Annotated in this window: 45 protein-coding genes (2 of these 45 cut by a window edge); 25 read left to right on the top strand and 20 right to left on the bottom strand. The window is 62.0% G+C overall.

Translation table 11 applies throughout. The features are described 5' to 3' along the window. Together SFY93_RS19645 and SFY93_RS19640 are read right to left on the bottom strand one after the other, a co-directional pair. Positions 1–1618: the 5' portion of a TonB-dependent receptor gene (locus SFY93_RS19645; RefSeq protein WP_320444271.1), read on the bottom strand. The gene continues 662 nt to the left of window position 1, outside the view; 1618 of the gene's 2280 nt are visible here — the first part of the coding sequence; it begins with the start codon at positions 1616–1618; the stop codon falls past the left edge of the window. Positions 1619–1848: 230 nt separating this feature from the next. Next, a complete protein-coding gene (locus SFY93_RS19640; RefSeq protein WP_320444270.1) occupies positions 1849–3264 on the bottom strand; it encodes a M48 family metalloprotease in 1416 nt (471 codons plus the stop codon). Between the two features lie 111 nt (positions 3265–3375). On the opposite strand from SFY93_RS19640, the gene SFY93_RS19635 reads away from it, so the two are divergent. From SFY93_RS19635 to SFY93_RS19625, 3 genes are all read left to right on the top strand, one after another. Further along, positions 3376–4578: a pyridoxal phosphate-dependent aminotransferase gene (locus tag SFY93_RS19635; protein ID WP_320444269.1), complete on the top strand. Its 1203-nt coding sequence runs from the start codon at positions 3376–3378 to the stop codon at positions 4576–4578. Between the two features lie 11 nt (positions 4579–4589). After that, complete coding sequence (locus tag SFY93_RS19630) at positions 4590–5204, top strand: biotin transporter BioY (RefSeq protein WP_414716933.1); 615 nt, start codon at positions 4590–4592, stop codon at positions 5202–5204. 118 nt (positions 5205–5322) lie between these two features. Then, positions 5323–6663 (top strand): dicarboxylate/amino acid:cation symporter, encoded by a 1341-nt coding sequence (locus SFY93_RS19625; protein ID WP_120289380.1) that lies wholly within the window; start codon positions 5323–5325, stop codon positions 6661–6663. 75 nt (positions 6664–6738) lie between these two features. Here the strand turns inward: SFY93_RS19625 and SFY93_RS19620 are convergent, their stop codons facing one another. After that, complete coding sequence (locus SFY93_RS19620; RefSeq protein ID WP_320444268.1) at positions 6739–9921, bottom strand: Rne/Rng family ribonuclease; 3183 nt, start codon at positions 9919–9921, stop codon at positions 6739–6741. Between the two features lie 699 nt (positions 9922–10620). Between SFY93_RS19620 and SFY93_RS19615 the strand changes: the two genes are divergently transcribed. The 5 genes from SFY93_RS19615 to SFY93_RS19595 all read left to right on the top strand — a co-directional run bounded on the left by SFY93_RS19615 (position 10621) and on the right by SFY93_RS19595 (position 17336). Continuing rightward, positions 10621–11919 carry an N-acetylmuramoyl-L-alanine amidase gene (locus tag SFY93_RS19615; RefSeq protein ID WP_320444267.1) on the top strand — a complete coding sequence of 433 codons (1299 nt, stop codon included), beginning with the start codon at positions 10621–10623 and terminating at the stop codon, positions 11917–11919. 245 nt (positions 11920–12164) lie between these two features. Next, the gene (locus tag SFY93_RS19610) at positions 12165–14657 is read left to right on the top strand and encodes a penicillin-binding protein 1A (RefSeq protein WP_320444266.1); all 2493 of its coding nucleotides are present in this window, start codon (positions 12165–12167) and stop codon (positions 14655–14657) included. A 108-nt stretch (positions 14658–14765) separates the two neighbouring features. Beyond that, a protein-coding gene (prfB, locus tag SFY93_RS19605; RefSeq protein WP_139285829.1) for a peptide chain release factor 2 occupies positions 14766–15897 on the top strand; the annotation gives its coding sequence in 2 pieces (ribosomal slippage) (positions 14766–14834 and positions 14836–15897; 1131 coding nt in all). Positions 15898–15900: 3 nt separating this feature from the next. Next, positions 15901–16779 (top strand): NAD(P)-dependent oxidoreductase, encoded by an 879-nt coding sequence (locus tag SFY93_RS19600; protein WP_320444265.1) that lies wholly within the window; start codon positions 15901–15903, stop codon positions 16777–16779. Between the two features lie 173 nt (positions 16780–16952). Then, positions 16953–17336, top strand: a complete 384-nt coding sequence (locus tag SFY93_RS19595; protein WP_320444264.1) for a hypothetical protein — start codon at positions 16953–16955, stop codon at positions 17334–17336. Between the two features lie 84 nt (positions 17337–17420). Here SFY93_RS19595 and SFY93_RS19590 read toward each other — a convergent pair whose 3' ends face one another. Then, entirely contained in the window at positions 17421–18050 is a 630-nt protein-coding gene (locus SFY93_RS19590) for a helix-turn-helix domain-containing protein (RefSeq protein ID WP_089264128.1), read from the bottom strand. A gap of 228 nt (positions 18051–18278) precedes the next feature. On the opposite strand from SFY93_RS19590, the gene SFY93_RS19585 reads away from it, so the two are divergent. Both SFY93_RS19585 and SFY93_RS19580 read left to right on the top strand, forming a co-directional pair. Further along, positions 18279–19148: a fumarylacetoacetate hydrolase family protein gene (locus tag SFY93_RS19585; RefSeq protein WP_320444263.1), complete on the top strand. Its 870-nt coding sequence runs from the start codon at positions 18279–18281 to the stop codon at positions 19146–19148. A gap of 196 nt (positions 19149–19344) precedes the next feature. Then, entirely contained in the window at positions 19345–20325 is a 981-nt protein-coding gene (locus tag SFY93_RS19580; protein ID WP_089264130.1) for a tripartite tricarboxylate transporter substrate binding protein, read from the top strand. Here SFY93_RS19580 and SFY93_RS19575 read toward each other — a convergent pair. The 5 genes from SFY93_RS19575 to SFY93_RS19555 form a co-directional block, all read right to left on the bottom strand. After that, the gene (locus SFY93_RS19575; protein ID WP_320444262.1) at positions 20322–22472 is read right to left on the bottom strand and encodes a carbamoyltransferase C-terminal domain-containing protein; all 2151 of its coding nucleotides are present in this window, start codon (positions 22470–22472) and stop codon (positions 20322–20324) included. The genes SFY93_RS19580 and SFY93_RS19575 overlap by 4 nt on opposite strands. A 72-nt stretch (positions 22473–22544) precedes the next feature. Further along, positions 22545–23903, bottom strand: a complete 1359-nt coding sequence (locus SFY93_RS19570; protein WP_320444261.1) for a M23 family metallopeptidase — start codon at positions 23901–23903, stop codon at positions 22545–22547. A gap of 91 nt (positions 23904–23994) precedes the next feature. Further along, entirely contained in the window at positions 23995–24789 is a 795-nt protein-coding gene (locus SFY93_RS19565; protein WP_320444260.1) for a peroxiredoxin, read from the bottom strand. Between the two features lie 20 nt (positions 24790–24809). Next, positions 24810–24950, bottom strand: a complete 141-nt coding sequence (locus SFY93_RS19560) for a hypothetical protein (RefSeq protein ID WP_158005733.1) — start codon at positions 24948–24950, stop codon at positions 24810–24812. A 195-nt stretch (positions 24951–25145) separates the two neighbouring features. Then, positions 25146–25706 carry a hypothetical protein gene (locus SFY93_RS19555; RefSeq protein WP_320444259.1) on the bottom strand — a complete coding sequence of 187 codons (561 nt, stop codon included), beginning with the start codon at positions 25704–25706 and terminating at the stop codon, positions 25146–25148. Here SFY93_RS19555 and SFY93_RS19550 point away from each other — a divergent pair. After that, positions 25662–28895, top strand: coding sequence for a YhdP family protein (locus SFY93_RS19550; RefSeq protein ID WP_320444258.1), 3234 nt, complete (start codon positions 25662–25664; stop codon positions 28893–28895). The genes SFY93_RS19555 and SFY93_RS19550 overlap by 45 nt on opposite strands. 45 nt (positions 28896–28940) lie before the next feature. Here the strand turns inward: SFY93_RS19550 and SFY93_RS19545 are convergent, their stop codons facing one another. Continuing rightward, the gene (locus SFY93_RS19545) at positions 28941–29684 is read right to left on the bottom strand and encodes an IclR family transcriptional regulator (RefSeq protein ID WP_175368901.1); all 744 of its coding nucleotides are present in this window, start codon (positions 29682–29684) and stop codon (positions 28941–28943) included. A 238-nt stretch (positions 29685–29922) separates the two neighbouring features. On the opposite strand from SFY93_RS19545, the gene SFY93_RS19540 reads away from it, so the two are divergent. Together SFY93_RS19540 and SFY93_RS19535 are read left to right on the top strand one after the other, a co-directional pair. Then, positions 29923–31146: an ABC transporter substrate-binding protein gene (locus tag SFY93_RS19540; protein WP_320444257.1), complete on the top strand. Its 1224-nt coding sequence runs from the start codon at positions 29923–29925 to the stop codon at positions 31144–31146. A 103-nt stretch (positions 31147–31249) separates the two neighbouring features. Then, on the top strand, positions 31250–32020 hold the full coding sequence (locus tag SFY93_RS19535; RefSeq protein ID WP_120289404.1) for an SDR family NAD(P)-dependent oxidoreductase: 771 nt from the start codon (positions 31250–31252) through the stop codon (positions 32018–32020). A gap of 75 nt (positions 32021–32095) precedes the next feature. Here SFY93_RS19535 and SFY93_RS19530 read toward each other — a convergent pair whose 3' ends face one another. From SFY93_RS19530 to tyrS, 4 genes are all read right to left on the bottom strand, one after another. Continuing rightward, a complete protein-coding gene (locus SFY93_RS19530) occupies positions 32096–33790 on the bottom strand; it encodes a methyl-accepting chemotaxis protein (protein WP_231080590.1) in 1695 nt (564 codons plus the stop codon). Between the two features lie 176 nt (positions 33791–33966). After that, positions 33967–35661 (bottom strand): methyl-accepting chemotaxis protein, encoded by a 1695-nt coding sequence (locus SFY93_RS19525; RefSeq protein ID WP_320444256.1) that lies wholly within the window; start codon positions 35659–35661, stop codon positions 33967–33969. Positions 35662–35784: 123 nt separating this feature from the next. Beyond that, positions 35785–37002 carry an MFS transporter gene (locus SFY93_RS19520; protein WP_320444255.1) on the bottom strand — a complete coding sequence of 406 codons (1218 nt, stop codon included), beginning with the start codon at positions 37000–37002 and terminating at the stop codon, positions 35785–35787. Positions 37003–37087: 85 nt separating this feature from the next. Continuing rightward, complete coding sequence (gene tyrS / locus SFY93_RS19515) at positions 37088–38338, bottom strand: tyrosine--tRNA ligase (RefSeq protein ID WP_320444254.1); 1251 nt, start codon at positions 38336–38338, stop codon at positions 37088–37090. A gap of 158 nt (positions 38339–38496) precedes the next feature. On the opposite strand from tyrS, the gene SFY93_RS19510 reads away from it, so the two are divergent. From SFY93_RS19510 to SFY93_RS19500, 3 genes are all read left to right on the top strand, one after another. Beyond that, complete coding sequence (locus tag SFY93_RS19510; RefSeq protein ID WP_320447805.1) at positions 38497–39606, top strand: anhydro-N-acetylmuramic acid kinase; 1110 nt, start codon at positions 38497–38499, stop codon at positions 39604–39606. Between the two features lie 71 nt (positions 39607–39677). Next, entirely contained in the window at positions 39678–39848 is a 171-nt protein-coding gene (locus SFY93_RS19505) for a hypothetical protein (protein ID WP_320444253.1), read from the top strand. 75 nt (positions 39849–39923) lie between these two features. Further along, a complete protein-coding gene (locus SFY93_RS19500; protein ID WP_320444252.1) occupies positions 39924–41450 on the top strand; it encodes a porin in 1527 nt (508 codons plus the stop codon). 108 nt (positions 41451–41558) lie between these two features. On the opposite strand, the gene SFY93_RS19495 is transcribed toward SFY93_RS19500, so the two are convergent. After that, complete coding sequence (locus SFY93_RS19495) at positions 41559–42206, bottom strand: alpha/beta hydrolase (protein WP_068736626.1); 648 nt, start codon at positions 42204–42206, stop codon at positions 41559–41561. 319 nt (positions 42207–42525) lie between these two features. On the opposite strand from SFY93_RS19495, the gene SFY93_RS19490 reads away from it, so the two are divergent. From SFY93_RS19490 to SFY93_RS19455, 8 genes are all read left to right on the top strand, one after another. Next, positions 42526–43692, top strand: coding sequence for a cysteine desulfurase family protein (locus SFY93_RS19490; protein WP_320444251.1), 1167 nt, complete (start codon positions 42526–42528; stop codon positions 43690–43692). Between the two features lie 108 nt (positions 43693–43800). Next, positions 43801–45282, top strand: a complete 1482-nt coding sequence (gene sufB, locus SFY93_RS19485; protein WP_068736624.1) for a Fe-S cluster assembly protein SufB — start codon at positions 43801–43803, stop codon at positions 45280–45282. 155 nt (positions 45283–45437) lie between these two features. Then, positions 45438–46196: a Fe-S cluster assembly ATPase SufC gene (gene sufC / locus SFY93_RS19480; RefSeq protein WP_320444250.1), complete on the top strand. Its 759-nt coding sequence runs from the start codon at positions 45438–45440 to the stop codon at positions 46194–46196. 11 nt (positions 46197–46207) lie between these two features. Beyond that, positions 46208–47527, top strand: coding sequence for a Fe-S cluster assembly protein SufD (gene sufD, locus SFY93_RS19475; protein WP_320444249.1), 1320 nt, complete (start codon positions 46208–46210; stop codon positions 47525–47527). Continuing rightward, positions 47524–48771, top strand: coding sequence for a cysteine desulfurase (locus SFY93_RS19470; protein WP_093758422.1), 1248 nt, complete (start codon positions 47524–47526; stop codon positions 48769–48771). Before sufD ends, SFY93_RS19470 begins: the two co-directional genes overlap by 4 nt. Continuing rightward, positions 48768–49169, top strand: coding sequence for an SUF system Fe-S cluster assembly protein (locus SFY93_RS19465; protein ID WP_170849663.1), 402 nt, complete (start codon positions 48768–48770; stop codon positions 49167–49169). The genes SFY93_RS19470 and SFY93_RS19465 overlap by 4 nt, the downstream gene beginning before the upstream one ends. Before the next feature lie 77 nt (positions 49170–49246). Beyond that, on the top strand, positions 49247–49657 hold the full coding sequence (locus SFY93_RS19460) for a HesB/IscA family protein (protein WP_120289422.1): 411 nt from the start codon (positions 49247–49249) through the stop codon (positions 49655–49657). Positions 49658–49835: 178 nt separating this feature from the next. Continuing rightward, positions 49836–50303 carry a TfoX/Sxy family protein gene (locus tag SFY93_RS19455; RefSeq protein ID WP_320444248.1) on the top strand — a complete coding sequence of 156 codons (468 nt, stop codon included), beginning with the start codon at positions 49836–49838 and terminating at the stop codon, positions 50301–50303. A 56-nt stretch (positions 50304–50359) separates the two neighbouring features. On the opposite strand, the gene SFY93_RS19450 is transcribed toward SFY93_RS19455, so the two are convergent. From SFY93_RS19450 to SFY93_RS19430, 5 genes are all read right to left on the bottom strand, one after another. Next, the gene (locus SFY93_RS19450; RefSeq protein ID WP_315842317.1) at positions 50360–51427 is read right to left on the bottom strand and encodes a GGDEF domain-containing protein; all 1068 of its coding nucleotides are present in this window, start codon (positions 51425–51427) and stop codon (positions 50360–50362) included. A gap of 123 nt (positions 51428–51550) precedes the next feature. After that, complete coding sequence (locus SFY93_RS19445) at positions 51551–53062, bottom strand: DEAD/DEAH box helicase (RefSeq protein WP_089264148.1); 1512 nt, start codon at positions 53060–53062, stop codon at positions 51551–51553. Positions 53063–53438: 376 nt separating this feature from the next. Further along, positions 53439–54815, bottom strand: a complete 1377-nt coding sequence (locus SFY93_RS19440) for an MFS transporter (protein ID WP_320444247.1) — start codon at positions 54813–54815, stop codon at positions 53439–53441. A 119-nt stretch (positions 54816–54934) separates the two neighbouring features. Further along, on the bottom strand, positions 54935–55549 hold the full coding sequence (locus SFY93_RS19435) for a TetR/AcrR family transcriptional regulator (RefSeq protein ID WP_089264150.1): 615 nt from the start codon (positions 55547–55549) through the stop codon (positions 54935–54937). 369 nt (positions 55550–55918) lie between these two features. Further along, entirely contained in the window at positions 55919–56227 is a 309-nt protein-coding gene (locus tag SFY93_RS19430) for a hypothetical protein (RefSeq protein WP_320444246.1), read from the bottom strand. A 230-nt stretch (positions 56228–56457) separates the two neighbouring features. Here SFY93_RS19430 and SFY93_RS19425 point away from each other — a divergent pair, with 230 nt between their 5' ends. After that, positions 56458–57671, top strand: partial view of a caspase family protein gene (locus tag SFY93_RS19425; RefSeq protein ID WP_320444245.1) — the 5' portion only. 286 nt of this gene lie beyond the right edge of the window; only the first 1214 of its 1500 coding nucleotides appear in the window; it begins with the start codon at positions 56458–56460; its stop codon lies beyond the right edge, outside the window.

Genomic DNA, 57671 nt, shown 5'->3' with positions numbered 1-57671 from the left:
CGATATAGTTTGCGTACACCGACACATTCTCCAGCGGCTTGATGACCAGCGTATAGGCCGGCGACCACGCGCCGGAACTGTAGCTCGATGTGCTTGCGCCGGTGATCGCGTTGAAGGCTTCGGACGCGGCTTCCTGCCGGCGGATGCCCATGGTGAACTGGATGCGCTTGTTCAGCACTGACATGGTGTCGGCGATGCCGTAGCTGTTCAGCGAGCTGGTATTGGCCTTGACGACCTCCTGCAGCGGGATCGCTTGGAAGGGTGACGGCTGCGGGTTGTAGATGTTTGACGTGACCGGCGTGCCATTGGTGCGCGAGCCGTCGATCTGGTTGCTCCACAGCGTGGTGTTGAAATTGATCTCGTGATGCACCGGCCCGGTATCCACGTTGGCGCGGAAGCCGGCCTGTTCGGTATGGTTATGGCGGTCCTGCCGGTTGATGAACGGCGACGCCGTGGTGTCGCCCCGGGCATTAATAATGGTCGGATTGGAGATGACCGGCGTGATGGCATTGTCGAAGAAGCCGCCGCCGCCATAGATCGTCAGCCAGTCGGTGAGATCCACTTCAGCCTGGAACAGCGCCGCAGTGTTCGCGCCCTTGATGCCGGTCCAGGCCGGATTCCAGAAATTGGTTGGCGAGGGCGCGGCCGGCACGCCGGGGAGCGATGTCGCGAGCGTGTTGCGCGCGCCGAGGCCGCTGCCGCTGAACTCGTTGTAGAGAATGTCGGCGGAGACGCGCACGCGCTCGCCGCGATAATCCAGCGCCAGCGCGTAGGACTCATCGCGCAGGCTCTGATTGTCCCCCTCGGTCTTGCCGTCGCGATAGCTGCCGTTGTAGCGAATGCCGTATTCCTTGTGCTCGCCATAGCGCTGGCCGACATCGAGATGCACGCCGCCCTGGCCGCGCGAGGCGAAGGAGGTGGTGAGTTCGGCGATCGGCTCGTTGCGCGCGCGCTTCATCACGAGGTTGATGGCGCCGCTGACGGAGTCGTCCGGCGACTGGCCGTTGAGCAGGCCGTTGAGGCCCTTGATGACCTCGACGCGTTCGACGGCATCGAGGACGTTGAAGTTGTTGTTGCCGATCAGGCCGAAATAGCCGTTGAAGCCGACGCTGGAATTGCCGAGCAGAAAGCCGCGGATCACCGGCTGCTCGCGGCCGATATTGCGCGGCAGCGCAGAGCCTACGGAGGGATCGTTCAGCAGAACGTCAGCCAGCGTGCGCGCCTGCGTGTTCTCGACGAATTCCCGTGTGTAGTTGGTCTGGTTAAACGGCGTATCCAGCACGCCGCGATTGCCGAGCAGGCCGAGCTGACCGCCGCTCGCCACCTGACCGCCGGCATAAGAGGGCGTGAGTGCACCGACAGTGCCGCGTCGAGGCACGATATAAGGCACGGGCGCAGCCGGCTGCAGCGCTGTTGCGGCACGGCGGGGCGCAGCACGATTGGCAGCTGCACGGCGCGATGGCGTGACGCGGCGCGTGCTTTGACGCGACGGAGAATCAACCGTGACGGCCGGGAGCACGGTGGACTGGGCAAGAGCCGGGCTCGCCAGATCAATCGACAATGCGAGATAACTCACCGCGCCGAGGCAGACGGTCCGAGCCAGATTATTCACGTTCACGTTCAGGCACCCCAAGTCATCGCCAGCTTCTGCGGCGTTTCCAGAGTGCGGTCTAACGTATTGGAACTCCCGTCATAGAAGGTGGAACGTAGAAGCGGTCTAAACCTTCGATTGGGTTTCCGTTTGTTGCTGCCATGACACGCCGAAACCCGCGTCGGTTGCAGGAAGTCGCGTGGTTTGATGTGTTCTTTGAACCTCTAAAAAGTCGCAGCGCCAATCGTCGCACCGACTCAGTTCTTCCCCGGCATCTTCGCAGCAATGATGTCGTCGGCCTTCACCCACCCGGGCGTGCCCACCGCGAAGCGGGCCTTGGCACGTGACGCCAGATCGCGGGCGGTCTTGTTGTCGCCGCGCAGGAAGGCGGCCTGGGCCGAGGCCAGGTCGGCCTCTGCGAGTTCGCCCTTGCGGCCATAGGCCATTGCGAGCTGCATATAGCCGGCGGGTGCTTCGCTCTCGCGCGCCACAGCAGTGCGCAGGATGCGGATCGCCTCGTCGGTATAGGCCTTGTTGTCCGAGGCGACGAGCGCCTGGCCGAGCATCATCTCGATCAGTGGCGCGTTGTTGGAGAGCTGCACCGCACGGCGCAGCGGCGCGATCGCCTCATTGGGCTTGCCGCCTTCCAGCAGCGCCTGGCCGCGCAGCTCGTAGAAATACGGATTGTTCGGTTGCGCCTTGATCAGCGTATCGATCTGCTCGACGGCCACGCGCAGATCGCCATGGCGATAGGTGGCGATGGCGCGGGCATATTGCGCGGGCAGGCTGGTGTCGGACGGCGGATAGCGTCGCAATACCGTGTCGCGCTGCTCCATGAAGCCGGCGGTCTTGGCGCGCATCAGCTCGTGGCGCAGCATCAGCGCCGGATCGTCCTTCTTGTCCCAATAGGGACTCGACTTCGCAAGCTCCTCGAGGGCGGCAACGCGCTCTCGGGGCATCGGATGCGACATCATATACGGGTCGCTTCCGCGCGCTGCGAACAGGCTGTCGGTGCCGAAGCGCTGGAACGTCTCGTACATGCCTTTGGACGACTGGCCGGTCTGGTTCAGGAATTTGACACCGGCGCGGTCGGCATTCTCTTCCTGCTGCCGCTGATAGGACAGCATCGTATTCATCATCATCGCTTGCGGCGCGGCGACCGCTGCGGCGCCGATATTGCCGGCAGCACCATTGGAGTTGCCGCCGCGCGCTCCGGCCGCCATTGCGCCGACGCCGAGCAGCATCGCCACGATCATCTGGGTCTGCGCCTGTGCCATGCGCTCGCGCAGCTTCGACAGATGGCCGCCGGCGAGATGGCCGGTCTCGTGGGCGAGCACGCCGATCAGCTGGTTCGGCGTCTGTGACTGCATCAGCGCTCCGTGATTGACGAAGATGCGGCGACCGTCAGCGACAAAGGCATTGAAGCTGGCGTTGTTGATGATGACGACCTGGATGTTTTGCTTTTCGAGGCCTGCGGCGCGCAGGATCGGGCGCGTATAGTCACGTAGCAACTGTTCGATCTCGGCGTCGCGCAGCAGGCGCGGGGCATCGCCTTGCTGCGCATGGGCCGCCATTGGCGTCAGCGTCAATGCCGCCGCGGTCAGCAGCGTGGTCAGCTTCGAGAACAATCGAGATGCAGCCCTTTTAGGCTGCAGCTGCAGGTCTTTCATCATTGGCCGAGGTTCGGATTCGATATAAGCCCTAACAAGTCAAATATTGCGGCGGGAGCGCGGCGTTGCTCCCATGCCGTAACGTGCATAACGCCGCGCAGATAGCAGATTTCCATGCCAGATACGATCCTCAAAACCCGGGCACACAGCCTTCTTGCGGCCTCCGGCCGCAGCAACGTTCCCCCGTTCATGGTGATGGATGTGATGGCCGCCGCGGCGCGGATCGAGGGCGCTGGCGGGCACGTGATTCACATGGAAGTCGGGCAGCCGGCTGCGCCCGCGCCCAAGGTGGCCATTGAGGCCGCGCAAGCCGCACTGGCGCACGGGCGGATTGAATATACCGCTGCGCTTGGCACCCCCTCGCTGCGCGCGCGGATCTCCAAGCATTATCGCGACGTCTATGGCTGTACGGTCGATCCGGAGCAGATCGTGGTGACCACCGGCTCCTCCGGCGCGTTCATCCTGTCCTTCCTGGCCCTGTTCGAGCCCGGCGACCGCGTCGCCGTCACCGTGCCCGGCTATCCGCCGTATCGGCATATTCTGACTGCGCTGGGCTGCGAGCCGGTGCTGATCGAAACCCATGCCGACAAGCGGCACGCTCTGACTGCCGAGGATCTGCTCGCCGCGCATCGCGAGAAGCCGCTGAAGGGTGTGCTGGTCGCTAGTCCGGCCAATCCCACGGGCACCATGATGTCACGCGAAGCGCTCACCAGCCTGATCCACGCGGCCGATGATGCGGGCATTCGCTTCATTTCCGACGAGATTTATCACGGTCTCGATTATGCCTTCCCGGCAGTGACCGCGGCGGAGCTGTCGCCGAACGCGCTCGTCATCAACTCGTTCTCAAAATATTTCTGCATGACCGGCTGGCGCGTCGGTTGGATGGTCGTCCCAAAACCGCTGGTGCGGTCTATGGAACGGCTGCAGCAGAACCTGTCGATCTCGGTGCCGACGCTGTCGCAGATTGCGGCAGAAGCTGCGTTCGACGGTCATGCACAGATGGAAGACATCAAGCATGGCTATCAGGAGAACCGCCGCATCCTGACCGCAGGATTGCCGCAAGCGGGTCTCACGGACTTCCTGCCGGCCGACGGCGCCTTCTATCTCTATGCAGACGTATCGAAATTCACGTCGGACAGCTTCGATTTCGCCAAGCAGATGCTGGAACAGGCACATGTGGCCGCAACGCCCGGCAGCGACTTCGATCCGATCCACGGCAAGTCCTATATTCGTTTCTCCTATGCGAGCTCGACCGAAGACATGCATGAGGCGGTCGCACGGATCAGCAAATGGCTCGGGCAGGGCGGCCCGAAGTGAGGGAGCAGATTTTGCCGGCTGATTCATCCTTCTCGAATGCACGCCACGTCTCGATCGCCGACGTGTGGTGGCCGGCCCGCCGCAAAGGCTTCGCCGTCGTACGGCGTGCCATAGTGCTGGCGGCGTTTGGAGTCGCGTTGTTGGCGGTTTCGGCGAAGATCAATCTGCCACTGCCATATGTGCCGATGACCCTGCAGACGCTGGTCGTTTTGATGATCGGCGCCGTCTATGGCTGGCGCCTCGGCACGTTGACGATCATCGCCTATCTCGCCGTCGGCGCATTGGGATTGCCGGTGTTCGCCGGGCCCGTTGGCGGTCTCAAACCGCTCACGGGGGCCACGGCCGGCTTCCTGTCGGGCTTTGTCGTTGCTGCGTTCATCACGGGCTGGTTCAGCGAACGCGGATGGGATCGCTCGATGGTCCGCCTGTTCGTTGTCATGGCCATCGGCCACATCGTGATCATGGCCATGGGCTTTGCGTGGCTGGCTTACGGTATGAAGCTCGGCGCCGAGAAGGCCTGGTTGGTCGGCGTGATGCCGTTCCTGGCGGGGGCATTAGTGAAGAACACATTGGGCGCGATCCTGGTACCCGTCCTGCGCGGAATGGTTGATCGCCGGTATCGCTGAACGCTCGGCGCGATATTTGTTCGTTAATCGCCCAAGTAATTCCGCGTGGCGGCTTGCAAGAGGCCGCCCATGTGACTAATGACCGCGGCAGTAAAAATGCTCAGGGAGTTGAAGCGGAATGTCTGCGGTAACGGCAACGGCGGGTCCGGGAGCGGCCGCTCCGGTCAAAAAGCCCTGGTACAAGGTTCTCTATATTCAGGTGCTGATCGCCATCGTGATCGGTGTGCTGGTCGGGTGGCTGGAGCCTCAGTTCGCCACCAATGAATGGATCAAGGCGCTCGGCGACGGCTTCATCAAGCTGATCAAGATGGTGATCGCGCCGATCATCTTCTGTACCGTGGTGTCTGGCATTGCCCATATCCAGGACGCCAAGAAGGTCGGCCGCGTCGGCATCAAGGCGCTGGTCTATTTCGAGATCGTCTCAACCTTTGCGCTGATCCTTGGTCTTGTGATGGGCAACCTGTTCCAGGTCGGCCATGGCTTGGTGACCAAGACCGAAGGCAGCGCGGGCGCTGTCGCCAATTACGTCAAACAGGCTGAAGCGACGAAGTCGGTCGATTTCGTGCTCAACATCATCCCCGACAGCGTCGTCGGCGCTTTTGCCAAGGGCGACATCTTGCAGGTGCTGTTGTTCGCGATCCTGTTCGGTTTCGCGCTGATGGCGCTGGGCGAGCGTGGCCACAGGTTACGCGACATGATTGATGAGACGTCGCATGCCGTGTTCGGCGTGATCGCCATCGTCATGAAGGCGGCCCCTCTCGGCGCATTCGGCGCGATGGCCTACACCATTGGCAAGTTCGGCCCGGCGGCGCTCACCAACCTGTTGAGCCTGATCGTGCTGTTCTACGCGACTGCAGCACTGTTCGTGGTGGTCGTGCTCGGCATCATTGCCCGCATCGTCGGCTTCAACATCTTCAAGTTCATCGTCTACATCAAGGATGAGCTTTTGATCGTGCTCGGCACTTCTTCGTCGGAAAGCGCGTTGCCGCAGCTGATGGAGAAGCTGCAGCGTCTGGGCTGTTCGAAGTCGGTCGTCGGCCTTGTGGTGCCGACCGGCTATTCGTTCAACCTCGACGGCACCAACATCTACATGACCCTGGCGACGCTCTTCATCGCCCAGGCGCTCGGTGTGGATCTGTCGTTCGGCCAGCAGGTGACTATCCTGATCGTGGCGATGCTGACCTCCAAGGGCGCTTCGGGCGTCACCGGCGCCGGCTTCATCACGCTGGCAGCCACGCTGTCGGTGGTTGATCCGCGTCTGGTGCCCGGCATGGCGATCGTGTTCTCGATCGACAAATTCATGAGCGAGGTGCGCGCGCTTACCAACATCACGGGCAACGGCATTGCTACGGTGTTCGTGTCGTGGTGGGAAGGCGAGCTTGATCACGACACGATGCACGCCAATCTCAACAAGACCATCGATCCATCGGATGTCGAAACGGCAATCACCACGGACTGATCCGCAGTAGATCGCAGCACTAAAAAAGCCGCCCGGTTTTGCCGGGCGGCTTTTCGTTGTTGCGTTGGAAGGCGCTTAGTCGCTGCCGAGGACGCGTGACCACCAGCCGGCTTTGCGCGGCTGGGCTTCGACCGCAGGGGCCGGTGCAGCGGCTGGAGCAGGTGCCGGCTCCGGGGCTGTAGCGACAGGCGCTGCCGCGGGCTGTGGCTCCGGAGACGTCGAACCGAAGTTGACCTTCTCGCGCACCGTCGAGCGACGACGTGCTGCAGCCTTGTCATCTTCCTGCGGTGCCGCGGCTTCCTGCACGGGGGGAGGTGCTGCGACAGGAGCAGGGGCAGCCGGCGCCGGCTCAGGCGCTGCCGGAGCGAACATCGGCACGGCGTTGTGACGGCTCTGTTCGGCCTCTGGCTGTGGTGCGGCATAGGACGTCACGGTGTCCGAAGCTGCGTACTGGTGCGGCTGTGCGTCGTGGCGCGTGTCCTGACCTTCGAGATCGGCCACGGCATCGCTGGCTTCCGAGGTCTGCGTCGGTCCGAGTTCATCGGAGATCGATCCGGCCAGACCTTCGTCGTTACCACCACGCCGGCGGCGTCCGCCGCGACGGCCACGGCGACGCGGGCGACGCTCGCCATCGGCCGGCTGATCGGCACGGGCCTCACGAGGCTGATCGTCGGCCTCGTCGTCTTCACCTTCGCTGTCGTCGCCAACGGTTTCGACGTTACCTTCGACCGTGCCTTCAGCGGCGTTCTGGAGATCGCCGCCCTCGCGACCGGGAGCGCCGCCTTCGCGGGTTTCACCGGAGCGACCACGACGGCGCCGACGGCGCTTGCGCTTGCGCCCATCGCTGTCTGCATCGCCGGTGGCGCTTTCACCCGAGGTCTCGTCGTCGGTGAGACCTTCGGTCTCCTCGGTTTCGATTTCGGCTTCCGTCTCGAACAGATCTTCGTCGTCGAACGGTTCTTCTTCCAGCGGCGGCGGGAAGGCTGCGACCTGCGCCGCGAGAAGTGCCTTGGCGGCTTCCAGCGTGTGGACCTGTTCGCCGCGGTCGATCACGAAGGACTGCTGACCGCTGACATTCGGATCGGCGATGACGGCGAGCGTCACCTTGAAGCTGTTTTCGAGATCGCGCAGATGGCCACGCTTGTGGTTCAGCACATAGAGCGCGACATCGGTGCGGGTGCGCACGATCAGGTTATGCGTGGCGCCCTTCATCAGGATTTCTTCGAGGCCGCGCAGCAACTGTAGGGCCACCGACGACACCGAACGAACGTGACCGCTGCCGCCGCAATGCGGGCAGATATCCGTGGAGCTTTCCAGCACGCTGGCGCGGATGCGCTGGCGCGACATTTCGAGCAGGCCGAAATGCGAGATGCGGCCGACCTGAATGCGCGCGCGATCCTGGCGCAGGCAGTCGCTCATCTTGCGTTCGACAGCGCGGTTGTTGCGCTTCTCATCCATGTCGATGAAGTCAATTACGATCAGACCGGCGAGATCGCGCAGGCGGAGCTGACGCGCCACTTCCTCGGCGGCTTCGAGATTGGTCTTCAGCGCGGTGTCTTCGATGTGGTGTTCGCGGGTCGAACGGCCCGAGTTCACGTCGATCGAAACCAGGGCTTCGGTCTGGTTGATGACGATATAGCCACCCGAGCGGAGCTGCACGGTCGGCGAGAACATCGCGTCCAATTGGCTCTCGACGCCCATGCGCGAGAATAGCGGCTGGCCGTCGCGATATTGTTTCACCGCGCGCACATTGCTCGGCATCAACATGTGCATGAAGTCGCGCGCTTCCTGATAGCCGGCTTCGCCCGCGACCTGAATTTCGTCGATTTCCTTGTTGTAGAGGTCGCGCAGCGATCGCTTGATCAGCGAGCCTTCCTCATAGACGAGGGTCGGGGCCTGCGACTTCAGCGTCATGTCACGGACGGTTTCCCACATCCGGATCAGGTATTCGAAGTCACGCTTGATTTCCGGCTTGGTGCGCGAGGCACCTGCGGTGCGCAGGATGATCCCCATGCCTTCCGGCACGTCGAGGTCCGATACCACTTCCTTGAGACGCGAACGATCCTGCGCCGAGGTGATCTTGCGCGAGATGCCGCCGCCACGAGCAGTGTTCGGCATCAGCACGGCGTAGCGGCCGGCAAGCGACAGGTAGGTGGTCAGCGCAGCGCCCTTGTTGCCGCGCTCTTCCTTGACGACCTGCACCAGCATGACCTGGCGGCGCTTGATGACTTCCTGGATCTTGTACTGGCGACGCGGACGGAAGGCGCGCTCCGGGACTTCCTCGAGAACGTCGTCACCGCCGACGGATTCGACCTGATCCTCTTCGGCTTCTTCCTCGCCGTCGTCTTCGTCTTCCTCGTCGTCGTGTTCGTCGCTGTCAGCGGCAGCGGTGTGCTCACCCTCGGCACGCTCTTCGTGGTGAACGTCCTCGGCATGCGCCGCGTTCTCTTCGGCGTGAGCGGCCTGAATCTGTTCGTCATGCGCGTGATCATCATGCGCTTCGGCGGCGACTGGCGCCGGCGTCTCCGCAACGGCTTCGACCGGAGCAGGCGAGAAGCCTGCCGAAACAGGCTGTTCGGTCACAGGCTCGGATGCAACGACCTCTGACACGACGACCTCGGGAGCCACAGCTTCGGCAGCGACGCTCTCGGACGCGACCGGTGCGGCGGCATGATCGTGATGATCATGGTCGTGCGCATGATCGCCTTCGGCGTGCTCATGCGCGTGGGTGTGCTCGTGACCGTCATGGTCATGATGGTCGTGATCGGCAGCGTGGTGCCCGTCATCATGGGTATGGCTGTGGACCTCGAAGGCCGGATCGCGCGGCTGTTCGGCCTGCGACGGATCGATCGCTGTCGTATCGACGACATCGCTCTGCACCCGCTCGCCACGGTCGCGGCGACGGGAGTTGCGATGACGCGAGCGCTTACGGTTGGAGCGGTTTTCGGTCTCTTCCTCAGCTTCGCGATGGGCCCGTTCATCCGCCTCGATCAGCGCCTGACGGTCGGCGACCGGGATCTGATAATAGTCCGGATGGATTTCGCTGAAAGCGAGAAAGCCGTGGCGGTTGCCACCGTATTCGATGAAGGCGGCCTGCAGCGACGGTTCGACGCGCGTGACCTTGGCGAGATAGATATTGCCGCGGAGCTGCTTGCGCTGCGCAGTCTCGAAATCAAACTCTTCGACGCGATTGCCGCGAACCACGACGACCCGGGTCTCTTCCGGGTGGGTCGCATCGATCAACATTTTGTTTGGCATTTGGAAGCTCATGGAGGCGGACGGCGTGCGTGGCGGCAAGCGCGTATCGCGCAGCCGGGTGACGCAACGGTCCACCTGATTCGGGGGTGAGGGGAAGGCCGAAACACAGCCCTGAACGCCGTGCCGATCGCGAGGTCAGTGCGGGGCGACGCGCGAGGCTTGGGCCTCGCATCGGCATAGTTCCCACCTGGGTCTCGGTCGGCATCACAGTCTGGCGCATCAAGCGTCGGCCCGTCTGAACATCTTGGCGGCAAAGGCGCCGCCTTTTGCTGACGTCCGGCGCGCCGCAGAACGCGGTCACCGGCTGTCGCATACTCCGCCCGTAAGGCCGGAATAATCGGTCATGAAGTGTCTAAAGCCGCCCCGGGAGCGAGAAAGGACCTGGGACCGGACACCGCCTGGGCTAAGACCGCCTCTCTGGGCAACCGCGCGCTGCGCTGGTTGTAGAGAGGAGGCCGGAAAACGCTGGATCCACCGATAGATGGTCGGGAGAACGAGCGTTGCACCGGGAGGCTGAACGCGACACAACCGGGAGTTAAACCGTCAGCTCTTCGTACATACGAGGAATGGGGGTCGCATGCAAGGGAAGCGTCACAAGGCTGCAACACTCAGGCTTATTCGATATGGCCGACTTAAGCTCCGGTTAACCCTGCAATCCTATTGGGTTAATGAGGGGCTGCTTCGGAGGCAGTGGATTCGTTGACGAGCCGCGCAAACCACATCGTCAGGCTGGCCACGGTGCTCTTCAGTGCCGGTTTTGGGCTGTTTTGGTGCCCGAACTCCGCCCAGGCCGCCGGCGAGACGCCACGCGCGGAATTAGAGGGTATATTCCCGATCGCCTCCGACGTGCGCATCGCCGGTGACGAGAAACAGACCCGTTTCATTCTCGATCTCGACCGGAAGATCCCGCTGCGTGCCTTTGCGCTTGCTGACCCATATCGGGTGGTCATCGATCTTCCCCAGATCAATTTCCATCTCGATCCCGGCGCCGGGACGGTCTCCCGCGGCCTGATCAAGGCGTTCCGCTACGGTTTGGTAATGCCGGGCGGGTCGCGCATGGTGTTTGACCTGACCGGACCAGCCAAGATCAAGAATTCCTACGCGCTCGATCCCGCTAACGGGCAGCCGGCGCGGATGGTGATCGAACTCGAATCGGTCGATCGCACCACATTCGTACAGGCGCTGGCGGTTGAGAATCGCCCGGATCTGCGACCGGCCGTCGGAACGACTGCTGCGGCGTCTCCGGTTGCCACCAAGGTGGTCGCCAGCGCCGTGCCCGATGCCGCGCCGGACGCCCGTCCAGTCATCGTGATCGATCCCGGTCATGGCGGCATCGATAACGGCACCCAGGCCGGCGGCGAGAGCGAGAAGGGGATCGTGCTGGGTTTCGGTCTGGCCCTGCGTGATCGTCTGGAGAAGCTCGGCAAATACCGCATCGTCATGACCCGCGCCGACGATACGTTCATCCCCCTGGATGAACGGGTGAAGGTGGCGCGCAACCAGTCGGCTGCTTTGTTCGTCTCCATCCATGCCGACGCATTGCCGCGCGGCGAGGGCGATGCGCAGGGCGCCACTGTTTACACACTGTCTGACAAGGCCTCGGACGCGGAGGCGGAGCGGCTGGCAGACTCGGAAAACAAGGCGGACGCCATCGCCGGCGTCAATCTGACGGAAGAGCCAACCGACGTTGCCGACATCCTGATCGACTTGGCGCAGCGCGAAACCCGGACCTTCTCGAACCGCTTTGCCCGGCTTGTGGTGGGCGAGATGAAGACCACGGCGCGGATGCACAAGCATCCCCTGAAATCGGCAGGTTTCCGCGTGCTCAAGGCCCCGGACGTCCCCTCGGTGCTGATCGAACTGGGTTACGTGTCTAACAAAGACGATCTCCAGCAACTGATGTCCGAGAACTGGCGCTCCAAGACTGTCGGGGCGGTCGCCAAGGCGATCGACGGGTTCTTCTCCAAGCGGATGGTCTCTGCCGGCCCGGGAAACTGACGACCGGAACTGAAAATGACAAATCTTTCAGTACGAAAGCCCTGGCCTTCAGTATGAAAGCCCTAGTTTGGCCACAGCCGGCGCTCTATAAAAATTTCCGTGCGGCTGTCAGAATCGGTCAAGACCGACGGCCATTTTGGGTTGTCTCCTTGCTGATTTTTGCCGCGGGACTTTTTGCTGACTTCACGCCCATAGGGCTGCCGTATGCTATATTGCGGCACAGCGATTGAAACGGATCGTCGATAATGCGTCTGCTGGTGCGGTTTATGGGTTTCTTGTTCGCCGCAGGAACCGTGGTGTTCCTGGTGGGCGTCGCCGCCGCAGCCGGGCTGATCTGGCATTATTCCAAGGACTTACCCGATTATTCGCAGCTTCAGGATTATGAGCCGCCGGTGATGACGCGCGTCCACGCGGCGGACGGTGCGTTGCTCGGCGAATACTCCAAGGAGCGCCGACTCTATCTGCCGATTCAGGCCGTGCCGAAGCTCGTGATCAACGCGTTCCTCGCGGCCGAAGACAAGAATTTCTACGAGCATGGTGGCCTCGATTATTCGGGCATGGCGCGCGCAATGGTGCTTTACGCGCAGAACCTTGGCTCCAACCGCAGGCCGCAGGGCGCGTCGACGATCACGCAGCAGGTTGCGAAGAACTTCCTTCTGACCAACGAGGTTTCCTTCACCCGCAAGATCAAGGAAGCCTTGCTGGCGATGCGCATCGAGCGCACCTATTCGAAGGACAAGATCCTCGAATTGTATCTCAACGAAATCTATCTCGGCCTCGGTGCCTATGGCATCGCCGCCGCCTCGCTGGTCTATTTCGACAAGTCGGTGAACGAACTGACCGTGTCGGAAGCGGCGTATCTCGCAGCTTTGCCGAAGGCGCCGTCGTCGCTGCATCCGATCAAGAACCGCGACCGTGCCATCGAGCGCCGCAACTATGTGGTTGATCGTCTGCTGGAGAACGGCTGGATCAAGCAGGCCGATGCTGACAAGGCGCGCAAGGAGACGCTGAGCGTCACCGGCCGCAACAGTTCTGGTCACATCTTTGCCGGCGAGTATTTTGCGGAGGAAGTGCGCCGCGACATCCTGGAACGCTACGGCGAAAAGAAGCTCTATGAAGGCGGTCTCTCGGTCCGCACCACACTCGATCCCAAGCTGCAGGTAATGGCGCGCAAGACCATGACCAACGGCCTGATCAATTTCGACGAGGTGCGTGGCTGGCGCGGAGCGACCAACAAGATCGATATTTCCGGTGACTGGGGCGTGAAGCTCGCCGAGGTCAAAGCGCTGTCCGACATCGCGCCGTGGAAGCTCGCGGTCGTGCTGGATGTCAGCGATCAGTCGGCGCGGATCGGCTTTCAGCCGGGCCGTGAACTCGGCGGTGCCGTGCTCAAGGATCGCCAGACCGGCATCCTCACGCTGGATGGCGTGCGCTGGGCCAAACCCGCCGCCGGCCCGACAAAGGGCAAGACACCGACGGCCGTGTCGCAGGTTTTGGCCGCGGGCGACGTGATCTATGTCGATCCGCTCACAAACAAGGACGGTTCGGTCGTCGAAGGCCAGTTCCGGCTGCGGCAGTATCCGGAAGTGTCCGGCGCCATGGTTGCGATGGATCCTTTGACCGGACGTGTGCTCGCTATGGTCGGCGGCTTCTCGTTCGACCAGAGCCAGTTCAACCGTGCCACGCAGGCCTATCGTCAGCCCGGCTCATCCTTCAAGCCGTTGGTCTATTCGGCAGCGATGGATAACGGCTACACGCCATCCACGGTCGTGGTCGACGCGCCGATTGAGATCGATCAGGGGCAGGGCGCCGGTGTCTGGCGTCCGGAAAACTATTCGACCGGCAAGTATTACGGCCCGGTGACGCTGCGTAATGCATTGATGCGCTCGCTGAACACCGTGACAGTGCGACTGGCGCAGGACGTCGGCATGCCGCTGATCGGCGAATATGCCAAGCGGTTCGGCGTCTATGATGAATTGCCGAACTATCTCTCCTATGCGCTCGGCGCCGGTGAAACGACCGTCATGCGGATGGTGACGGCCTACTCGATGTTCGCCAATGGCGGTCGCCGCGTGAAGTCGACGCTGATCGACCGTATTCAGGACCGCTACGGGCATACGATTTTCAAGCATGACCAGCGCGAATGCCGCGGCTGCGACGCGCCGGAGGGTTGGAAGAACCAGGCCGAGCCGCAGCTCGTCGATCGCCGCGAGCAGGTGCTCGACGCCATGACCGCCTACCAGATCACCTCGATGATGGAAGGCGTCGTGCAGGGCGGCACCGCGACCGTGCTCCGCGAAGTCGGCAAGCCGATCGCCGGCAAGACCGGCACCACCAATGACGAGAAGGATGCCTGGTTCATCGGCTTCTCGCCTGACGTCGTCGTCGGTATCTATGTCGGTTACGACAAGCCCCGGAACCTCGGCAACAAGGCCACCGGCGGTGCGCTGGCTGCGCCGATTGCGAAGGACTTCATGAAGCTTGCGCTCGCCGACAAGCCGGCTGTGCCGTTCCGCGTGCCTGCCGGCATCAAGCTCATTCGCGTCGACGCCAAGTCGGGCATGCGCGCCGGACCGGGCGATGGCGGTCGCACCATCCTCGAGGCCTTCAAGCCGGGCACTGCGCCGCCGGACAACTATTCTGTGATCGGTGTCGCCGATGCGGACGGTCGTTCACTCTCGGTGTCGCCGGAAACCGACCGCAGTTTCATGCGACCGGGAACGGGCGGCCTGTATTGAGGCTCATCTGACCCACAGCAGATCCTTGCGGATTGCACTTTGCCGCGCACGCCGCTACATCCCGATCACCATTCGTATTGCGGCTGATGCCGCCAGATCAGAGTTTCCATGCGCGCTGAAATCGAACGCCTCGTAGAAGAGATCAAGCAGTCAGTCGGGCTGCTGAGGAGGCATCTTTGACGTCGATGCATCCACGGCACGACTTGCAGAGCTGAACGCTCTCGCCGAAGACCCCAATCTCTGGAACGACCCGCAAAAGGCCCAAAGGCTGATGCAGGAGCGCACCTCGCTAGAGGATTCGCTTCAGGGCATCGGCAAGGTCATGCGCGAACTCGACGATAATATCGAAATGATCGAGCTCGGCGAGGCCGAGGGCGATCAGGGCGTGGTGACCGAAGCCGAGAATGCGCTCAAGGCGCTGAAGAAAGAGGTCGCGCGCCGCGAGCTGGAGGCGCTGCTGTCCGGTGAAGCGGATCGCTTCGACACCTATCTCGAAGTCCATGCCGGCGCCGGCGGCACCGAGAGCCAGGACTGGGCCTCGATGCTGCTGCGCATGTATACGCGCTGGGCTGAAAAGCACGGTTTTAAGATCGAGTATCTCGAAGAGACGCAGGGTGAAGAAGCCGGCATCAAATCGGCGACCATCCAGATCTCCGGCCATAATGCCTATGGCTGGCTGAAGACCGAAGGCGGCGTGCATCGTCTGGTGCGTATCTCGCCTTACGACTCAAACGCCCGTCGGCACACGTCGTTCTCGAGCGTCGCGATCTTCCCGGTCGTGGACGACAGCATCAAGATCGATATCAACGAGTCCGATGTCCGCGTCGATACGATGCGTTCAGGCGGCGCCGGCGGTCAGCACGTCAACAAGACGGAGTCGGCGGTGCGTCTGACGCATATTCCGAGCGGCGTGGCCGTGGTCTGTCAGGCCGGCCGTTCGCAGCACAAGAACAAGGCCCAGGCTTGGGACATGCTGCGCGCACGTCTTTACGAGATCGAGCTGAAGAAGCGCGAAGAGAAGGCTGCTGCCGATCAGGCCGCCAAGACCGATATCGGCTGGGGTCACCAGATCCGCTCTTACGTGCTGCAGCCCTATCAGATGGTGAAGGACCTGCGCACCGGCGTGCAGACGTCGGACACCTCAGGCGTGCTCGACGGCGACCTTGACGAGTTCATGGCGGCGACACTGGCGCAGCGCGCCTTCGGCACATCGCCAGGCGCAATCGACGACGTGGACTGAGCCATGCCCCATGTTGCGTTCATCGGTCTGGGACGCATGGGGCACGGCATGGCCGGCCGCTATCTCGAAGCTGGTTTCAGCGTTGCCGTCTGGAATCGGAGCAGGGCGAAAGTAGAAGATCTGATCGCACGTGGCGCACGCTGGGCAGCTTCGCCGGCGGATGCAGCCGAAGGCGCCGATGCCATCGTCACGATGGTCGCCGATGACGAGGCTTCACAGACTGTGTGGCTCGGCATTGATGGTGCGGGGCGAACCGCGAAGGCGGGCGCGCTGGCGATCGAATGTTCGACAGTGTCGCACCAGCACGCGCTCGACCTTGCCAGGGCGCTGCAGGATCGCGGCCTGATCTATATCGATAGTCCGGTCACTGGTCTGCCGGACGCGGCTGCGAGCGGCAAACTCACGCTGCTGGTCGGCGCGGATATTGCGGACCTCGACAAGGCCCGGCCGTTCCTCGCGCCGATCGGATCGACGATCCGGCATTTCGGCCCCGTCGGATCGGGTACGGTTTACAAGCTGATCAACAACCTGATGGGCGCAATCCATATCGCTGGGCTCGCCGAAGGTCTGGCCATCGCAGAACATGCCGGGCTGGACATGAAGCTGGTGTTGGAGTCCATCGCAAGCGGCGTCGCGGCAAGCCCACAGGTGCTGCGACACGCACCGCGGATGGTGGCCCGCGATTATTCAGGTGCATCCTTCACCGCTGCACTGCGCCATAAGGATGCAGCCTATGCGGTGAGATTGGCGGAGCAGCTTTTGCGGGCGAGGCCCCTGGTCGGCGCAGCGGCTGTTGAAGCCTATGAAAAGGCGAAGGCTTTCGCGCCAGACGATGACGAAGCCAAAATGATCGAGCTCATCTCGCAACCGAGAGACGGCTGAGCAAGCTAACCACCCGCCAAAGTCTGCGGCGTCTTGAAACAGTCGCGTCGCCGCGCGTCCGCTTCCGTTCTTCGCGCCACCCGATATCATCCGCGTGCCGGAACTCAACATCCGGCGCTGGCTTATCCTGACGCCGCATGTCGCGGTGTCACGAATTCAACGGGGTGTGGGGCATGAAGAAGATCATTCCAATTCTTGCTGTTGGCGTTGCATTGATGCTGGGCGGCTGCGGCCGCGATCCCGGACCAGCAGGTCCGAAGGGCGAGACCGGAGCGCAGGGGCCGGCCGGCCCGCAGGGTGCGCAAGGCGTTCAGGGCATTCCCGGCGCGCAGGGACAGGCGGGTGCACAGGGACCTCAAGGTCCGCAGGGCACGGCCGGCGCCAAGGGTGACAAGGGCGATGCGGCACCAGTGAGCTTCCGCGCGGTGCAGGCAGATGGCGCGATTAGCTGCGAGGCGACGGAGACGCTGGTGTCCGTTGTCTGCCCGAGTGGCGGTGCACCGGATGGCACCAAGTGCACTACGACGCCAACCGTTGGTCTGTGCCTGAAGAAGTAATCGTGTGGCAGATTGAAATCGGCTGCTAGCCAACAGGTCCCTCGCTCGCAGGTGAGCGAGGGCCTTCAAACTTGCGGACGCGTGCTAGGCCTTGCCGTCGCTGCGTCGTCCGTAACTCGGAGGCACCGAAATTACGAGATAGTATTCACACCGGCGCGCAGTCTTGTTCTCGAACCAGTGCTCGACGTCGACTTCGAAATACAGCGAGTCACCCTCATCCAGAACCGTCTCGGTATCCTTGGTGCGCACGGTGACGCGCCCGTGGGTGGCAAGGACGTGTTTGGATGTGCCCTGCGGGTAGGCGGGCAATTTGCCGGTCGAGGTTTTCGGGGGCAGGTGATGCAGGACGACTTCCACTGCCATGCCGGCCATGACGGGCGACAGCAGGAAGCGCTCGAAGCCCGTCTTTGAATCGCGAAAGATCTGGCGTTGATCCTTGCGCACCACAGCGAAGGCGCGGCGCGGCGCGTCGTCGTCGCCCATCAGCGTCGAGAACGATGTTTCCAGAGCCAGCGCGATACGTCGCGCGACCCCGATCGTCGGGCTCTTCTCGCCGCGCTCGACTTTCGACAGCATCGCCCGACTGACACCGGACTGCTTGGAGAACTGCTCCAGGGTCAGGTTGGCCTGTTCACGCAATATGCGAACCCGATCGCCGAATGCGCGACTGACGGGGTCTTCACGAACGACCTTCCGCGTCGCCGGTTTCGCCATATCGGGTGCTGCTCCAATGTCATTCGCGGATGTAATCCGCCGGTGATTCCATCTTAGGCGCCGTTGCCCGCCATGTCACATCCTGCTGCGGCAGATGACCGCGTGCGTCTTCTAAAGAATAAATAGCCGGGATGATCAGCTTGCCAAAATCTTCTATCGAAGATAGGTGTATCTTTAGAAGATGCCGGCGATCCGTTCGCCGGACAAGCAGACATATCAGGAGGAAGAATGCACCTTGTTACTTTCCTGCATGAGGGCCGGGCCACGGTCGGCATTGCAGATCAGGCGCTCACTCAGGTCTCGCCGCTGCCGCGCGACGTTGCCCCCGATATGATTGTGCTAATTGCCAATTTCGATAGCCTGAAGGGTACGCTTACCGCTTCAGCGGGCGCGCCCCTTCCTATCGCCAGCGTTGAGCTTCTTGCGCCAATCCCGCGCCCGGCACGCAATGTGTTTTGCGTTGGCAAGAACTACCATGAGCACGCGAAGGAATTCGCGGGTAGTGGTTTCGACTCCTCGGCAAAGGAAGTCGTGCCGGAAGCGCCAGTCATCTTCACGAAGCCGTCGAGCACGGTGATCGGTTCCGGCAAGTCGATTCCGAATTATCTCGATCCGACCGACAGCACCGACTACGAAGGCGAGCTGACGGTCGTCATCGGGCGTGGCGGCCGCGGCATCAAGAAGCAAGACGCGCTGGCGCATGTGTTCGGTTACACGATCATCAATGATGTCACGGCACGCACGCTGCAGCACAAGCATCGTCAGTGGTTCATCGGCAAGGGCATCGACGGTTTCTGCCCGATGGGTCCGGCGATCCTGACCGCTGACGAGATGCCCGACCCGACGAAAATGCGACTGACGACATCCGTCAACGGCGAAAAGCGCCAGGATGCGTCGGTGACCGATCTCATCTTCGACATTCCGACGCTGATCGAGACGCTCTCGGCAGGGATCACGCTGGAGCCGGGCGATCTGATCGCGACCGGAACGCCGGCTGGCGTCGGCCTCGGCTTCACGCCGCCGCGCTTCCTGAAGAAGGGCGACGTGGTTACGATCGAGGTCAGCGGCATCGGCAAACTCGAAAACCCGGTCGGCTGATTAAGCTTACATCGGTTGCGGTTTTGATGAAGAGGCGCGGGGCATCATCTGCCCCACGCTCAATTCTGCGAACTTCAACAACTTAGAGCTTTGAGAGCGCTCCAAGGCGCGCAGGCGCTGTCTCCCGAGATGGCGCGTCGTCCCCTGGATGCGACTGAAACCAATGCGTTGCTTAAAAACAAAACGGGAGACAAGTATGAAACGTCGTGACTTCATTGCAGGCCTCGGGGGCCTGTCGACGCTCGCTTTGACCGGTCAGGGCGTACGCGCGCAGGAAGCCTGGCCAAGCCGCAACATCACCATGGTCGTGCCATTTCCGGCCGGCGGGCAGGCCGACATCGCCGCGCGTCCGGTCGCGAGCTATATGCAGAAGGTCCTCGGCAAGCCGGTCATCATCGACAACCGCAGCGGCGCCGGCGGCTCGCTCGGCAACGCGACCGTTGCCCGCGCCCAGCCTGACGGGCATACGCTGCTGATGACGCTGTCGTCGCTCGCGGTGCTGCCTGAGTCGGATCGCATCTACGATCGGCCGGTCGCCTATGAAGTCGATCAACTGCAGCCTGTTGCGCGCGTGCTCGCAGATCCGACCCTGTTCGCCGTGCCGGCCAGCGCGCCGTGGAAGACGATTCAGGAATTCGTCGCTGACGCCAAGGCGCGTCCCGGAGCGATATCATACGGATCGTCGGGCCCGTTCGGTACGTTGCACGTCTCGATGGAGATGTTCGCGATCGCCGCCGGCATCAAGCTGCTTCACGTGCCGTATCGTGGTGCAACGCCTGCGATCAGCGATCTCCTGGGCGGCCAAATCCAGGCGCTGGCCTCGGCGCCGGGCACGCTCAAGCAACATGTGGATGCCGGGACATTGCGTGTTCTCGCAAACTTCGGCGGCGAACGCCTCGCTGCCTTCCCGAATCTGCCGACGTTCAAGGAACTGGGCTATCCCGATGTCGAATTCTACATCTGGGCCGGCCTGTTTGCGCCGAAGGGAATGCCCGCACCGGTCGTGACCAAATTGCGCGAGACAATGAAGCAGGCGATGAGCGATCCGGAAGTCACGAAGACGTTCGAGGCTGCGGGCAACATGCCCGCCTATCAGGATTCGGAAGAGTTCGCGGCGTTCGTGGCCAAGGACAGCGCGCGTCTGGTTGCCGTCGCAAGGAAGATCGGCAAGGTCTAACTGCGGCTGCGTGTCCACTCTGACAGCCAGGCCGTGAAGCGGCCGCTGTCGCGGGTGCCGCCATGCCAGGCGGCAGTCACCTGACCGTCGCTTGCAACCATCAGCACCACGTCGAGACCCGCCGAACGGCACAGGGTCTCGACGGCCTGCTGCGGCGTCTGTGCGATCGGGCCAGCGACGTTGAATGAGGTATTCACCGAGAGCTCAACGCCGATATGGCGACCGAGCGCCTTGAGATAGGCATAGGTTAGTGGATCGTCCTCGGCGCGGACGATCTGGATACGGCCGGTGCCATCGGCATGGATAACGGCCGGAATTCTCTCCCGTGCATGAGGCTTCGATTGCGCCGTCAGCACCATGTAATTGTAGGCGTTGTAGTTCGCGTCAGACGCGCCCTCCAGCAAATCGAAATACTCGTGCGCCGCGTCAAGCGTCGCCATTGGCGCCAACGGGCGGATCGCCTCGCGATATTTCACGCGTTCATTGAGCCGTTCCCGCGTACCGGCGTCGCAGGGATTAGCGAGGATCGAGCGATGCCCGAGCGCACGTGGCCCGGTCTCCGCCGCGCCCTGATAAAGCGCGATGATGCCGCTCTGAGCGACCATGAAGGCCATCAGGTCGGCAATTGCATCGCAGCCCTCAGGCGTTGAGATATTGCCGATTGTCTGTGTCTTGATGTCGTCAGCCTGCAGTGCCGCGGTGATGTCGCTCTGTGTCGGCGCATCGCCGCAATAGAACGCGTGCGTCATCGCGGCGCCGCGTGGCGCGCCGATGAGATGCGCGAACATCCAGGCAGCGCCGATGGTCACGCCGGGGTCGCCGGGTGTCGGTGGAATCCACAGATGCAGTCGTTTCGCGCGACCTTGCGCCTTCTGGAACCATGTTTCGTCGAAATGCTGCAGCAGTCGCATGTTGCCGAGCGCGTTCAGTGCCACGCCGCCGGTGAGCACCAGCCGATGCGCGCCGGTGGTGCGCAGTAGATGATCGACGACGTGCTTCATCGCATCTTCGAAGACGAGTTGCGTGGCCGCGGCCTTATCGAGGCGATCCTGCGTATCCGGTCGATGCTGAATATCTTCGACGCGCAGCACGGCGTCCGGATTCCAGAGCTGATCTGGTTTGAGCGGCTCGCCGAGAATCTTGATCAATGCGGACTTATAAGGCGCCTCGAACGGGTCGCAATACCAGTTGCCCATCGCGCGGTTGAGTTGGATCTCACCATTTGCACCGAAATGCAGCACCTCGCGCAACCGTGCGTAATACGGATTGCTGGCGCGATCCATGTCGCCCCAGGCGGCGGCGCCCATGTAGCGGCCCTCGCTGGACAGCCAAGTCCAGCCGCCCTGTGTCGAAGAGATCACGCTGTAGAACGCGCCGAGGGCGTCGAAGACGCTGTTATTGCAATAGAGCCGCTTCATCTCGCCGTGCTCGGCGACATAGAGCGAGATCGAGCCCTGATCACCGGTCCCGTCGAGGACGGCGATAGCGACCGGCTCATTGCTGTCTTCGAATGGCGACGCTGCAAATGAGAACCAGGCGTGGTTGTCGTGATGGGGCATCATCAGCAGCGGGACACGCGCGGGCAGATCGAATTGCTTGCGGAGCAGCTTCGGGGTCCGCGTCATCTGCTCGAGGCGTCGTGCGTCGAAGCTGACGGAATTCTTGGTGCGCAGCAGCTTCAATCCGTCGGGAAGTTCTTCGACGATGCTTCGCACCAGCGTGCCGAGCAGATCGGGATAGTCCCAGGTCGTCATCCATGCATCGATATCGGCGACGTCACGGCCCATCGCTTGCAGCGTGACGCGCATCGCATCGAGTGCTGCGCGCGGATATTGCGTGGTGTGCTTGTCGCCCGAGAAGCGCTCTTCTTCGTTGTTGATGATGAGGCGCGGACCGTGAGCCTGCGTGACTTCGACCAGCGCCACGCCGGAATTGTGCGTGCCGGGCAGTCCGAGGCCGGCGAGCAGAATCGTTTCGCCGCGCGCCAGCTTGGCGCGGAGCTCCGAGATGCGACGGACCGTGAAATGGGAGTCGTTGGCGTGAAAACCTGCCAGCGTCATCGCCCAGGTCGCGACCCGTCGTGTGGCGCGGAAACAGAACCGGCCGAGGCGGGGGAAACTGGGACCGATGCGTCGGGGGGATTTCAACGGGCTGCCTCGGATTGACGGAGACCCGCTTCAATCACATCAGGGGCAGGGCAACAATGCCCCACATCCAGTTCAGCCTGCGTTGAGGCGAACGCCGGCGCGGAGAAATTTCTGCGGATCGACAGCTTCGCCATCGATACGGGTTTCATAGTGCAGATGCGGGCCGGTGGAGCGGCCGGTCGAACCGACCAGGCCGATCACCTGGCCGATCTTGATGACATCGCCGACCTTGACGTTGATCGCGGACATATGGCCGTAGCGGGTCGACAGACCGTTGCCGTGGTCGATCTCGACCATGCGGCCGTAGCCGCCGGCATAGGCCGCGGAGACGACGCGGCCATTGGCCGTGGCGCGGATCGGATCCCCGGTAGCACCGCGGAAATCGAGGCCGGCATGCATCGCAGGACGGCCGAGGAACGGATCGCTGCGCACGCCAAAGCCTGAGGTGAATTCGACTTCGCCGACGACGGGCTTGCGATAGGGCACCAGCGCCATGGTCCGGTTTAGCTTGTCCATCTGCGCACGGGTCACGTGGATGCGGTAGAGCTGGCGTTCGAACGGATCCGCGCTCGATGACAGTTTGACCGGCACAAACGGGCCGCCCATGGGCGCGCGCGGTGTGGCGGATTCGAGTTTCGCCATATTGAGCCCGAGGTCCGAGATCGCGCCACGCATGCGACGAACCTTCGAGTCCATGGATTCTTCAGCCGCGGCGAGCATCGCAATCTGGCGGCTCTCGACCTGATCGAGCGAGGCCTGCAGGCGACCAATCACATTGTCGACGCCGCCGAGTTTGGCGAACTGGTTAGGTTGCTGGGCGGTGAGCGCAGGCGTGCGGGACTCAAGCCGCGCTTCGCGATCCGGCGGCGCCACGAAGGTTACCGTGTCGCTGATCGGTGACGGCTTGGGGATCGATGTCGTTGGCTCGATCGCGGCGCCACGGGCCGGCGGCTTGCCGATCGAACCTGTAACAGACAGATCGGGCATGGTGCCGAGCGCCGTGGCGCGCGATTCCAGTGTGGTTTGCCGGCGCATGACCTGATCGAGCTTCTGGTCGAACTGCTCCTGGTCCAGCATCTGGCGGCTGGTGGTGCGGTCGATCTTGGCGCGGAGTTCAGCGATGCGATCTTCGTAGGCATATTGCATGTCCGCCTGGCGCGCGATGAGCTTGGTCAGCACGTCGTCGCGAAAGGCGAAGTAAGTGGCTGTGGCCGCAGACCACGCGCCCAGCACGGTCACCGTGCCGACGACGATCCAGAACACCACAGGCCCGATGCGGACCTGCTTGCCGCCATGAGCAATCGTATAGTCGCTTTGATTGGCTTTCGGGGGCGGCGCCTTGACCGGCCCGACGCGACGCGCCTGTGGCCGTCCATGGTCGTGTGCGTGGTGCTGAGGGTACTCGGCATATTGGGTAGGGCGGTTCGACATCAGCACTCCTGATGCCAGCCGGAGACTCGTCGGCTGGCTCAACGGAGGCGATTTGAGCCCTTCATGGTTAATTTTGAGCAAATGACTTTGATCAAATCCGACGTGCCTCTTCGAGCACCGCGTCTGCGTGTCCGTCCACTTTGACGCTGTGCCAGATCTTCGCAACGTTGCCTTTTGCATCGATCAAAACCGTGGTGCGAAGAACGCCTTCGAAGGTCTTGCCGTACATGGATTTCTCACCCCAGGCGCCATAGGCTTTCAGCATCGATTGTGTCGCATCCGACAGCAGCGGAACTCCCAGCGCAAACTTGTCGCGGAACGACTCCTGAGCCTTTAGCGGGTCGGCCGAGACGCCAAGCACGGCGGCGTTGGCTGCCTGAAAGTCGGCGGACAGGCGGGTGAAGTCGATGGCTTCCTTGGTGCAGCCCGGAGTGCTGGCGCGGGGGTAGAAGAAGATCACCAGCTTCTGGCCAGCATAGTCCGACAGCGAGACCGTGGCGCCGCCGTCACGGGGCAACTGGAAGGCCGGAGCCTTGGCCCCCTCGGCTGCGACACTAGGCGCCGGTGCGATTTTCTCGCGAGTTGCTTTCGGTGCCGCCACGGAGGGCGGCGCAGGCTTCGCAACTGCTTTGGGCGACGCCTTCGCGGCGATCATCTTAGTCGCTGGAGCCTTTTTGGCGACAGGAGCCTTCGCGACTTTGGCGGCTGGCTTGGCTAGCGCCTTGGACACGGCTTTCGCCACAGGCTTGACTTGCTTGGCGGCAGCCTTTTTGGCTGGGGACTTTGTCGCAGCCTTGGCAGGCTTCTTCGCCTTCGAGGGAGAAGCAGTCTTGGCCGTTTTCTTGGCGGCGGCCTTGGCGGGTTTCTTGCTGGCTTTCTTGGCCATGGATGTTCCTTTCTTCGCGTTCAGCGGTTCAATTGCGCGGCGCGCCCGACGAGGCGCTTGGCCGCAGTTTCCAGCGTCAATCCGGCTTTCGCGCCCGATGCGTTTTCTGCCACTGTACAGATGGCTCGTTTCGAGGGATTCTTGCGCGATTTCTTGGACATACGCCTTCCTTTCGTCGCTTTCAGCGGCTCAGTGTGATGACATTGCAAAGCACCGGCGATCGGGTGGCGGCACGTTGCGGTGCAAATGCGCTGGCCCAAATATGCTGGTCTCGGAGTATGGTTACAAAGGATTCGACGCAACACACGTTCCGTGCGCCATAGGGGCGCCGCAACGACCGCACGACGAGTTATAATTCAAACCGAGGATTGGCAGCGATGCCGGCAGAAGAGCGCTCGTCGGTTGTCGATGCGCGAAGGGCCGGTGACGATCATTCTCATAGTCAGCGCCAGCACCGAGAGGCAATGGCCAGAAATAAGCCGCCACAAGCGTATCGATCGCGCGCCGATGACGAGTCCTTGCAATGGGATGATGCCGATTGGGATCATCAGCATGACGAGGCCGGGCATCACCGTGCACGCCGCTTGCTGTCCAAGAAAGATAGTGGCTGGCACCGTTTCGGCGATCGACTCGTTGCGGTTCGCGATTGGCTGTTCGGCGGTCGATGGGTCAAGCGGATCGCGGCTGTTCTCGGCATCCTTCTGATTATTTTTGGTGTTTGCTTTGGCGCCTTGTGGGTCCGGCTGGGCGCAGGCCCGATCAATTTCGACATGGCCACACCGTGGCTGGTCGAGGCGATCCAGGACAATATCGGGCAGGGTAATACGGTCGAAGTTGGCGGCACGCAGATCGAACGCGCCGGGCGGGTCCGGATGGCTGTGCGTATCCGCGACATCGTCGTCCGCGATCGTGATCACGCCGTCGTGGCCAGTGCTCCGAAGGCCGAAGTCCGTCTCTCTGCTGCTGCCATGATGATGGGCCGCTTGCGCGCCGAAAGCCTCAACTTGGTCGATGTCGTGCTGGCTGTGCGCATTACGCCGGATGGGCAGGTGACGGTGTCGACCGGCGAGAATGCTCGCCCGATTGCGACGGGTGTCGCATCGCCGCGCACTCCAGGGTCGTGGCTCGGTCCGGGCAGACAACCGGAACTGACCTTCCCGCGGCAGCCGCAGCCGCCAGTGGTCCAGATTCCGCAGCCCCCTGCTGACAAGCGCGAGGCCTCCACCGGCTTGCTTGCGGGTCTCGATTGGCTCGACAGCCTGACCCTGTCGGGCCTCGACGGACAGAACCTCAACGAGATCGGTCTGAAGAATGGCAAGCTGGTGGTTGATGACCAGCAACGCGGCAATACGTGGGACTTCAACAATATCAGCCTGACCCTGCGCCGACCGAGCGGTGGCGGCGTCATGATGACAGTGGGCGAAGGCGGCAAGGCCCCGTGGACACTCGGCGTCACGGTCGGCGCGCCAACCAATGGCGTGCGTGCGGTCAGTCTGCGGGCCGACAAGGTCTCGACCCGGAATATCCTGCTCGCGCTGCGCATGAAGGATCTCACTTACAGCGCCGATCTGCCGCTGACCGGTGAGTTGAGGGGCGAAATCGGGCGCGACGGCCTCCCGACCTATTTCCGCGGCAAGCTCACTGCAGGCGCCGGCAACATCATCGATAATGACACGCCGGATTATCCGATGCCGATCGATCAGGCGGAGCTGAGCGTCGAGTGGGATGCCGGCCGCCGTGTGCTGCTGGCGCCGTTCAAGTTCGTGTCCGGTGAGAACCGCGTCACTTCGCTTGCCCATGTCGAGCCACCCAATGGCGCGACCGACTCGTGGCAGGCAGGGATCAGCGGCGGCACCATCGTATTGGGTGGAGGTCCGGGTGAAGCGCCGCTGATCTTCAACAGCATCGACATCGGCTTGCGTTTCGATTCCGACAACCGCCGGGTTTTGTTGACGCGGGCGAATATCAGCAACGGCGAGATCGGGGTTGCCGGCACAGGCAGTATTGACTACGCGGGCGAGCCGCGCATGACCCTCGGCTTTGCGGGAACGCCGATGTCCGCCTCGGCGCTCAAGCGTATGTGGCCGATCCTGATCGTGCCGGAAGTGCGCGAATGGGTCACCGAGCGCATCGAGGGCGGGCAGCTTCAGAGCATCGAGATCGGGGTCAATTCGCCAACCAAGAACCTAACACGGCGCGGGCCGCCAATCCCCGATGAGGGGCTGTCGGTGAAGATCCTCGCCAATGGCGTGGCGCTACGTCCGGTGGATGGCATGCCGGTGATCCGCGACGGCGATCTGCGCGCGCGCGTCACGGGACGGACCGCGACCGTGACCATCGGTCAGGCAAACTCCGAGACGGCGGGCGGACGCAAACTCAATCTCAGCGATATCGTGTTCGAAGTTCCGGACATGGCGCCGAAGCCATCGCCAGCTCGCGTGCGTTTCAAACTGGAGGGACCGGTGGCGGCCGTGGCCGATGTCCTCAACTCCAACCGCCTGAGCGAAGTCACCGGCAACATGCTCGACCCGGCGACCACCAAGGGCAATGTGACCGCTCAGGTCGCCATGGGCATGCCGATCCAGCACGAACTGACCAAGGCCGATACGACCTACAACATCACCGCGGATCTGACGGCATTTTCCGCCGACAAGCTGGTGATGAATCAGAAGCTCGAAGCCAATTCGCTGAAGGTCACAGCGAACAATCAGGGCTATCAAGTTAAGGGTGACGTCAAGATCAACGGGCAGGCGGCATCGCTCGACTATCGCAAGCCGACCGATGGCGATGCCGATGTGCGTCTCAACGCGACGCTCGACGATGCAAGTCGCGCGCGGCTCGGTGTGGACCTCGGACCGGCGGTGGTCGGCAATCTCCCGATCAAGGTTGTCGGCAAGATTGGCTCCGGGGACCGTGACAGCAAGCTCGGGGTCGACGCCGATCTGACGCCGTTGAAGCTCGACAATATCCTGCCGGGCTGGATGAAGCTGCCCGGCAAGAGCGCTCGTGCTGTCTTCAACGTCGTGAAGAAGGGCGACACAACCCGTCTGGAAGATATTGTCGTCGATGGCGGTGGGGCTTCGATCAAGGGATCCGTCGAAGTCGATCAGAACGGTGACCTCGTCGGTGTGAACTTCCCGACTTATTCGCCGTCCGAAGGCGACAAGACGTCGTTGAAGGCAGACCGTGGTCCGGATGGCGTATTGAAAGTCACGATGCGTGGCGACGTGTTCGACGGCCGCGGCTTCCTGAAATCGGCGATTTCAGGCAAGGATGGGGATCCCAAGAGCAAAACCAAATCGGTCGACTTCGATATTGACGTGAAGCTCGGCGCCGTTGCCGGTTACTACGGCGAGGCGGTTCGCAGCGTCGATGCCAAGATTTCGCGGCGCAACGGCACGATCCAGAAATTCTCCCTGAGCGGAAAGCTCGGACGCGACACACCGCTGACGGGCGACATGCGCGGGCGCTCCCAGGGGGCCGGCCGTGACGTCATCTATATCGAGACCAATGATGCCGGCGCCTTCCTGCGCGCGACCGACACCTATTCCAAGATGTCGGGGGGCCAGCTCGCATTGGCAATGGATCCGCCCTCATCGGACACCCGCGCCAAGGAAGGACTGATCAATATCCGCGACTTCAACGTCAAGGGTGAGGCGCAGCTGGCCAGTGTTGCCGGAGGCGGGCAGAACGCGGCGCAGAGCAGCGTCGCGTTCTCGCGGTTGCGTGCCGAGTTCACGCGGCAGAACGGCCAGCTCACCATTCGGGATGGCGTCGTCAAAGGCCCGACCGTCGGCGCGACCATCGAAGGCAGCATCGATTACCCGCTCAACCAGGTTCGGATGAGCGGCACCTTTGTGCCGATGTATGGACTGAACAACATGTTCGGCCAGATTCCGATCGTCGGACTGTTTCTCGGCGGCGGCAGCAATGAAGGCCTGATCGGCGTCACTTACGAAGTCGTCGGTACGCCCGGAGCGCCGGTGCTGCGCGTCAATCCGATCTCCGCCATGGCACCGGGCGTGTTCCGCAAGATCTTCGAATTCGGCACCGGCAAGCAGAACAATTCGGTCGAATTCCCGAACCAGAACAACAACAGCAACTAACGACGTCTGTGGCTCAAGCGCAGCGCTCGCCGCATTGTGCGGGGCTTAGCTTGACGCGAGTTCGGATGCGAATCTCTGTATCAGCTTCTGGATGATGGCTGCCGTTTCGGGACGCCGTGTCAGGCAGCGCGACGTCGGACCGGCAACCACGAGCGACAACCGGCGATGTTGCACCGGCAAGGGCACGGCGACGCCCGCGAGGTCGGCGATATATTCCGATGAACTTTGCTGATAGCCGCGCTCGGCCGCCTCTCTGAGTTCGTCCTCGATCGCCTCTGCCGTTGTCGGTGTCGTGTGGGAGAAGGCTTCGAACTTGATCTTGCGATAGATCGCCTTGCGTTCCTCGGGCGAATGCTGCTCGAGAATGGCGCGGCCCACCGAACTCGCATGGACCGGAACGCGGTCGCCTATCTGCGCGAAGTAGCGCACCGAATGCGTGGACTCGACGACATCCAGGAAGATTGCTGACGTTCCGGCGAGGGCGGCGACGCCGGTCGTTTCGCCGGTCTGGTCGGCGATTTCGGTCACCAGCGCATGGGCCGCGTCCGGGAGCGGCTCGGCATCTGCGACAGCGCGGGCAAGCATTAGCCAGCGTGGGCTGGGATAGTAGCCGTTGCGCGCACGGGGCTCATAGAGCCAGCCCTTGTCGGCGATGGTGCCGACGAGATTGAACGTGCTAGAGCGCGGCCAGCCGAGGTCGTCCGAAATTTCGGCGAGCGTTGCGGGGCGTTTGCGCCGGGCGAAATACTCCATCAATTCAAGGACGTTGGCAGCTTGTCTGACCAGCATTGGAAATCTCATTCTTCCTTGTTGGCACGTCACGCGTCGCGACACGCTTGCGATTCTGCGCGTTCTGGTTGGCCCCTGTATCGCTGAAACGTCCTTGAAGCCATCCAGATCGGCGGCGGTGGTCTTGACTTACAATTCACGTATAGGTCTTATAAATTCATAAACAAGAATTATTCACGCGATTGCCGGGCTGGCGCCTTGCCAGGGTGAATCACGGAATTTGTCAGGGGAGGAATAGATGACCATTCGCAATACTGTTGCCGTGTCAGCCGTGGCGCTGTCGCTCGGATTGCTGTCCGCGCAGATGGCGTCGGCACAGACGCCGGTGAAGCTTGGCGTTCTCGCCGATATGTCCGGCATCTTCTCGGATATTGGCGGCATGGGCTCGTTCGATGCCACCAAGATGGCTGTCGAGGACTTCAACAAGCTCCCGGGCGCGGACAAGTTCAAAGTCGAAGTGATCCAGGGCGATCCGCAGAACAAGCCGGACATCGCGCGTAACATTGCTCGCAAGTGGTACGAGACCGAAGGGGTCGATGTTCTCGTGGACATTCCGACCAGCGCTACGTCGCTGGCCGTCGCGCCGCTGACGGCCGAGCTCAACAAGGTCGCACTGTTCACGGCGTCGGGCACCTCGGACCTGACCGGCAAGGCTTGCACCCCGAACTCGGTGCACTGGACCTACGATACCTGGGCGCTGGCGCACGGCACCGCCGATGCAATGACCAAGGCCGGCGGCAAAAGCTGGTTCTTCCTGACTGTCGACTTCGCGCTGGGCGCTTCGCTAGAGCGTGATGCTACAGCCGTCATCAATGCCAATGGTGGCAAGGTGCTCGGCAGCATCAAGCACCCGACCGATTCGAACGATTTCGCGTCCTATCTGCTGCAGGCGCAGGCCTCCAAGGCCGAGGTCATCGCACTGGCGAATGCCGGCGGCGATACCATCAAGGCGATCAAGCAGGCGTCTGAATTCGGTATCGTGCAGGCGGGCCAGAAGCTCGCCGGCATGCTGATGTTCATTTCGGATATCCACTCTCTCGGTCTCAACACGGCGCAGGGCCTGCAGCTCACTGAGGGCTTCTACTGGGATCTGAATGAGCAGACCCGTAGCTTTGGCGAGCGGTTCGCCAAGCGTAACAACGGCCGCTATCCCAGCATGAATCAGGCCGGCGCCTATTCGGCGTCGCTCACCTATCTGAAGGCGGTCGCCAAGGTTGGCTCGCCGAAGGATGGCGCGGCGGTCGTGAAGGCGATCCGCGAGATGGGTACGTTCGACGATCCGCTGTTCGGCAAGACCACGCTGCGTGAAGACGGCCGCGTGCTGCACGATATGTATCTGCTCCAGGTCAAGAAGCCCGCTGAGTCGAAGAAGCCGTACGATTATTACAATGTTTTGGCGACGATCCCGGCCGATACCGCATTCCGTCCGCTCAAGGACGGCGGCTGCCCGCTGATCAAGTAACGGCGCAACAACGAACGACGAGAACGCGTAGATGTCGGTGACCCCGCACTGCGCGTTTTTCATTGTCTGAACTGCAATTTTAAAACACCACAAGGACAACAGAATGCGTCTCGCCAATAAACTCGCCGCCGTCACCGCTGCTGCATCGGGCATGGGACGCGCCGGCGTCGAACTGTTCCTCAAGGAAGGCGCCAAGGTCGCCGCCATTGACGTAAATGCGGACGCGCTCGCGCAGCTCAAATCCGACATGAAGAAGCTGGGTTATGAGCTCACCACCATCCAGGCCGATCTGTCGAAAACCGAACAGATGAAGAGTTCAATCAACGACGCGGCTGCCGCGCTTGGCGGTATCGATATCCTCTGGGCTCATGCCGGCACGCCGGGTCCGGCCGGCGTCGAGAATCTCGACCTCACGGCCTATGAATTTGCGATGGCGCTCAACGTCACCTCGGCGACGCTGGCGGCCGGCGAAGTGATCAAGCACATGCGCAAGCGTGGCGGCGGCTCGGTGATCTTCACCTCGTCGGTGTCGGGCATTGTCGGCTCCATGATGAGCCCGATCTATTCGGCTGCTAAGTTCGCTGTGGTCGGCCTCACCAAGTCGCTGGCACAGGCATTCGCTTCCGATCAAGTCCGCGTCAACGTGATCTGCCCGGGTCTTGCGGATACGCCGATGAAGCTCGGTTTCACCGGCCGCTCGGGCGTCGCAGCGGAAGCTGCGGCCAACGAGGCCAAGCTTTTGGCGGCGGTGCCCATGGGCCGTCTCTGCAAGGCCGAGGATGTGGCGCATGCCGCGCTGTGGCTCGGTTCGGACGATGCCTCCTTTATCACGGGCGTTGCGCTGCCGGTGGACGGCGGCTTCACCGCGCGTTGATCGGCAGTTACTCCTAAAATAGCGAAGGGCGCAGTCATTGCTGACCGCGCCCTTCGTGCTTGAGGGATATCTGCGTCAGGCGGCGCGAACGCCGGCGAGGAAGGTTTTGACTTCGCCGGACAGTTGCTCGGCCTGTTTCGACAGGCCGGTTGCCGCACTCAGCACCATGCCCGCAGCGTTGCCGGTCTCGTGCGCTGCCGAGCTGACACCGCCGATATTGGTGGTGACGTTCTGGGTCGCCTGCGCTGTCTGCGTCACGTTGCGAGCAATTTCGGCAGTCGCCGCGCCTTGCTCCTCAATGGCCGAGCCGATCGTCGTGGCGATGGCGCTGACTTCCTCGATGGTGGCCGTGATGCCCTGGATGGCATCGACGGCTTCCTTGGTCGCGCTCTGGATTTGCGCGATGCGCGTGCTGATCTCCTTGGTGGCATCGGCGGTCTGCCCGGCGAGGCTCTTCACTTCGGTGGCGACCACCGCGAAGCCGCGGCCGGCATCGCCAGCGCGCGCAGCTTCGATGGTGGCGTTCAGAGCGAGGAGGTTGGTCTGGGCAGCGATGGTTTGGATCAGCTCGACGACATGTTCGATCTGCTGTGCGCCATCCGCCAGCGCCCGCACGATGGTATCGGTGCGGCGTGCACTATCCACCGCGTGCGACGTGATCTTGGCGGACTGGGCCATCTGACGTGCGATCTCGGTGATCGACGAGGATAGCTCCTCGGCGGCAGATGCGACCGTCTGCACGCGCGTGCTGGCTTCGGTCGCAGCCGAGCTGACCATCGTGGCCTGCTGGTTGGTCCGATCGGCCGTGCCCGTCATGGATTGCGCGGTGGCTTCGAGCTCGGTCGAACCCGACGCCATCAGTCCGACCAGCTGGCCGACGGATGCGTCGAAGCGATTGGCGAGAGCGATCAGCGCATCGCGCTTTTCGGCTTCGCTGAGGCTTTTCATTTTGGTCTGCTCGGCCTCGAGGGAGCGCGCCGTCAGCGATGTCTGGCGCAGCATCTCTAGCGTTTCCGCCATGCGGCCGATTTCGTCGCCGCGATCAGTCTCCTCAACCTTGGCGTCGAGCGCGCCATTGGCGATGTCATGCATGCGTGACTGCAACCGGCGCAGTGCGCCCAGAATGTCGCTGGAAATCAGCCAGGACAACAGCGCCATAAGTGCGAGCACGCCGGCACCAATAGAGCCGAGCCGCATCAGCAGGGCGTTCATGTCGGCATCGAGGTCGTCCACATAGACGCCAATGCTAATGACGACGTTCCACGGCGCGAATTTACGGGCGAACACGACTTTCGGTCGGGGCTCATCCTGTCCAGGACGTGGATACAGATAGGTCGCGGTCGCACCTTCAGGCTTGCTGTTGGCGGCGGCGATGACGGCGGAGGCGATCAGGACGCCATTGGAATCCTTGCCGTTGGTGATGGTGCCTTCGAGCTTCGGCAGCGTGCCGTGGACCATCACGGTGGAGTCGGCGCGATAGGCGAGCACGTAGCCCTGTCCCTTGTCGAACAACATGCGCCGGCTGCGCAGGCGAAGCTGATCTTCGGCTTCGGGCAACTTCATCTTGCCCGCTTCAACTTCGTCCTGGAGCGATTGCGCGAGGCCAGTGACAAGATCGACGGCGGTGCGGAGCTGCAAAATCCGATCCTCCATCATCCGCTTCTGACTAAGCGAAGCGGCGACCGCGATGACGGCGCAGACCGCAATGGCAGAGACCGCGACCATGCTGACGAGCTTGGTGCGGATCGTGAAGTTACTGAGCAGACTCATCTGGACCTCGGCGTGAGAGTGGCCAGACAATGATACCGTCAATCTGCTTACCAATGGTAAATCACGGGTTGCAATGCATCCCTTTCAGCATGTGCCGCTTCGTCAGGTCCTGAAATGAAAAAGGCGCAGTCATTGCTGACTGCGCCTTTCATTCAATGGGGTTTAGTTCGTCATGCTTAGGCAGCCCGCACGCCGGCGAGGAACGTCGTGACTTCGCCAGACAATTGCTCGGCCTGCTTCGATAGGCCGGAAGCGGCGTTGAGCACCATGCCGGCAGCGTCGCCGGTCTCATGCGCGGCAGCGCTGACGCCGCCAATATTGGTAGTGACGTCCTGCGTAGCCTGCGCCGTCTGCGTCACGTTGCGGGCGATCTCCGCGGTCGCGGCACCTTGCTCCTCAATGGCGGAGCCGATCGTGGTGGCGATGGCGCTGACTTCCTCGATGGTGGCGGTGATGCCCTGGATCGCGTCGACAGCTTCCTTGGTCGCACTCTGGATCTGCGCGATGCGGGTGCTGATTTCCTTGGTGGCGTCGGCGGTCTGACCGGCAAGGCTCTTCACTTCGGTCGCCACGACGGCGAAGCCGCGGCCTGCATCACCGGCGCGGGCGGCTTCGATCGTGGCATTTAGCGCCAGCAAGTTGGTCTGGCCGGCAATCGTCGAGATCAGCTCTACGACATGCTCGATCTGCTGCGCGCCGTCAGCGAGGGCGCGAACGATGGTGTCGGTGCGGCGGGCGCTATCGACGGCGTGGGTGGTGATCTTGGCCGACTGCGCCATCTGACGCGCGATCTCGGCGATAGACGATGACAGTTCCTCGGCGGCGGCGGCGACCGTCTGCACGCGGGTGCTGGCTTGCAAGGCGGCAGTGTTGACGATGCCGGCCTGGTCATTGGTGCGGGCGGCGGTGCCGCTCATCGACTGCGCGGTGGCTTCGAGTTCGGTGGAACCGGATGCCATCAGGCCGACCAACTGGCCGACCGAGGAGTCGAAACGATCGGCGAGGGCAATCAGCGCATCGCGCTTCTCGGCTTCGCTCATCTGCTTCAGCTTGGCCTGTTCGGCTTCCAGCGTACGTGCGGTGAGCGAGGTTTGGCGCAGCATCTCCAGCGTCTCGGCCATGCGGCCGATTTCGTCGCCGCGATCGGTTTCGCCGACGTTCTCGTCCAGCGAACCATTGGCGATTTCATGCATGCGCCTCTGGAGTCGGCGCAGTGCACCGAGGATATCGCTGGCGATCAGAAAGGACAGCAGCGCCATGACGCCGAGCACACCGGCGCCGAGCGAGCCGAGCCGGACCAGCAAAGCGTTCACGTCGGCATCGAGATCGTCGACATAGAGGCCGGAGCTGAGCGTGGCGTCCCACGGCGCGAAGTGGCGCGCATAGACCATTTTGGCGGCGGGCTCGGTTTGGCCTGGTCGTGGATAGAGATAATAGGTCATGCCGCCGGTCGCGCTCTGCTTGCCGGCGTCGATGATCGCTTTCGAGATCAGGACGCCGTTGGAGTCTTTGGCGCCCGTGTTCTTGTCTTCGAGTTTGGGATTGCCGGCATTGACGAGGATGACGCCGTCGGGGCGGTAGGCTACGAGATAACCCTGCTTGTTGCCGAACGTCATGTTGCGCGCGCGCATACGAAACTGCATCTGGGCGTCGGCGAGACTGAGTTTCCCGGCCGCTACTTCCTCCTGCAGGCTTTCGGCCATGCCGAGCATCAGGTCGGTCGCCGTGTGAAGCTGCTCCATACGGTCTTGCTGCATGCGCTTTTGGCTTAGCAAAGCGGCCACTGCGATGACGGCGCAGATGGACGCGGCAGACACCAACACCATACTGGTGAGCTTGGTGCGGATGGTGAAACGGCTGAGCAAACTCATGTCGACCTCTGATCGGAACACAACTGGCAAAAAGATACCAGCGAGTCGCTTACCAATCGTGAAAGCTGACAAACTCAGATAGATCGTTCGCTGTGCGAACTATTGCGCCGAGAGGTTTGAGCACTATTGGCGCAATGCTGGGACGACGAGAAACGGGATCATGCCGATCACGACGCTGATCAAGGCAAAGGCGAGCAGCGAGTTGTAGCTCTGGGTCCAGTCATGCAGCAGGCCACCGGTCCATGATCCAAGTGCCGATCCAAGCCCGCTGCCGAAGGTGATCGTCCCATAGATCGTGCCGACCCGCTTGCCGCGGAAGATCTTCATCGCGGTCGCTGTCAGCAGCGGACCGCGCGAGCCGATCATGCTGCCGAAGCAGACGACGAAGCCAGTGAGCAGCGCATAGTTCGGATACCATTGCAGCAGCCAGAGCATGACGATACCGAGGAGCGACAGGCTGTAGCTGAACAGAATGGACGGCCGTCGACCGATCACGCCGTCGAGCCAACTGACGCCGAGCATACCGAACAACAGCACCACTCCGCTGAAGCCCCAGGCGGTCGCCGCCTGCAGCGGTGGGAAACCGACATCGATCAGATAGGCGACGACCTGCGGCGAGATTGCATACATGCCGATGGCGGTGAAGAAGAAGGTCCCGAACAAAGCCCAGAATGCGTGATGGCGCATGGCGCTAATCAGGGTCCAGCCCTCGTCGATGAGCGTCTCGCTTGTCTGCGGCTTCTCGAGATGCGGTGAGCCCGCGCCGAACCTGCGCCACGGCAGAAACAGCAAGGGCAACAGGAGCGCCAGGACGCCAAAGCCGAAGATGCGATAGGCGCCGCGCCATTCGACGTGATCGATCAGCAACTGGGCGATAGGTAGCATCAACAACACGCCGGCGCCGGTTGCTGAATACACGACGGACATGGCGGTCGGCAGCCGCTTGCCGAACCAGCGTCCGAGCAGCAGGGAGTTCGGCACGTTGCCTATACAGGCTATTGCGAAACCCAGACAGAGACCGAGCGCGAGCTGAAATTGCCAGAGCTTCTCCGCATAGGCTGCCGCGAGCAGTGAACCGCCAAGCAGGGCGATGCCGGCCAGGAACACGGTGCGCGGACCGGAGCGGTCGAACAGCCGTCCGACTAACGGTCCCGCAAGGCCGACGCAGAGCGCGATGAGCGAATAGATCGAGACGACCTCGGCGCGGTCCCAGCCGAAGGATTGCGAGATCGGGAGCAGAAAGACAGTGAAGCTTTCCTGCAGGCCGCGTCCCAGCACGGACAGTGTGAAACAGACACCGAGAACAGTCAGTCCGGTGCGTTGGGACGTCTTCAAATCCATCTGGCTTCTTCTTCACGGCGTTTGCGACAGCCACGCCATGGAGCGCGTTTCGCAGTGCATGAACAAGTGCGCTAGACGAATGTGGCTATGCAGGCCTGAGCAGGATGTGCCGCTTTTTCCCGAGCGAGAGCTTGATGACGCCTTCCGTCAGCAGCGCAGGGGTTAGCATCATTTTCTCGTCGGTCACGGCAACATCGTTGACGCGCAAGCCGCCGCCCTTGATCTGCCGCCGCGCTTCGCCGTTCGACGCGACGAAACCGGCATTGACGAAGGCCGCGAGGACACCGACGCCTGCTTCAAGTTCACCTTGCGGAATATTGACGGTCGGCAAGCTGTCGGCGAGCGCACCTTCCTCGAAGGTCTTGCGTGCCGTCTCGGCAGCGGCATTTGCTGCATCGCGGCCGTGCACCACTGCCGTCGCTTCGGTGGCGAGGATCTTCTTCGCCTCGTTGATCTCCGAACCGCCCAAGGCCGCGAGCTTGGCGATTTCGTCGAGCGGCAGGCGCGTGAAGACCTTGAGGAAACGGCCGACATCGGCGTCTTCAGTGTTGCGGAAGTACTGCCAGAAGTCATAGGGGCTGAAGAGATCGCCATTGAGCCAGACGGCGCCGGAGGCCGACTTGCCCATCTTCTCGCCGGACGACTTCGTCAGCAGCGGTGTGGTCAGCGCATAGAGCTGCGGACCGCCCATGCGATGGCTGAGATCGACGCCGTTGATGATGTTGCCCCACTGGTCGGAGCCGCCCATCTGCAGCAGTGTGCCGTAGCGGCGGTTGAGCTCGACGAAGTCGTAGCCCTGCATGATCATGTAGTTGAATTCGAGAAAGGACAGCGACTGATCGCGGTCGAGGCGCAGCTTCACGCTGTCGAAGGACAGCATGCGGTTGACCGAGAAGTGGCGGCCGACGTCGCGCAGGAATTCGACATAGTTCAGCTTCAGCAGCCAATCGGCATTGTTGACCATCATGGCGTCGGTCGGGCCGTTGCCATAGGTCAGCATCTTGCCGAAGATCTTCTTGATGCCTTCGATGTTCTCCGCGATCTTCTCGACCGTCAGCAGCTGCCGCTGGTCGTCGCGGAACGAGGGATCGCCGACCATCGAGGTGCCGCCACCCATCAGCGTGATCGGGCGATGGCCAGTCTGCTGAAACCAGTACAGCATGGTCACCGAGATCAGATTGCCGATATGCAGACTGGTCGCCGTGGCGTCATAGCCCACATAAGCCGTGACCGGTCCCTTGCAGCAGGCGGCATCCAGCGCCTCGGCGTCGGAGACCTGATGAATCAGGCCGCGGCTCTGCAGGACGTTGAGAAAATCGGACTTGTAGGTGGTCATCGGTTTACGGCTCGGTTGGGATAATTTTACGCTGTCTCAATGGATTGGCGGCAAGGTGGAAGGCGTACTGGCCGGCCCAAAGTGCCTGTGGCATTATAAGATTGGGCGCTTCGACACAAGTTTTGACCCGAAAATGAGGGCTTTGCCGCGTGCCTGATATGCTGACCGCGATCGGACTAATGAGCGGAACCTCGCTGGATGGGGTCGATGTCGCCCTGATCGAGACTGATGGCGAACGGGTCGGCTCGTTCGGCCCGTCGGGGTATCGGCCATATAGCGAGGCTGAGCGTGCCGTGTTGCGCCAGGCGCTGGCCGAGGCCGTGCAACTGAGCCGGCGCGATATTAGGCCGGGCAGTCTGGCCGAGGCGGAGCGGGTGGTGACATCGGCCCATGCCGAGGCCGTCGAGGCGTTTCTGACTGATCATGGCATCGCACGTGACAGCATCGACATCGTCGGCTTTCACGGACAGACCGTGCTGCATCGTCCCGCCGATCGACTTACCGTGCAGATTGGCGACGGGGCGAGTCTTGCCGGGATGCTCGGCCTGCCGGTGATCCACGACCTGCGCGCGGCTGACGTGGCTGCGGGCGGGCAGGGAGCGCCGCTGGTGCCGGTCTATCACCGTGCCTTGGCGCAGGGACTGTATCGCGACGGGCCCATGGCCGTGGTCAATATCGGCGGAGTGTCCAATGTGACTTACATTGATGGCGATATCGCGTTGATTGCCTGCGACACCGGTCCGGGCAATGCGCTGCTTGATGATTTCGTGTTGCGCGCAACGGGGCAGCCGTTCGATGCGGATGGCGCACTGGCGGCGCAGGGCTGCGTCGATGATGCATGGATCGCGAAGGGATTGCAGAATCCGTTCTTTGCGGCAGCGCCGCCGAAGTCGCTTGATCGCAATCACTTCGCTGCATTACAACTGAGCGATGCGACTCCGGCTGATGGTGCAGCGACACTGACGGCGTTCACCGCGGCGACCATCGCCAGCATTGCGCCGCTGTTACCGAAGCCGCCGCACAGCTGGATAATCGCCGGCGGCGGCGCACGCAATCCGACGATGCTGCGCATGCTGCGGGAGCGATTGCCGGCCGCTAGCGTCGAGAGTGCGAATGACCTGGGCTGGTCGGCCGATGCGATGGAAGCGCAGGCCTTCGCGTTCCTGGCGGCGCGCTCGCTTGCGGGCTTGCCGTTGAGCTATCCGGCAACGACTGGTGTGCCGGAGCCGATGACGGGCGGTGTGAGAGCGGACTACCTCGCGAGCTAGTGCGAAGTTCGTCATAGCTAAGGCGATTCGACTCACTCAACGAATCAGGTTGATCGCGAATAACGGCGTCGATGCCTGTGGTAGTCGGCAAGCTGCCGCGGACACGGATGCGTGATGGCATCATTAAATCTCGTGATAAGTTCGGTACGGAAATGCCGCGGCTTGCCGATTATGTTGCCGAAAGCACACAGCCGGAAAATGATGCTGCGACAATCGACCGCGCGCATTGTTTCGCAACATGATCTTCCACAACTCTGCCTCATGAATGGCACGCTTGGGGCAATCGCGCGTGCCGATACGATCGGTACGGAGGCGATATGACCACCACGATGAAGCAAATGATACTTGGTTCCGCAGCAGCGTTGCTGGCAGCGAGCACTGCCCAGGCGGCGGACCTTCCGGTGAAGGCCAAGGCTGTCGAATATGTGAAGATCTGCTCGATCTACGGTGCCGGATTCTACTACATTCCGGGCACCGACACTTGCATCAAGATCGGCGGCGCGATCCGCCTCGATACCACCTTTAACGGTGGCCCGTACGACGCGCCGTTCTGGCAGGGCGGTGCTGGCGGCAACAATCTCTGGACCAAGGACTATTACCTTACCCGCGAACGTATCAACATCACGACCGACACGCGCACGGCGACGGAATACGGTGTAGTTCGTACCTATGCGAACATGCAGCTCGATTTCACGCAGAACCGCGACAGCATCGCTGGCGGTTTCACGGAAGTGGACTTTGCATTCATTCAGTTTGCAGGTTTCACCTTCGGTAAAGCTGTCTCGAACTTCGATCCGCAATGGGCTCTCACCAAGCCCTGGATTTCGTCGGGCTTCCTCGCGGGCTCGAGCAATACGACCGGCATTCCGCAGATCGCTTACACAGCCGAATTCGGCAACGGCTTCTCGGGCACCATCGCGCTCGAGAATGCATCGCCCTATCGCAATGCCGGCCTCTACAACACCGCGACCTTCATCGTCGCGCCGGGCGCAGGGTCGTTCACCGGTGCCTTCTACGGCAACAATTCGAACACGTTCTTTGGCAACGCCACGGGCGGCAACCATATTCCTGATGTCGTCGGTAATCTCCGGCTCGATCAGAAGTGGGGCTCGCTACATTTCGCCGCGGCCATGCATACGTCGACGGCCGGCTTCTACGGGACTAACGAATCCTTCGGACATCCTGACGATGTCTACGGCTTTGCCGTCAGCGGCGCGGTGGAATTCAAAGTCCTGCCGACCGGTGCAAACGACAGTCTGAAGATCGAAGCGTCCTATGCCAAGGGCGCTGCGCGTTACGCCTTCACCGGCGGTTCGCTCGAAACGTCCGGCGGCGGTCGTTTTGCCAAATTCGATGGCAACACGGTTGGCTTCGGCTACGTGCTCGACGGTGTGTATTCGCCGGGAAGCTCGATCCAGCAGAGCGATGCCTGGGAAGTCAGTGCCTTCTATGAGCACTACTGGAACACGGCATGGCGCACCTCGGTGTTCGGCAACTATAGCCATATCTCCTATGGCGATGCCGGCAACGCGATGCTCGCCGCGGCATTCAGCCCGGCCGGTGGCCGCCTGGGAACGAGCAGTTCGTCCAATCCGGGCTCTACTGCCGGCAGTATTACTGGCACGACCAACAACTTCGATTTCGGGATAGCTCAGGTCGGTACGCGAACTGCCTGGACCCCCGTCAAGAACCTGACTCTGTCGGCTGAGTTCACCTATAGCCGCCTCGATCAAAATCTCGATGGCACTTATACGGCTACGGTGACCGGCAAGCCAAATCAGACTTACCAGATCAAGGATCAGAATCTCTACAACGGCTCGGTCCAGATCTTGCGCTCGTTCTGATCCCGATCAGGACCTAAAACTGAAACTGAAAAGCCCTCGGCCAGATCTGGCCGAGGGCTTTTTTGTTGGCAGATATGAAGCGACCGTCGCGAGGCCGATTGACGCCTCTCAGCGTACGTTGGCGAGGCGCATGTCGAGATAGCCGGTCACGGATTCCATCAGCGGCTCAAGCTTGTTGTCGAAGAAGTGGTTCGCGCCGGGAATGATGTGCTGATCGATCACAATACCCTTCTGGGTCTTCAGCTTCTCGACCAGCGTGTTGACGTCCTTCGGCGGCACGACCGCGTCCTTCTCGCCGTGCACGATCAGGCCCGAGGACGGGCAGGGTGCGAGGAACGAAAAGTCATAGAGATTGGCTGGGGGCGCGATTGAGATGAAGCCTTCGACCTCGGGACGGCGCATCAGGAGCTGCATGCCGATCCAGGCGCCGAACGAAAAGCCGGCAACCCAGCAGGCGCGTGCTTCGGGATTGATGGTCTGCGCCCAGTCGAGCGCGGCGGCTGCATCCGACAACTCGCCGGTGCCGTGGTCGAACGAGCCCTGGCTGCGGCCGACGCCGCGAAAGTTGAATCGCAGCACGGAGAAACCGCGATGCACGAAGGCGTAATAGCACTGGTAAACGATCTGGTGGTTCATCGTGCCCGCGAATTGCGGATGCGGATGCAGCACCATGGCGATCGGCGCGTTCTTCTGCTTGGCCGGATGATAACGGCCTTCAATACGGCCTGCGGGACCGGTAAAAATAACTTCGGGCATAGTGATCCTTAGGTCCCGTTCTTGGCGTGATCAGCCGGTTTCGCGCAGGGCTCGGCGAGAATGGCTCGGAGGGGACCCTGCGAGGGAAGGGGCGATCGGGCACCGTCAGGTTGATGGCGGGCGGCACCGGGTGAAGTTGAGGTCGCGTTCTACCATGAGCGCAGGGGCGAAAAGCAAGCATATTGAACGTGTCGGCGGCCGTGACATGCGTTGCCGCGAGCGCTTTTGGTGAGCAATTGGGCTAAGAGAGACGGCGCGCGGCACCGGACGACGTCCGATGCCGCCTGCAGGGCTCCAAGTCCTTCAAGGTAAAGCAGAATTGGCCAAAGACCGGGTCTATCTCGACTGGAATGCGACGACACCGCTACGCCCTGAGGCGCGGGCGGCGATGGTGGCCGCGTGGGATTTGGCTGGTAACCCATCATCGGTTCATATGGAGGGCCGTCAGGCCCGCCGGATCATTGAGGACGCCCGTGCGGCGGTCGCAGGTGCCTTGGGCGCAGATTCGCGAAACGTCATATTCACCTCAGGCGGAACCGAAGCCAATGTGCTGGCGCTAACGCCCGGGCTGGTGCGCAATCCAGGCGTGCCCGTGCGGCGGCTGATTGTATCCGCGGTGGAGCACGCCTCGGTGCTGGCGGGTGGGCGCTTCGCCGCGGAAGACCTCCAGGTGCTGGGCGCGGACCGCGATGGCGTCGTGAAACCGGATGAGTTGAGGGCGCTCCTGGCGGGTGGGGAGCCGGCGCTGGTTTCCGTGATGTTGGCCAATAATGAAACCGGCACCCTTCAACCGATTCCTGAGCTTGCGGCCATCGTGCATGACGCCGGCGGCTTGCTGCATGTCGACGCTGTGCAAGCGTTTGGAAAGATACCGATAGATATCAATTTATTGCAGGCTGATCTTCTATCAATTTCTGCGCATAAGATCGGTGGCCCAAAGGGCATTGGCGCGCTGGTCATGGCCAATAGCGTCGCCGGGCTCAATGCGCTGCTCAGCGGCGGCGGGCAGGAACTGGGGCGTCGGGCGGGAACCGAGAATGTGCCCGGAATCGCCGGCTTCGGCGCCGCCGTGACGGCCGCTATCGCGTCGCTTGATGACATGAAACGGGTCGAAAAACTGCGTCAGCGGCTTGAGGCGGGCTTGCGGCAATCCAGCAATGGACTTGTGTTCGCCCAGGATGTGCCGCGTCTGCCCAATACGGTCTTGTTCGGCGCCCCCGGATTGCGCGCCGAGACCGCCGTGATTGGATTTGATCTCGAAGGTATTGCGGTATCGTCCGGTTCCGCCTGTTCATCTGGTAAGGTGCAGCCGTCCCACGTGCTGGAAGCCATGGGTTTCGGGCCGGAGCTGACCCGGGGTGCTGTGCGTCTCAGTCTGGGCTGGTCGACCACCGAAGCGGACGTCGATCGGTGCCTGGAGGCTTGGCGAAAGCTCTCGGGTACACTACTTAAACATAGCGACGAAACACAGCTTGAACGGTTCTAAGAGGGGTGATTTCCCGGCGGGAACATCGTAAAGAACCCCGACAAGCTTTGAGTTTCACGTTTCTGGATTGATCCACCGCGGTCCTTGAAACCGCGAGCGGAGGATAAAATGGCTGCCGTACAAGAGACCGTCGATCGGGTTCGCCAGATCGACGTCGATCAATATCGTTATGGATTCGAGACCATCATCGAATCCGAGAAGGCCCCGAAGGGCCTTTCCGAAGACACCGTTCGTTACATCTCCGCCAAGAAGAACGAGCCGGCATGGATGCTGGAATGGCGTCTTGAGGCGTATCGCCGCTGGCTGACCATGGAAGAGCCGAAGTGGGCGCGGGTCGAGTATCCGAAGATCGACTTCCAGGATCTCTATTACTATTCGGCGCCGAAGCCGAAGAAGACCATCGGCTCGATCGACGAGATCGATCCCGAAATTCTCGAAACCTACAAGAAGCTCGGCATTCCCCTCCGCGAGATCGAGGCGCTGGAAGGCGTCGTGCGTCCGGAAGGTGAGCGCAGGATCGCCGTCGATGCCGTGTTCGACTCAGTGTCGGTTGCGACCACGTTCCAGAAGGAGCTGAAGCAGGCTGGCGTGATCTTCATGCCGATCTCGGAAGCCATCCGCGAACATCCCGAACTGGTGAAGCAGTATCTCGGCACGGTCGTGCCGACCTCCGATAACTTCTATGCCACGCTGAACTCCGCGGTGTTTTCCGACGGCTCGTTCGTCTATGTGCCGCCGGGCGTGCGTTGCCCGATGGAGCTGTCGACCTATTTCCGCATCAATGAGCGCAACACCGGCCAGTTCGAACGAACGCTGATCATTGCCGACAAGGGCGCCTATGTCAGCTATCTCGAAGGCTGCACGGCGCCGCAGCGCGACGAGAACCAGCTCCATGCGGCTGTCGTCGAGCTCGTCACCCATGACGATGCCGAGATCAAGTATTCGACGGTGCAGAACTGGTACCCCGGCAATTCCGAAGGCAAGGGCGGCATCTACAATTTCGTCACCAAGCGTGGTGACTGCCGCGGCGACCGCTCGAAAATTTCCTGGACCCAGGTCGAGACCGGCTCCGCCATCACCTGGAAATATCCGAGCTGCATCCTGCGCGGCGACAATTCGCGCGGTGAATTCTATTCGATCGCGATTTCGAACGGTTATCAGCAGGTCGATAGCGGCACCAAGATGATCCACCTCGGCAAGAACACGACGAGCCGGATCATCTCCAAGGGTATCGCTGCCGGCAAGTCGCAGAACACCTATCGCGGCCTCGTCACCGCGCATCGCAAGGCGACGAATGCCCGTAACTTCACGGCCTGTGACTCGCTCCTGATCGGCGACCAGTGCGGTGCACATACCGTGCCGTATATCGAGGCGAAGAATTCCTCGACGCTGTTCGAGCACGAGGCGACCACCTCGAAGATCTCCGAAGACGTGCTGTTCTATTGCGTCCAGCGGGGCCTGTCGCAGGAAGAAGCCGTCGGCCTCGTGGTCAACGGTTTCGTGAAGGACGTGTTGCAGCAGCTGCCGATGGAATTCGCGGTGGAAGCGCAGAAGCTGATTTCGATCTCGCTTGAGGGATCGGTGGGATAAGTCCCGCCATCGCGGATGCCCGTACAGCGGTGCTTCCAGGATGTCGGCAAGATTGAAAACCATCCTTAGAGGCTCGCCGCGAATGGCGAGCATTCCAGGCTGAACCCAAGTGCGTTCAGGCGAGGGTGACGATGATGATCAAAGGATAGAGACTTATGACCGCATTGCTTGAAGTGAAAGACCTGCAGGTTCGTGTTGAGGATCGCGAGATTCTCCATGGGCTGACGATGACCGTGAATGGCGGCGAAGTGCATGCCATCATGGGACCGAACGGTTCGGGTAAATCCACGCTCAGCCACGTCATCGCCGGCAAGCCCGGTTATGAGGTGACCGGCGGCGAGATCCTGTTCAAGGGTGAAGACCTGCTGGAAATGGAGCCCGACGAGCGCGCCGCCAAGGGCGTGTTCCTGGCGTTCCAGTATCCCGTGGAAATTCCCGGCGTGACGACGATGAACTTCCTGCGCACTGCGGTGAACGCGCAGCGCAAGGCGCGCGGCGAATCCGAATATCTGGTGCCGGACTTCCTCAGGAAGGTCCGCGAAGTTGCTGCTTCGCTGAACATCCCGATGGATATGTTGAAGCGCGGCGTCAATGTCGGCTTCTCCGGCGGTGAGAAGAAGCGCAACGAAGTGCTGCAGATGGCGCTGTTCCAGCCGAGCCTGTGCATCCTTGACGAAATGGACTCCGGTCTCGACATCGATGCGTTGCGCGTCGCTGCCGACGGCGTCAATGCACTGCGCAGCCCGGATCGCGCCATGGTCGTCATCACGCATTATCAGCGCCTGCTGAACTACATCGTGCCGGATCGTGTGCATGTGATGTCGAAGGGCCGCGTCGTAAAGAGTGGCGGCAAGGAACTGGCGCTGGAACTCGAAGAGTCCGGTTATGCGCAGTATGAAGACGCGGCGGCCTGAGTGAGACAATCATGAATGTAGCTCTCGCAAAGACAACAACGGGCGCAGTGCTGGACGGCACATTCGCCGCCGCGCGCGGTCGGTTGCCGGGCGTCGGCACGGTGGCGGAAACGCGCCAGCAGGCGTTCGATGATTTCGCGCGTACCGGTCTGCCGACCCGGCGCATCGAAGAATGGAAATATACCGACCTACGCAACCTGTTGCGTGACGTGGCGCCGCTGGCGCCCGCGCCGGATCAGGCCGCGCTGGCCCAGGCTGCCAGACTGGTCGAAACGCTTGGCACAGGTGACACGCAGAAGCTGGTCATCGTTGACGGTGTCTTCGCGGCAGGCCTTTCCGATCTGACATCGGGCGGCGGCGTGACGGTGCATGCGCTCAGCGCCATGCTCGACGATGCCACCAGTGCGACGCGGGCTGACCTGCTGCGCTCGCGCATTGTCGATCCGATGATCGCGCTGAATGCCGCCTTTGCGACCGATGGCATGCTGATCGATATCGCCGACGATGCCGCTCCGGCCAGGCCGCTGCACATCGTCCATGTGGCGACGCGCCCGAGCGTGGCCGCATTCACGCGGTCGCTGGTTCGCATCGGTAATCGCGCGCGTGTGACGCTGGTGGAGAGCTTCGTGGCAACAGAGGCCGCGAAGGTGTATCAGGCCCATGATGCCGTGGTGATCTGGATCGGCGACGATTCCGATCTGCAACATGTGCGCGTGATGGAAGATGCCGGCGATGCAGCGAATATCGCCACGGCCATTGTCACAGTCGGTGCGCGCACCAAGTTCAATACCTTCAGCCTGACCACTGGCGGTGGCGTCAGTCGCTATCAGAGCTTCATCACGCTGGCTGGCGTAGACTCGGAGTTGTCCACCAACAGCGTTCATCTGCTGCGCGACAAGCAGCATGGCGACTGCACCTTTGTGATCGAGCACGCGGCGCCGAACTGCCTCAGTCGAGAGCTGTTCCGCGCCGTGCTCGACGATCGCGCGCATTCGGTGTTCCAGGGCCGCATCAACGTCCATCAGATCGCGCAGAAGACCGACGGCAAGATGATGTCACGGGCGTTGCTGCTGTCCGACGAGGCCGAAATCGACAACAAGCCCGAGCTCGAGATCTTCGCTGACGACGTGCAGTGCGGCCACGGCGCGACCATCGGCGCGCTGGATGACAGCCTGCTGTTCTACCTGCGGGCTCGCGGCCTGCCGGAGAAAGCGGCGCAGGCGCTGCTGATCCAGGCATTCGTTGGTGAAGCGCTGGAGTCGATCGTGAATGACGATCTGCGCGATGTCGCGATATCGGCTGCAGAGCGTTGGCTGGAGTCGCGCGCATGACACTGCATCCCGCGGTCTCGAACGGGTCGTATGACGTCGCTCGCGTCCGGGAGGATTTTCCGGCGCTCGAGATGAAGGTCTATGGCAAGCCGCTGGTCTATCTCGACAACGCGGCATCGGCGCAGAAGCCGTATGCCGTGCTCGACCGCATGACGGAGGCCTACAAGTCCGAATATGCCAATGTGCATCGCGGACTGCATTACCTAGCCAATGCGGCGACTGAGGCGTATGAGGGCGCGCGCATCAAGGTGCAGCACTTCCTCAATGCCAAGCGCCCCGAGGAAATCATCTTCACCCGCAATGCCACCGATGCGCTCAATGCCGTCGCGGCATCGTGGGGCGGCGAGAACATCAAGCCGGGCGATGAGATCGTGCTCTCGATCATGGAGCACCATTCGAACATCGTACCGTGGCACTTCCTGCGGGAACGTCAGGGTGCCGTCATCAAATGGGCGCCTGTCGATGACGAAGGCAACTTCCTGATCGACGAGTTCGAGAAGCTGCTGACTGATCGTACCAAGATCGTTGCCATCACCCAGATGTCCAATGCGCTGGGCACGCTGGTTCCGGTCAAGGACGTGGTGAAGCTTGCACATGCGCGCGGCATTCCCGTCGTGGTGGACGGTAGCCAGGCCGCCGTGCACATGCCGATCGACGTGCAGGACATCGACGCCGACTTCTACATCTTCACCGGCCACAAGCTGTACGGACCGACCGGCATCGGTGTGCTGTATGGCAAATATGACCGCCTGGTCGCGATGCGGCCCTATGCCGGCGGCGGCGAGATGATCCGCGAAGTGGCTAAGGAGTGGGTCACCTATGGCGATCCGCCGCACAAGTTCGAGGCCGGTACGCCCGCCATCGTCGAAGCCATCGGCCTCGGCGCTGCCATCGATTACGTCAATTCGATCGGCAAGGAGCGGATTGCCGCCCATGAGCACGACCTCCTGGCCTATGCACAGGACCGGCTGCGCGAGATCAATTCGCTGCGTATTATCGGAACTGCCAAGAACAAGGGCCCGGTGATTTCGTTCGAACTGAAGGGCGCTCACGCTCATGACGTGGCGACCGTGATCGACCGGCAGGGCGTCGCGGTCCGCGCGGGAACCCACTGCGTGATGCCGCTTCTGGAGCGATTCAATGTGACGGCCACATGCCGTGCATCATTCGGAATGTATAATACCCGCGAGGAGGTCGACCACCTCGCACAGGCGCTGATCAAGGCACGGGAGTTGTTTGCATGAGTGACATTGCAGAAGCCAAGACGCCGGACGCCACCCCCGAGGCTGAGAAGCCCGCTCACATGCAGACCACCTCGGCGCTCGATCCCGCCGAAACCGAACGCCTGGGCACCGAGATCGTCGCTGCACTGAAGACTGTGTTCGACCCGGAAATCCCCGCGGATATCTACGAGCTCGGCCTGATCTACAAGGTCGACATCAAGGACGATCGCTCTGTCCAGGTGGAGATGACGCTGACGACGCCGAATTGTCCGGCCGCCGAAGAGCTTCCGACCATGGTGGAGAACGCCGTGGCCAGCGTGCCCGGAGTCGGTCTGGTCAAGGTCGAGATCGTCTGGGAGCCGACCTGGACGCCGGACCGGATGACCGACGAGGCCCGTCTCGTTCTGAATATGTGGTGAGTTGCGTCTGGTTGCTGAATACGCCCAAGTCGCTTGAATTCCTATGGCGGCCTTGAACCGCCGAAGGGACTGAACACATGACTGAGATGACACCGAACCCAACCATACCGGCTGCCAAGCCGAAGCCGCGACCCCGTCCGCAGGTGATGCGCCTGACGGATGCTGCCGCAACGCGGATCCGGGAGCTGACGGAGCGTGCGGATTCCGAGATCGTCGGCCTGCGCGTCGGCATCAAGAACGGTGGCTGCGCCGGCCAGTCCTACACCGTCGAATATGCCCACGACATCAAGCCGACCGACGAAATCGTCGAGGACAAGGGCGTCAAGATCCTGGTCGATCCCAAGGCCGTGTTGTTCCTGCTCGGCACCGAGATGGACTACAAGACCGACCGCATGCAGGCCCAGTTCGTGTTCAACAACCCGAACCAGATCTCGGCCTGTGGCTGCGGCGAGTCCGTGCAACTGACGCCGGCGAAGATCGACGGCTGAGAGTTGTCTTTTCGAAATTAAAACTCTGTCATGCCCGGGCCTGTCCCGGGCATCCATTTTTCTGGGCTTCGGTGAAAGCGAGGGAGACTGGATGGCCGGGTCAAGCCCGGCCATGACGTAGGGAGACGACGCGGACGGACCGCTTCCGCAATCGCGCGTCGCATCCTACACTTCCCCGATGGACCGCGAATTTCTCAGTGAACTTTTCGCCGGCTTTGGCCCGGTAACGATCCGCCGGATGTTTTCCGGCTTTGGCATTTCCGCCGATGGCATCAACTTCGCGCTGGTGCTGCGCGGCGCGGTCTATCTGCGCGCCGATGAAAACTCGATCCCGCGTTTCGAGAGCGAGGGCTCGCAGTGTTTTCAGTATGAGATGCGCGGCAAGCTGCGGATGATCGGATCCTATTGGCAGCTGCCGGAACGGCTCTATGACGATCCCGATGAAGTCACCGAATGGGCGAGGGTTGCGCATGCCGCTGCGATCCGCGCGTCGCTGGCGAAAGCAGGCAAGAAGCGGGCAACGAAGAAAGCGAAGGTCGTGAAGAAGACCGCGGCGAAAAAGAAGGCCGCCAAGAAGGCTGCGGTTAAGACGGTAGCCAGCAAGAAAGCCAGTAAAGCCGCAAAGAAGCGCAAATCCTCATCCTGAGGAGCCGTGCGCTTGCGCGGCGTCTCCTTGCGAATGGTGAAGCCAAGTGTGGGGCGTCATGCCACCTGAAACTGCAGCTCCGCCGAATATTCCGGATCGACTTCGCAGATCACGCGGTTGCGGCCGCTGCGCTTCGCGGCATAGAGACAGGCGTCGGCACGGCCGATGAGCGATTCCATATCGTCGCCGATCTGCAGCATCGAGACGCCGACGGAAATCGTGACGCGTCCCAGGATCTCGCCAGTCGATTTTTTCTTCAGCTCCTTTGACATCACGGCGCGGCGGATGTGATCGGCCACCGTGAGCGCCTGACGCAGCGGCGTGTTCGGCAGCACCACGGCGAATTCCTCGCCGCCATAGCGCGCGGTGATATCCTGGCCCTTGATGGTCTGCTTCAATGACTGGCCGACAAGACGAAGCACCTGGTCACCGGTGAGATGGCCGTAATTGTCGTTGAAGGACTTGAAGTGATCGATGTCGAGCATCAGGAGCGACAACGGTTCGCCGCGCTTCACCGCGGTATCGATTGCCGCCATCAGCGCACGGTCGAAATATTTGCGGTTACCGAGTGCGGTGAGGGGATCGGTCAGGCTCTCGGCGCGGATCGCCTCGAGGCTCTGTTGCAGCGTGTAGACCTCGCTCTTCGAGGACAGTAGCCGCTCTTCCAGCGCCTTGTTCGTGTCGTGCACTTCACGGGTAGATTTGACGAGACTCTCGATCACGGCTTTCACCGCAGCAGAATCGTGCGCCCGCGACAAATCCTTGCTGGCACCATCCAGACTGGCATTGAAGTTCGTCGTCATGCCCAGAGCGTCGGTGATGAGCGCCATCACGTCGTCGATCTCGCCGATGACGCGGGCGCCGACCTGATCGATGCGATCGGTGGTTCGAATCTGTGAGAGATAAGTGTCGTGGATCAGGTCGAGGTCGGCTTCGGTCAGGCGGCCGTTGCGGGCCAGCGTCTCATTGATGACCTTGTTGAGCGCCGAATTGTAGCCCGTCGCGTAGACGTACCAGATCTCATAGTTGCGCGGAATCGCCGTCTGGCGCAGCGATCGGATTTGGCCCAGCGCGACTTCGGCAAAGGCCAAAGTCCGCTCTTGTTCGTCCAGGATGCCGGTCACGTTCTGTGCCCTCGTGGACTGCGGGTATACGCGGTCCTCTGAAATGCAAATTCGTTAAAAATATCGCATTCAGATTAGGGGACGAGAGTGAACGGCAAGTAAACGTTCCTGGCGCTATACTACCTATGCGCGTGCCCGGATCGGACGCAACAGAAAGGCGGGCAGGTGCGAATGATCCGCCGGTTCGTTGTCTTCGCGGCGCGAACGTGGCGCTTCGGCGCGGCCGATGGAGGGGGGACGCTGCGCCTGCGGGGCTGCCGCTGCCACGACCGGTGCTGCCAAAGCGGCTTCGGCGGCCTGCGGCTGCGGGCTGCGCTCGCCGCCTTCCGAACGACCACCTTCACGGCGTGGGCCACGCTCACGGCGCGGTTTGCGATCACGTCCGCCTTCGCGGGGCTGATCGTTGCGGCCGCCGCGCGGCTGTTCGGCATTGGCTTCGCGATTGCCGGTGCGGTTGCGCGACTGGCGCGACGCCTCAGCGGTTTCGCCTTCGACAGGCTCGGAGATCGCTATGGAAGTTTCGACCTTGGGGATCGACTGGCCGATCAGTTTTTCGATTGCCAGCATGGACTTCTGGTCGGACGGGCACACCAGCGAGATCGCGGAGCCGGTGCGGCCGGCGCGGCCGGTACGGCCGATGCGGTGCACGTAGTCGTCGGAATGATGCGGGACGTCGAAATTATAGACGTGGCTGACGGCGGGAATATCGAGGCCGCGGGCGGCGACGTCGGAAGCCACCAGGATCGGCAGCTCGCCCTTGCGGAACTGGTCCAGCGCGGCCGTGCGGGCCGACTGCTCCATGTCGCCATGCAGGGCGCCGACACTGAAGCCGTGCTTCTGGAGCGACTTGGCGAGCAACGCGACTTCACGTTTGCGGTTGCAGAAGATGATCGCATTCTTGAGGTCGGTGGCTTCGCGGAGAAGGGCCCGGAGCACTTCGCGCTTCTCGTGCGGCTCGCGACCGACGGCCACTTGCGACTGGGTCACGGTGACGGCGGTGGAGGCGGGCTTGGAGACTTCGATCTTCACCGGATTATGCAGGAAGGTCTCGGTGACGCGTCGGATTTCGGCGGGCATGGTCGCCGTAAAAAAGAGAGTCTGACGGGTGAACGGCACCAGCTTGCAGATGCGTTCGATGTCGGGGATGAAGCCCATGTCCAGCATGCGGTCGGCTTCGTCGATGACCAGCAATTCGACGCCGGTGAGAAGCAGTCCACCACGTTCGGTATGGTCGAGCAGGCGCCCCGGCGTGGCGATCAAGACGTCAACGCCGCGGGTGAGTTTGCTGTCCTGATCACCGAACGAGACACCGCCGATCAGCAGCGCTACGTTGAGCTTCTGGCCGACGCCGTATTTGTCGAACTGCTCTTTGACCTGTGCGGCCAGTTCGCGGGTCGGTTCGAGAATGAGCGTCCGGGGCATGCGGGCGCGGGCTCGGCCCTTTTCCAGCATGGTCATCATCGGGAGAACGAAGGCAGCGGTTTTGCCGGTGCCGGTCTGGGCGATGCCGAGCACGTCTTTGCGCGCCAGCACATGAGGAATCGCTTGTTCCTGAATGGGGGTTGGGGTGGTGTAACCGGTGGCCGCAACGGCGGCGAGAACCTTGTCGGACAAGCCGAGATTGGAGAAGGACATTGAGCCTCTGTATGGGGGCATGATCTGATCCGGTATCCGGATGATCACCGTTCGGAATCACGCCTCAGGTCGAAACCGCCGCTTGGATTCTCGGGAAATACTGCAGCGCTTATCCCCGGAGCGGCACGCAAACATGCACGGAGACGCTGGGCGCTGACAGGCGGCTTACTCAAGATATCGCGTTTCGATACCGGGCCGCGTCGAGCCGGAACATAGGCTGGAATCGGCCAAAGTCAATCCGCCACACCCTGGAACATCCCAAAAAGCTTAATGTTTTAGCGAAAAAGGGCCAAAACCGGGATATTGGCGGGGGCTTGGGGCGCCGCCGGACGGCCGCTACCCGACGTCGCGTGTGACGTCGATGCAACGCTGACCGCTAGTCGACCGGCCTGCGTTCGCGGCCGGGTGGACCGGCAATGGCGATGAGCGCGCCGCTCAGCAACAGCGCGGTTGAGATCACGGTGAACATCGCGATCGCACCGTAGTTGCCGAGCAGCGGCAGCAGCGCGATCGGTACCAGCGCCGATACGACGCGGCCGAGGCCCCACGCGCCAGCGGTGGCAGAGGCGCGCAGATGCGTAGGCAGCAGTTCGACAGCGTAGAGGCTAAGCACGGCGCTGTAGACGGCACTGGCGAGGTTGAACACGATTCCGGTGACGATGAGCGGCGTCAGCACCGTGCTGACAGCGAAAGTCAGCCCAGTTGCGATCATCACCACGGCACAGGCGACCAGAGCGAGGCGCCGCGGGATACGATCGACGAAGGCCGATGCCGCTGCGATGCCGATCGATGGACCGAACATCGTAAGTCCCGCGAACAGCAGGGACTCGCTGACATGAAATCCCTTCTGCACCATCACCGCGGCGCTGAGCAACGGGAAGCCAATGGTGGCCCAGGGTCCGAGTACATAGAGCGCGGCAAGGAGCGCTGTGCGCCGCAGGCTGATCCGATCGCGGGCGAGCGCTCGGAAGCCGCTGGATCTGATCGCAATAGTTTCGGGAGCGGAGATCGCCGGCGGTGATGGCTGACGCGCGGATGCCTCGAAGCGGCGGCAGGCGGCATCAGCCTCGGCGTCGCGTCCGACCGATGCGAGCCAGCGCGGCGATTCCGGCACCAGGAAGAACAGCAGGGCTGTCAGGGTCGAGCACGCGCTGCCGAAGATCAAAGCCCAGCGCCAGCCCTCGATGCCCCATGGCGCGATGGGCGTCAGCCAGCGGATCATCAGGATGATTGCCGGTGCGCCGAGAAAGGCGAGCGCGCCGCACAGCATCATCAAGAGGCCCCGCCGCCGGGGCGGCAGCAAGTCTGACAGATAGGCCGATGTCAAAGGCGGATAGCCGCCGATGGCGAGGCCGGAGACGAAGCGGAAGGCCGTCATGGTTGCCACATCGCGACTGGCGGCGACGGCGAGCGAACTTAGCGCCAGGACGGCAAGCGCGCTCTGCAGCGCGATCTGGCGGCCATAGCGATCCGCAATCCAGCCGAACACAGGCGCACCAACGGCGCCGCCGGCAAAGACCGATGCCAACAACAGCGAGAGCTCGCCGCGCGAGATACTGTAGGGCGGTGCGAGGAAGATGCCGGAAAAGGCGTTGCTGAGCGCCACTTCGGCAATGTCAGCGAACAGGCCGAAGGCACAGAGCGCGAAGATGCCGAGGTGAAGCGGTGAGACCGGCAGCCCGTCCAGGCGTGCCGCAATAGTCGGCACGGCTGCGCTCGCTGGCGCCCCGTGCGTCCGCACCTGGTCGTTCATCTGAAGCCCCGCAACTCACAGCGGCAACGCGATACGCGTCATCCGCAGCCCGCGCGGACCATATGTCGATGGAGCTGGATGAGTCGAGAGGAGGGTATGTGGCGGCGAACCGCAGCGTCTCAAATCTGCGTCGGCGTTGCCGCGCAGCCATACAGGATCATCTCGCAGGTCTGGCGATAGCGCGCCGAGAAGTCATTCGCTGCGATCGGAGGGAGTGCCTGATTGACAGCCCGTCCGCCGTCGGCCAGCGCCTGCGCGATCTGCGCGGCCGTAAAACGGCCGGTCAGGATCAGCAGCTTGCTGTAGTGGAAATCGATAATCAGCTTTTCCAGCTCGGCCTGGAAGGCGATTGCGGATTCGATCATGAGATCGCGGCAGCGCCGAAAGGCTTCCGCATTGAGCTCGACGGTATGCGGTGAGAATGTCAGCATCCGACGGGTTTCGCCGTATCTCAGGTCGATGATCGTCGCAAAGATGTCGAGTGCGCTGCCGCCACTTTCCCGGATCTTCTGGCCGGCCTCGAGTGCCTGCGCTATCGCGACTTCATTGCGATGGCCGATCGAGGCACGAAATGCCTCTTCCTTGTTGCTGAAATAGTAATAGAGCGCGCGCTGCGTGAAGCCGCACTCTCTCGCGAGACCGACCATCGACAGTCCGGCATAGCCGTGGTCGAGAAATGCCTTGTTGACCCGAAGCAGCAACTCGTGCCCGGGCGTAATCATCTTCTTTGCCATTGGTCGTCAGGTATCCAGTCGTAGCAGGCTTCGGGCGGGTGATTAAAACTGCCTGAAATCTTACAGTCTAAAAAATCCCATCCTCAAATCGCCAAGCTACGAGGAACGCAAAGTTCCTGAAGCGCGCTTCCTGACGTTGGTTGCCTGTAGCAGGAGCCGGTTTTAGCAATTGCTCCCCGGATTGGCTCCGGACCTGATGAATTGTCACATAGCACATGTCGGGGCAATCATGTCGATGATTGGCCGCGTAACCCTTATCCACAGGACTTCGCGACATGTGGTACCTCATCACCCCTGATCGAGAGCGCACGCCGAGCCGTCCGGAAGTCGACTTATTCCGGCGCGCGTGAGAGGGATACCGCAGGCTGACTATTTGCCGTAAGTGCCTAGCTGCATCCCGAGATTCTGCATCACGAAAGCATTCATGCGCAGATGCACCTCGCTGCCGCTCTGTAGACGGGCATCGACCTGATACGTCGCCGGATCGACCTGGCGGATCCCGATGATCTGGTTGATATCCAGCACTTCCGGGGTGGTCTGTGCAGGCTTGGCGGCTACTGGGGCGCGCTTCGGTTTGGCGGCGGCAACCGGGGGCTTCGGCGCGGTAGCGGGGGCCGCATCCTGCGCGAGTGCCATGGTGGGAAGCAGCAGGGCGGCTGCGAGGACGAGTGATTTCACGAGGATCTCCTGACTCTGATTGGGGCTCGGGCTAGCGGAGATTAAGGCGGAAAATGTGGCAGCGGGGCTGCAATCGGCGGGCAGATGATCTGCCTGAGCAGGCAGGACAAAATGGGTGGTAACGGCTAGACCTCGTTTGAACCGGCCGCAGTTCTGCCTCGACCAAGGCAGACAATGACGCGGTCGAGCCACCACACGGATACATGTGCTGGCGGGGCGGGGATAGAACAATGCGACGGCTTTTGATTCTGCTGGCAACGCTGGCAGCGGCGGCACTTTCGACAGCGCCGGCTTTTGCTGCAAAACGCGTGGCGCTGGTCATCGGCAATAACGACTATCGCAATGTGCCGAAGCTGCAGAAGGCCGTGAATGACGCCCGCAGCATAGGGGACGCACTGAAGAATCTCGGCTTCAGTGTCATGGTGGCCGAGAACCAGACCCGGCAGGCCTTCAGTCAGTCGTTGCTCGCTTTCGATTCGACGATTGAAAAAGGCGACACGGCCTTTTTCTTTTTTGCAGGGCACGGCTTCGAGATCGCCGGCCAGAACTTCCTGCTGCCGACGGATGTCCCTGCCGCCACGGAAGGGCAGGAAGAGCTGGTGCGCGACTCAGCGATTCTCGCCGACCGGATTGTAACGCGGCTGCAGATGCGCGGCGCGCGGACGTCGATTCTGGTGTTCGACGCCTGTCGCAACAATCCGTTCGAGCGCGCTGGCACCCGCGCTGTGGCCGGCAGCGGTGGCCTCGCTCCGATGACGACGCTCCCGGAAGGCGTGTTTTCGATCTTCTCGGCCGGGCCGCGGCAGACCGCGCTGGATCGTTTGTCGAACAACGACACCGATCCGAATTCGGTTTTCACGCGCGCCTTCATCAAGGAGCTGCAGGAGCCATCGCTGAACCTCGTGCAGGTCGCGCAGCGCACCCGGCGGACCGTCAGCGAGATGGCAGAGACCGTGAAGCACCGCCAGGTGCCGGTGTATTTCGACCAGATGGTCGATGACGTCTTTCTCAATGGTGTGGCGCTCAAGCAGGTCGATGCGCGGCCGGCCGAACCGCTGCAGCAGGTCGCTGCGCTGCCGCCTGTCAACGTTCCGCAACTGCCGCCGGCCAACGATGCGGTGAACGCACCGATCGCCAGCTTCTCGCGCCACAATGGCGGCTGGACCGTGATGTTCTCGATCGCCGATCCGACGCTGGGTATCTCCTGGCGGATGGGCGAGGGAGGTAATTTCCGCGAGACCGGCTTCATGGACACGCTCGATCCGCGCACGCGCAAGCGAATGCCGAATCCGGCGATCCAGCTCGACGCCGATGCAGCGGCGACGACGATCTATCTGCGTTACGTCGACGCGAACGGCGAGATGCAGGGCCCGTTTCCGATCCGCTTCGATCCCGAGGCGGCGCTGGTCCGCGACCAGCGCAAGATCCTCGATATGACCGCTGG

The sequence above is a fragment of the Tardiphaga sp. 42S5 genome, from assembly GCF_034044155.1.
Taxonomy (GTDB): domain Bacteria; phylum Pseudomonadota; class Alphaproteobacteria; order Rhizobiales; family Xanthobacteraceae; genus Tardiphaga; species Tardiphaga robiniae.
This window is presented reverse-complemented; position numbering and strand designations above follow the sequence as displayed.

Bases quoted from the DNA above. Each gene is read 5' to 3' on its own strand.
- SFY93_RS19640 (WP_320444270.1), bottom strand. From the start codon at position 3,264: ATGATGAAAGACCTGCAGCTGCAGCCTAAAAGGGCTGCATCTCGATTG.
- SFY93_RS19635 (WP_320444269.1), top strand. From the start codon at position 3,376: ATGCCAGATACGATCCTCAAAACCCGGGCACACAGCCTTCTTGCGGCC.
- SFY93_RS19625 (WP_120289380.1), top strand. From the start codon at position 5,323: ATGTCTGCGGTAACGGCAACGGCGGGTCCGGGAGCGGCCGCTCCGGTC.
- SFY93_RS19620 (WP_320444268.1), bottom strand. From the start codon at position 9,921: ATGCCAAACAAAATGTTGATCGATGCGACCCACCCGGAAGAGACCCGG.
- SFY93_RS19610 (WP_320444266.1), top strand. From the start codon at position 12,165: ATGCGTCTGCTGGTGCGGTTTATGGGTTTCTTGTTCGCCGCAGGAACC.
- SFY93_RS19600 (WP_320444265.1), top strand. From the start codon at position 15,901: ATGCCCCATGTTGCGTTCATCGGTCTGGGACGCATGGGGCACGGCATG.
- SFY93_RS19595 (WP_320444264.1), top strand. From the start codon at position 16,953: ATGAAGAAGATCATTCCAATTCTTGCTGTTGGCGTTGCATTGATGCTG.
- SFY93_RS19590 (WP_089264128.1), bottom strand. From the start codon at position 18,050: ATGGCGAAACCGGCGACGCGGAAGGTCGTTCGTGAAGACCCCGTCAGT.
- SFY93_RS19585 (WP_320444263.1), top strand. From the start codon at position 18,279: ATGCACCTTGTTACTTTCCTGCATGAGGGCCGGGCCACGGTCGGCATT.
- SFY93_RS19580 (WP_089264130.1), top strand. From the start codon at position 19,345: ATGAAACGTCGTGACTTCATTGCAGGCCTCGGGGGCCTGTCGACGCTC.
- SFY93_RS19570 (WP_320444261.1), bottom strand. From the start codon at position 23,903: ATGTCGAACCGCCCTACCCAATATGCCGAGTACCCTCAGCACCACGCA.
- SFY93_RS19565 (WP_320444260.1), bottom strand. From the start codon at position 24,789: ATGGCCAAGAAAGCCAGCAAGAAACCCGCCAAGGCCGCCGCCAAGAAA.
- SFY93_RS19560 (WP_158005733.1), bottom strand. From the start codon at position 24,950: ATGTCCAAGAAATCGCGCAAGAATCCCTCGAAACGAGCCATCTGTACA.
- SFY93_RS19550 (WP_320444258.1), top strand. From the start codon at position 25,662: ATGGCTGTGCGTATCCGCGACATCGTCGTCCGCGATCGTGATCACGCC.
- SFY93_RS19545 (WP_175368901.1), bottom strand. From the start codon at position 29,684: ATGCTGGTCAGACAAGCTGCCAACGTCCTTGAATTGATGGAGTATTTC.
- SFY93_RS19540 (WP_320444257.1), top strand. From the start codon at position 29,923: ATGACCATTCGCAATACTGTTGCCGTGTCAGCCGTGGCGCTGTCGCTC.
- SFY93_RS19535 (WP_120289404.1), top strand. From the start codon at position 31,250: ATGCGTCTCGCCAATAAACTCGCCGCCGTCACCGCTGCTGCATCGGGC.
- SFY93_RS19530 (WP_231080590.1), bottom strand. From the start codon at position 33,790: ATGAGTCTGCTCAGTAACTTCACGATCCGCACCAAGCTCGTCAGCATG.
- SFY93_RS19525 (WP_320444256.1), bottom strand. From the start codon at position 35,661: ATGAGTTTGCTCAGCCGTTTCACCATCCGCACCAAGCTCACCAGTATG.
- SFY93_RS19520 (WP_320444255.1), bottom strand. From the start codon at position 37,002: ATGGATTTGAAGACGTCCCAACGCACCGGACTGACTGTTCTCGGTGTC.
- tyrS (WP_320444254.1), bottom strand. From the start codon at position 38,338: ATGACCACCTACAAGTCCGATTTTCTCAACGTCCTGCAGAGCCGCGGC.
- SFY93_RS19510 (WP_320447805.1), top strand. From the start codon at position 38,497: ATGCTGACCGCGATCGGACTAATGAGCGGAACCTCGCTGGATGGGGTC.
- SFY93_RS19505 (WP_320444253.1), top strand. From the start codon at position 39,678: ATGCCTGTGGTAGTCGGCAAGCTGCCGCGGACACGGATGCGTGATGGC.
- SFY93_RS19500 (WP_320444252.1), top strand. From the start codon at position 39,924: ATGACCACCACGATGAAGCAAATGATACTTGGTTCCGCAGCAGCGTTG.
- SFY93_RS19495 (WP_068736626.1), bottom strand. From the start codon at position 42,206: ATGCCCGAAGTTATTTTTACCGGTCCCGCAGGCCGTATTGAAGGCCGT.
- sufB (WP_068736624.1), top strand. From the start codon at position 43,801: ATGGCTGCCGTACAAGAGACCGTCGATCGGGTTCGCCAGATCGACGTC.
- sufC (WP_320444250.1), top strand. From the start codon at position 45,438: ATGACCGCATTGCTTGAAGTGAAAGACCTGCAGGTTCGTGTTGAGGAT.
- sufD (WP_320444249.1), top strand. From the start codon at position 46,208: ATGAATGTAGCTCTCGCAAAGACAACAACGGGCGCAGTGCTGGACGGC.
- SFY93_RS19470 (WP_093758422.1), top strand. From the start codon at position 47,524: ATGACACTGCATCCCGCGGTCTCGAACGGGTCGTATGACGTCGCTCGC.
- SFY93_RS19465 (WP_170849663.1), top strand. From the start codon at position 48,768: ATGAGTGACATTGCAGAAGCCAAGACGCCGGACGCCACCCCCGAGGCT.
- SFY93_RS19460 (WP_120289422.1), top strand. From the start codon at position 49,247: ATGACTGAGATGACACCGAACCCAACCATACCGGCTGCCAAGCCGAAG.
- SFY93_RS19455 (WP_320444248.1), top strand. From the start codon at position 49,836: ATGGACCGCGAATTTCTCAGTGAACTTTTCGCCGGCTTTGGCCCGGTA.
- SFY93_RS19445 (WP_089264148.1), bottom strand. From the start codon at position 53,062: ATGTCCTTCTCCAATCTCGGCTTGTCCGACAAGGTTCTCGCCGCCGTT.
- SFY93_RS19440 (WP_320444247.1), bottom strand. From the start codon at position 54,815: ATGAACGACCAGGTGCGGACGCACGGGGCGCCAGCGAGCGCAGCCGTG.
- SFY93_RS19435 (WP_089264150.1), bottom strand. From the start codon at position 55,549: ATGGCAAAGAAGATGATTACGCCCGGGCACGAGTTGCTGCTTCGGGTC.